This window comes from Dyella sp. ASV21, from assembly GCF_016428975.1.
Lineage (GTDB): Bacteria > Pseudomonadota > Gammaproteobacteria > Xanthomonadales > Rhodanobacteraceae > Dyella.
This window is the reverse complement of sequence record NZ_JAELTT010000035.1, coordinates 1-42,468: the sequence shown is the minus strand read 5'-3', so window position 1 is coordinate 42,468 and position 42,468 is coordinate 1. Positions and strand designations below refer to the sequence as shown.

General features: G+C 65.4%; 40 protein-coding genes and 1 pseudogene. 25 read left to right on the top strand and 16 right to left on the bottom strand.

Features of this window, described 5'->3' with window-relative positions; genetic code table 11:
* Nucleotides 1-219: pseudogene (locus tag JHD67_RS13070) on the bottom strand (GTPase RsgA); the annotation flags it as partial.
* A 244-nt stretch (nucleotides 220-463) separates the two neighbouring features.
* Here JHD67_RS13070 and JHD67_RS13065 point away from each other — a divergent pair.
* From JHD67_RS13065 to JHD67_RS13025, 9 genes are all read left to right on the top strand, one after another.
* Nucleotides 464-1,705 (top strand): aminotransferase class I/II-fold pyridoxal phosphate-dependent enzyme, encoded by a 1,242-nt coding sequence (locus tag JHD67_RS13065; RefSeq protein ID WP_199099640.1) that lies wholly within the window; start codon nucleotides 464-466, stop codon nucleotides 1,703-1,705.
* Nucleotides 1,706-1,711: 6 nt separating this feature from the next.
* Nucleotides 1,712-2,308, top strand: coding sequence for an SGNH/GDSL hydrolase family protein (locus tag JHD67_RS13060; protein WP_199099635.1), 597 nt, complete (start codon nucleotides 1,712-1,714; stop codon nucleotides 2,306-2,308).
* A gap of 109 nt (nucleotides 2,309-2,417) precedes the next feature.
* Nucleotides 2,418-3,275, top strand: coding sequence for a UDP-2,3-diacylglucosamine diphosphatase (locus tag JHD67_RS13055; RefSeq protein WP_199099633.1), 858 nt, complete (start codon nucleotides 2,418-2,420; stop codon nucleotides 3,273-3,275).
* 94 nt (nucleotides 3,276-3,369) lie between these two features.
* Entirely contained in the window at nucleotides 3,370-4,293 is a 924-nt protein-coding gene (gene grxD, locus JHD67_RS13050; RefSeq protein WP_199099632.1) for a Grx4 family monothiol glutaredoxin, read from the top strand.
* Nucleotides 4,294-5,078: 785 nt separating this feature from the next.
* On the top strand, nucleotides 5,079-8,162 hold the full coding sequence (locus JHD67_RS13045; protein WP_199099627.1) for a TonB-dependent receptor: 3,084 nt from the start codon (nucleotides 5,079-5,081) through the stop codon (nucleotides 8,160-8,162).
* A gap of 260 nt (nucleotides 8,163-8,422) precedes the next feature.
* Nucleotides 8,423-9,088, top strand: coding sequence for a response regulator (locus JHD67_RS13040; RefSeq protein ID WP_199099625.1), 666 nt, complete (start codon nucleotides 8,423-8,425; stop codon nucleotides 9,086-9,088).
* On the top strand, nucleotides 9,081-10,460 hold the full coding sequence (locus JHD67_RS13035) for a sensor histidine kinase (protein ID WP_199099623.1): 1,380 nt from the start codon (nucleotides 9,081-9,083) through the stop codon (nucleotides 10,458-10,460). The genes JHD67_RS13040 and JHD67_RS13035 overlap by 8 nt, the downstream gene beginning before the upstream one ends.
* An 83-nt stretch (nucleotides 10,461-10,543) precedes the next feature.
* Nucleotides 10,544-11,911, top strand: a complete 1,368-nt coding sequence (locus JHD67_RS13030) for a glutamate--cysteine ligase (protein ID WP_199099621.1) — start codon at nucleotides 10,544-10,546, stop codon at nucleotides 11,909-11,911.
* 100 nt (nucleotides 11,912-12,011) lie between these two features.
* A complete protein-coding gene (locus tag JHD67_RS13025) occupies nucleotides 12,012-12,392 on the top strand; it encodes a nuclear transport factor 2 family protein (RefSeq protein ID WP_199099619.1) in 381 nt (126 codons plus the stop codon).
* A gap of 25 nt (nucleotides 12,393-12,417) precedes the next feature.
* On the opposite strand, the gene JHD67_RS13020 is transcribed toward JHD67_RS13025, so the two are convergent.
* The 4 genes from JHD67_RS13020 to JHD67_RS13005 form a co-directional block, all read right to left on the bottom strand.
* Nucleotides 12,418-12,927: a molybdopterin-dependent oxidoreductase gene (locus JHD67_RS13020; protein ID WP_199099618.1), complete on the bottom strand. Its 510-nt coding sequence runs from the start codon at nucleotides 12,925-12,927 to the stop codon at nucleotides 12,418-12,420.
* A gap of 68 nt (nucleotides 12,928-12,995) precedes the next feature.
* Nucleotides 12,996-13,724 carry a cytochrome c biogenesis CcdA family protein gene (locus JHD67_RS13015; protein ID WP_199099616.1) on the bottom strand — a complete coding sequence of 243 codons (729 nt, stop codon included), beginning with the start codon at nucleotides 13,722-13,724 and terminating at the stop codon, nucleotides 12,996-12,998.
* On the bottom strand, nucleotides 13,724-14,107 hold the full coding sequence (locus JHD67_RS13010; protein WP_199099615.1) for a thioredoxin family protein: 384 nt from the start codon (nucleotides 14,105-14,107) through the stop codon (nucleotides 13,724-13,726). The genes JHD67_RS13015 and JHD67_RS13010 overlap by 1 nt, the downstream gene beginning before the upstream one ends.
* Nucleotides 14,108-14,131: 24 nt before the next feature.
* On the bottom strand, nucleotides 14,132-14,641 hold the full coding sequence (locus JHD67_RS13005) for a DoxX family protein (protein ID WP_199099614.1): 510 nt from the start codon (nucleotides 14,639-14,641) through the stop codon (nucleotides 14,132-14,134).
* A 293-nt stretch (nucleotides 14,642-14,934) separates the two neighbouring features.
* Here JHD67_RS13005 and JHD67_RS13000 point away from each other — a divergent pair, with 293 nt between their 5' ends.
* Genes JHD67_RS13000 through JHD67_RS12985 form a run of 4 tightly spaced genes read left to right on the top strand, consistent with a single transcriptional unit; the run spans nucleotide 14,935 to nucleotide 17,865 of the window.
* Entirely contained in the window at nucleotides 14,935-15,210 is a 276-nt protein-coding gene (locus JHD67_RS13000) for a hypothetical protein (protein WP_199099613.1), read from the top strand.
* Between the two features lie 56 nt (nucleotides 15,211-15,266).
* Nucleotides 15,267-16,109, top strand: coding sequence for a DUF692 domain-containing protein (locus JHD67_RS12995; RefSeq protein ID WP_199099612.1), 843 nt, complete (start codon nucleotides 15,267-15,269; stop codon nucleotides 16,107-16,109).
* Nucleotides 16,106-16,900: a DNA-binding domain-containing protein gene (locus JHD67_RS12990; protein ID WP_199099611.1), complete on the top strand. Its 795-nt coding sequence runs from the start codon at nucleotides 16,106-16,108 to the stop codon at nucleotides 16,898-16,900. Before JHD67_RS12995 ends, JHD67_RS12990 begins: the two co-directional genes overlap by 4 nt.
* A 56-nt stretch (nucleotides 16,901-16,956) precedes the next feature.
* Complete coding sequence (locus JHD67_RS12985; RefSeq protein ID WP_199099610.1) at nucleotides 16,957-17,865, top strand: AraC family transcriptional regulator; 909 nt, start codon at nucleotides 16,957-16,959, stop codon at nucleotides 17,863-17,865.
* 75 nt (nucleotides 17,866-17,940) lie between these two features.
* On the opposite strand, the gene JHD67_RS12980 is transcribed toward JHD67_RS12985, so the two are convergent.
* From JHD67_RS12980 to bioD, 4 genes are all read right to left on the bottom strand, one after another.
* A complete protein-coding gene (locus tag JHD67_RS12980) occupies nucleotides 17,941-18,636 on the bottom strand; it encodes a CBS domain-containing protein (protein ID WP_199099609.1) in 696 nt (231 codons plus the stop codon).
* A gap of 140 nt (nucleotides 18,637-18,776) precedes the next feature.
* Nucleotides 18,777-20,981: a peptidyl-dipeptidase Dcp gene (gene dcp, locus JHD67_RS12975; RefSeq protein ID WP_199099608.1), complete on the bottom strand. Its 2,205-nt coding sequence runs from the start codon at nucleotides 20,979-20,981 to the stop codon at nucleotides 18,777-18,779.
* Between the two features lie 92 nt (nucleotides 20,982-21,073).
* Entirely contained in the window at nucleotides 21,074-21,424 is a 351-nt protein-coding gene (locus tag JHD67_RS12970; protein WP_199099607.1) for a hypothetical protein, read from the bottom strand.
* Between the two features lie 49 nt (nucleotides 21,425-21,473).
* Nucleotides 21,474-22,145: a dethiobiotin synthase gene (gene bioD, locus JHD67_RS12965; RefSeq protein WP_199099606.1), complete on the bottom strand. Its 672-nt coding sequence runs from the start codon at nucleotides 22,143-22,145 to the stop codon at nucleotides 21,474-21,476.
* Between the two features lie 108 nt (nucleotides 22,146-22,253).
* Here bioD and JHD67_RS12960 point away from each other — a divergent pair, with 108 nt between their 5' ends.
* A complete protein-coding gene (locus JHD67_RS12960; protein ID WP_199099605.1) occupies nucleotides 22,254-22,748 on the top strand; it encodes a GAF domain-containing protein in 495 nt (164 codons plus the stop codon).
* Between the two features lie 31 nt (nucleotides 22,749-22,779).
* On the opposite strand, the gene yihA is transcribed toward JHD67_RS12960, so the two are convergent.
* Nucleotides 22,780-23,415 carry a ribosome biogenesis GTP-binding protein YihA/YsxC gene (yihA, locus tag JHD67_RS12955; protein WP_199099604.1) on the bottom strand — a complete coding sequence of 212 codons (636 nt, stop codon included), beginning with the start codon at nucleotides 23,413-23,415 and terminating at the stop codon, nucleotides 22,780-22,782.
* A 110-nt stretch (nucleotides 23,416-23,525) separates the two neighbouring features.
* On the opposite strand from yihA, the gene JHD67_RS12950 reads away from it, so the two are divergent.
* From JHD67_RS12950 to JHD67_RS12930, 5 genes are all read left to right on the top strand, one after another.
* On the top strand, nucleotides 23,526-24,299 hold the full coding sequence (locus JHD67_RS12950) for a c-type cytochrome (protein ID WP_199099603.1): 774 nt from the start codon (nucleotides 23,526-23,528) through the stop codon (nucleotides 24,297-24,299).
* Nucleotides 24,300-24,364: 65 nt separating this feature from the next.
* Nucleotides 24,365-25,243 carry a thiol:disulfide interchange protein DsbA/DsbL gene (locus JHD67_RS12945; RefSeq protein WP_199099602.1) on the top strand — a complete coding sequence of 293 codons (879 nt, stop codon included), beginning with the start codon at nucleotides 24,365-24,367 and terminating at the stop codon, nucleotides 25,241-25,243.
* A gap of 48 nt (nucleotides 25,244-25,291) precedes the next feature.
* A complete protein-coding gene (locus JHD67_RS12940) occupies nucleotides 25,292-25,951 on the top strand; it encodes a thiol:disulfide interchange protein DsbA/DsbL (protein ID WP_199099601.1) in 660 nt (219 codons plus the stop codon).
* A 118-nt stretch (nucleotides 25,952-26,069) separates the two neighbouring features.
* Nucleotides 26,070-26,879 carry an endonuclease/exonuclease/phosphatase family protein gene (locus JHD67_RS12935; protein WP_199099600.1) on the top strand — a complete coding sequence of 270 codons (810 nt, stop codon included), beginning with the start codon at nucleotides 26,070-26,072 and terminating at the stop codon, nucleotides 26,877-26,879.
* Entirely contained in the window at nucleotides 26,876-27,310 is a 435-nt protein-coding gene (locus JHD67_RS12930) for a hypothetical protein (protein ID WP_199099599.1), read from the top strand. The genes JHD67_RS12935 and JHD67_RS12930 overlap by 4 nt, the downstream gene beginning before the upstream one ends.
* Here the strand turns inward: JHD67_RS12930 and JHD67_RS12925 are convergent.
* Nucleotides 27,209-28,828 (bottom strand): glycoside hydrolase family 17, encoded by a 1,620-nt coding sequence (locus JHD67_RS12925; RefSeq protein ID WP_199099598.1) that lies wholly within the window; start codon nucleotides 28,826-28,828, stop codon nucleotides 27,209-27,211. The genes JHD67_RS12930 and JHD67_RS12925 overlap by 102 nt on opposite strands.
* Before the next feature lie 184 nt (nucleotides 28,829-29,012).
* On the opposite strand from JHD67_RS12925, the gene JHD67_RS12920 reads away from it, so the two are divergent.
* The 4 genes from JHD67_RS12920 to JHD67_RS12905 all read left to right on the top strand — a co-directional run bounded on the left by JHD67_RS12920 (nucleotide 29,013) and on the right by JHD67_RS12905 (nucleotide 35,424).
* Entirely contained in the window at nucleotides 29,013-31,082 is a 2,070-nt protein-coding gene (locus JHD67_RS12920) for a transglycosylase SLT domain-containing protein (protein WP_199099597.1), read from the top strand.
* A 13-nt stretch (nucleotides 31,083-31,095) separates the two neighbouring features.
* Nucleotides 31,096-32,043: a complex I NDUFA9 subunit family protein gene (locus JHD67_RS12915; RefSeq protein WP_199099596.1), complete on the top strand. Its 948-nt coding sequence runs from the start codon at nucleotides 31,096-31,098 to the stop codon at nucleotides 32,041-32,043.
* A 35-nt stretch (nucleotides 32,044-32,078) separates the two neighbouring features.
* Nucleotides 32,079-33,308, top strand: a complete 1,230-nt coding sequence (locus JHD67_RS12910; RefSeq protein WP_199099595.1) for a multifunctional CCA addition/repair protein — start codon at nucleotides 32,079-32,081, stop codon at nucleotides 33,306-33,308.
* Between the two features lie 160 nt (nucleotides 33,309-33,468).
* The gene (locus JHD67_RS12905; RefSeq protein WP_199099594.1) at nucleotides 33,469-35,424 is read left to right on the top strand and encodes an LTA synthase family protein; all 1,956 of its coding nucleotides are present in this window, start codon (nucleotides 33,469-33,471) and stop codon (nucleotides 35,422-35,424) included.
* A gap of 92 nt (nucleotides 35,425-35,516) precedes the next feature.
* Here the strand turns inward: JHD67_RS12905 and JHD67_RS12900 are convergent, their stop codons facing one another.
* Complete coding sequence (locus tag JHD67_RS12900; RefSeq protein WP_199099593.1) at nucleotides 35,517-36,710, bottom strand: SAM-dependent methyltransferase; 1,194 nt, start codon at nucleotides 36,708-36,710, stop codon at nucleotides 35,517-35,519.
* A 100-nt stretch (nucleotides 36,711-36,810) separates the two neighbouring features.
* Complete coding sequence (locus JHD67_RS12895; protein ID WP_199099592.1) at nucleotides 36,811-38,997, bottom strand: TonB-dependent receptor; 2,187 nt, start codon at nucleotides 38,995-38,997, stop codon at nucleotides 36,811-36,813.
* A gap of 196 nt (nucleotides 38,998-39,193) precedes the next feature.
* Here JHD67_RS12895 and JHD67_RS12890 point away from each other — a divergent pair, with 196 nt between their 5' ends.
* A complete protein-coding gene (locus JHD67_RS12890) occupies nucleotides 39,194-39,841 on the top strand; it encodes a hypothetical protein (RefSeq protein WP_199099591.1) in 648 nt (215 codons plus the stop codon).
* A 58-nt stretch (nucleotides 39,842-39,899) separates the two neighbouring features.
* Nucleotides 39,900-40,646 carry a pteridine reductase gene (locus tag JHD67_RS12885; RefSeq protein ID WP_199099590.1) on the top strand — a complete coding sequence of 249 codons (747 nt, stop codon included), beginning with the start codon at nucleotides 39,900-39,902 and terminating at the stop codon, nucleotides 40,644-40,646.
* Nucleotides 40,647-40,670: 24 nt separating this feature from the next.
* Here JHD67_RS12885 and JHD67_RS12880 read toward each other — a convergent pair whose 3' ends face one another.
* The 3 genes from JHD67_RS12880 to folB all read right to left on the bottom strand — a co-directional run bounded on the left by JHD67_RS12880 (nucleotide 40,671) and on the right by folB (nucleotide 42,458).
* Entirely contained in the window at nucleotides 40,671-41,528 is an 858-nt protein-coding gene (locus JHD67_RS12880; protein ID WP_199099589.1) for a DUF6159 family protein, read from the bottom strand.
* A gap of 83 nt (nucleotides 41,529-41,611) precedes the next feature.
* The gene (gene folK / locus JHD67_RS12875) at nucleotides 41,612-42,094 is read right to left on the bottom strand and encodes a 2-amino-4-hydroxy-6-hydroxymethyldihydropteridine diphosphokinase (protein ID WP_199099588.1); all 483 of its coding nucleotides are present in this window, start codon (nucleotides 42,092-42,094) and stop codon (nucleotides 41,612-41,614) included.
* A 4-nt stretch (nucleotides 42,095-42,098) separates the two neighbouring features.
* Nucleotides 42,099-42,458, bottom strand: a complete 360-nt coding sequence (folB, locus tag JHD67_RS12870; RefSeq protein ID WP_199099587.1) for a dihydroneopterin aldolase — start codon at nucleotides 42,456-42,458, stop codon at nucleotides 42,099-42,101.
* Nucleotides 42,459-42,468 lie beyond the last annotated feature (10 nt).

Sequence of the window (42,468 nt, the reverse complement as noted above, 5' to 3'; positions counted from 1 at the left end):
TTCCACGAAGTCGCCCACCGCCGGCCGCTCGGCCGGGTCCAGGTTGCGCTTGAGGAACTGCCCGGCAGGCTGCGCGCCGAACAGCTGCTCGCCGTCGTGCAGTTCATAGCCGGCGCGGTGCTGTGCCACCACACGGGCCAACTGCCGACCTTCGCCGGGCAAAGTGTCGCCGCGCCAACCGATCCGGCGCAGTCGCTCAATAATCTGGGCATCCGTCATGGGACGGAATTATGCCCTGTACGCCCACTCGAAATACGACCGCCATCCGCACGCCGCTTGCCGAGGCGGCGACGCGGCAAGCGGCGTGTCGGGGATGGCCGGGGCAGCGCAAGTGGCGAACTGACAGAAAAAAGCCCGAAACGCGGCCTTTTCAGGCTCCCACGACGCGCCGGGACGCTGCTAGCATGCGGGAAATGCCGGCGTTTGCTGCGCCGCGACAACAACAAGTCAAAGGACGTTCGCGTTGGCCTCGATCAAACCCAGTGCGCACCTGGCGGACGTGCGCTACGAAATCCGTGGCGCACTCACCCGGCGATCGCGTGAGCTGGAGGCTGCTGGCCTCCCGATCATCAAGCTCAACATCGGCAATCCGGGCCGTTACGGCTTCGAAACACCCGCTCACCTGCGCGAGGCGATCGCCCGCCACCTGCAGGAAAGCGAGGCCTACGGCCACGAGCAGGGCCTGGAGGAAGCCCGCGACGCCATCGCCGCCCAGCAGCGCCATCGCGGTGCCCGCGGCGTGGACATGGAACGGGTGTTCATCGGCAACGGCGTGAGCGAGCTGATCGACCTGAGCCTGCGCGCCCTGCTGCAGCCAGGCGACGAAGTACTGCTGCCCAGCCCCGACTACCCGCTGTGGAGCGCAGCCACCATCCTCAACGACGGCAAGCCGCGCTACTACCGCTGCCTCGCCGAGCACGGCCACCTGCCCGACCCGGCCGAGATCGAAGCCCTGGTGACGCCGCGCACGCGCGCCCTGGTGCTGATCAATCCGAACAATCCCACCGGCGCGGTCTATCCGCGCGAGTTGCTGGAGCGCATCGTCGCCATCGCCGCCAAGCATCATCTGCTGCTGCTGAGCGATGAGATCTACGACGAGATCCTGTACGACGGCACGCCGTTCCAGCCGTTGGCCGAAGTAGCCGGTGACCTCCCTTGCGTCAGCTTTGGCGGCCTCAGCAAGGTGCATCGCGCCTGCGGTTACCGCGTGGGCTGGATGAGCCTGTCGGGCGACCCCGCACGTAGCACCGATTATCGCGACGCCCTGCAGTTGCTGGCCGCGCTGCGTCTTTGCGCCAACGTCACCGCCCAGTGGGCCGTGCGTCCGGCCCTGCAAAGCGCACCGACCATCAACGCGCTCACCGCGCCGGGCGGTCGCCTGCATGAGGCACGCCGTGCCGTGCTGGAAGGCGTGGCCGCCAGCCACTTCCTGGACATCGTGGCGCCTTCGGGTGCGTTGTATGCGTTCCCGCGCGTGCGCGCCGATCGCCTGGGCGACTTCGACGACAACGCCTTTGCGCTGCGGCTGCTGGAAGAAGAATCGGTGCTGGTGGTGCCCGGCAGTAGCTTCAACGTGCCGCACAGTCGCCATCTGCGCCTGACCCTGCTGCCACCGCCGGATCAGATCCGCGAGGTATTCGTGCGCATCGAGCGCGTACTCGCCGGCATGGCGGCGGCGCAGAAGCCGCGCGCCGCGGTGGCCTGATCCCCCATGCGTTATCTCGCGCTGGGTGATTCCTATTCGATCGGCGAGGGCGTGCCCGAAGCCGGCCGCTGGCCGATGCAACTGGCCGTGCGGCTACGCAGGGAGGGGGTGGCGCTGGACGATCCACGCATCGTCGCCACCACCGGCTGGACCACCGACGAGTTGGCGGCCGCCATGGACGCCGCCACGTTCGAGCCGCCGTACGACCTGGTCAGCCTGCTGATCGGGGTAAACAACCAGTACCGCGGCCGCAGCGCGGAGGATTACCGGCGCGAGTTCGGGCACATGCTGAAGCGCGCTGTCGGCTTGGCCGGCGACCGTGCCGAGCGCACCCTGGTGCTGTCGATTCCCGACTGGGGCGTTACTCCGTTCGCACACGGCAGCGGCCGCGACGTGCGGCGCATCGCGCAGGAACTGGATACCTACAACGCCATCGCGCACGAGGAGGCCAGCCAACACGGCGTGGCCTTCGTGGATATCACCGGCCTGTCCCGCCAGCACCCGGCACTGCTCGCCGAGGATGGACTGCATCCGTCTGCCGCACAGTACGCGCTGTGGACGGAAGCCGCCCTGCCCGTCGCCAAGGCGCTGCTCGCCGGCTGAGCCAACGCCCGTCTCGGGCGCGCCGCAACCGCTCTGCAACCATTCCGCCATCGTGCGGTGACCTGCCGCGCGCATGCTGAGCTCCCGGTAACCACCGGGAGAGACTGCCATGGCGACCTTTCACTGCCGCAGCGCCTTCATCTCCGACGTGCACCTGGGCACGCCCGATTGCAAGGCCAGCTACCTGCTCGACTTCCTGCGCAAACTGCGCTGCGAAAAACTCTATCTGGTTGGCGACATCGTCGACATGGAAGCGCTGGCGCGCCGCACCTGGTGGCACGCCGATCACGGCGCAGTGATCGCCGAGGTACTGGACCTGGCCCGGCGCGGGGTGGAAGTAACCTATATCCCCGGCAATCACGACGCCCCGGTGCGTGGCTTGGCCGGACAGAGCTTTGGCGGCGTAAAGATAGCGCTGGACGCCGTGCACGAAGGTGCGGACGGACGGCGCTACCGCGTCAGCCACGGCGACGAATTCGATCCGGAGCAGGTCGGGCGCACATGGATGGTGCACCTGGGGGAGGTGATGCATCGCTTCATCTGCTGGACCAACCGTCGCGTGCACGCGATGCGCCGCCGGCTGGACCTGCCCTACCTGCCGCTCTCGATCATTGTGAAGTCGCACATCGGCAAGGCGCTGGCCTATATCCGCGCTTATGAGCAGCGGGTGGCCGACGACGCGCGCGAACGTGGCTTCGATGGACATATCTGTGGACACATCCACTTTGGGCATGTGCGCGACATGGACGGCGTGCTGTATCTCAACGACGGTGATTGGGTGGAGCACTGCACGGCGCTGATCGAAGACCACACCGGCGCCATGGAGCTGATCCACTGGAGCGAACAGCATGCCCCGCTGGGTCGCGCCAGCCGGGAGCTGGTGCTGCCCTCCCCGGCCGCGGCCCTGGCCCTGGCCCCGCTCACCCGCAGCCAGCTGGATCTGAGCCAGTTGCGACCGGCGGCCTGAAGCGGTCGCCCCAGCGGGCCGCCGCACCTTGAAGCCGCGGCAGGCGTCGGCATATCAAGGGGGCTACAATTGGCCCTCTTTGCCGGAGTTTTCCATGTCCCTCGACAGCGCCACCCGCGAACGTATCGAATCCCTGCTGCAGAACCACCGCGTGGTGCTGTTTATGAAGGGCACCCGCCAACAGCCGATGTGCGGCTTCTCGGCCGCCGCCACCAATACGCTGAACGAGCTGCTGCCGGACTACCACACGGTCAATGTGCTGGAAGACCCGGAAATCCGCGAGGGCATCAAGGCGTACGGCGACTGGCCGACCATCCCCCAGCTATACGTACAGGGCGAGCTCGTGGGCGGTGCGGACATCATTCGCCAGATGTACGCCAGCGGCGAACTGCATCAGCTGTTCGGCGCGGCCGCTCCGGACCGCACGCCGCCGCAAATCACCATCACCGACAAAGCCGCGGAGGCCATCCGCCAGGGCACGGCCAGCGCCCAAGGCATGGCTCTGCACCTGGAGATCGGCCCGGACCATAGCGCCGGCTTCCAACTGGCCCCGGGCAGCGACCATGACATCGTGGTGGTGGCCAACGGCATCGAAGTGCATTTCGACCCGGGTAGCGCCCAGCGCGCCAAGGGCATCGTGATCGACTGGGTCTCCACCGTGCAGGGCGAAGGCCTGAGCCTGAAGTTCCCGGGCGCGCAGGAGATCGGCTCGCTCACCGTGCAGCAGCTCAAGGAGCGCCTGGCCGCCGGCAACCTCACCCTGGTGGACGTGCGCCCGGCCCATGGCCGCGCCCAGGCCGCAGCGCTGGCGCAGGCCCGCATCCTGGAAGAGGAAGGCTACGAAGCCCTGGCTGCCCTGCCCAAGGACACCGAGATCGCCTTCATCTGCCACCACGGCGTTTCCAGCCGCGGTGTGGCCGAGCGTTTTGCCGCGCATGGCTTCAGCAAGGTCTACAACGTCGAAGGCGGCATGGACGCCTGGGCGCGCGAGATCGACGCCTCGGTGCCGCGCTACTGAGCCATCGGCCTTAAAGCAGTCTAGACGTCCAAAGCGCCCACTTCGGTGGGCGCTTTTCTTTTATGTTCATGGCAAGTGAAATTCAGCATTCGTTCAGTAAAATCCGACTTGGGGCGAGAGATGCTGCGATTGACTGCCTGTGGCATCGCGTATTCCTGCGGAAAGGTTTCGGAAGAAACGAAAGGTCTTGCTCGTAAGTCCGCATTAATTCACGCCCCGGCTGCTCTCGTCGCGAGAAATACCGAACTGAAAGCCTCGCTTCAGTCAAGGATTGCAAGCAAGTTCTTTCGGAACTGAACAGCCCATTCATAACCGTTGTGTAACGTTTGGACTACACGTAACGTCGATGTTGCGACGCGATGACTGCAACAGCAGCAGCGCGTGACGCTGGGGAGCTACAAGCCAAGCCGATATCCGACTTTCCACCGGTGTAAACCGCGTGGCGCGGGTTTCTGCGGCCTAAAAACTTACGTTGGCCTCTCGAGGCCTTTTTCAGGGACGCCACCGTCGCCGGTGGTCGGCCCCAGGGGAGAGCTTGTCATGCTGTTGCTGCACTGCTTGCCTGCACCAGGCCACCACGGGATTGCGGACGCATCCCCTCACGCACCGAACGCTGCCGGCTAAGCCGCGCCGCCATCCGGAGGCTCCGCGACGCGCAGCCTCTTCCACGGAGATAGAGCCAGTCCTACCAACCCGTGCCTGTCACGGGAGGCGGCGGCGTGCGCCTGTGCGACCGCAGGCTGGCTCGATGTTTTGAGTCGTACCACCTGGCTTAAGAGGAAAGCATGTCCAATCATCGTTTCGTATCCACCTCACCGCGACGGGCGCTGCGCCGCACCGCGCTGGCCCTGGCGGTTGCCGCCGGCGTCACGCTGGTTAGCCCGGTCGCCGCACAAAGCTCCACCGGCTCGATCTTCGGCACGGCGCCGACGGGAGACACCGTGCTCATCCAAAGCGACAGCGGCGTGACCCGCGAAGTCGCGGTGGACGCCAACGGCCGCTACTCCGCCGGCAGCCTGCCGCTGGGTTCGTACAAGGTGAGCCTGAAGAAGGACGGCACTATCCTGGACACCCGCTCGAACGTCGCACTGACGGTGGGCGCGGGCACGCAGGTTTCCTTTGCCGCCGCGGCCGCCGCCGATGCCAAGAGCCTTGGCGCGGTGACGGTGATGGCCAACGCCCTGCCCGCCATCGACGTGAGCCAGATGGACTCGCGCACGGTGATCACCGCCGACCAGCTGACCAAGCTGCCGGTGGCTCGCAGCGCCGAGGCGATCGCCGTGCTCGCGCCGGGTGTAAACCTGGGCAGCACGTACTTCACCGGTCCGACCGGCCAGACGCTGGTGTCCTTCGGCGGTTCGTCCATCGCTGAGAACGCGTATTACATCAACGGCTTCAACACCACCGACGTGCTGCACAACTTCGGCGGCATCACCCTGCCCTATGGCGCCATCGACCAGCAGCAGATGCTCTCTGGCGGCTACGGCGCGCAATACGGCCGCTCCGACGGCGGCGTGATCAACCAGGTGGGCAAGCGCGGCACCAACGAATGGCATTTTGGCGCCCAGGTGCTGTGGCAGCCGAAGTTTGCCGAAGCCGACCCGGACAACGCCTTCTACCCCACCGGCTCGCAGTTCCTCACCGGTCCGGGCAGCCGCCAGGGTCAGATCTACCAGTTCCGCAACGACAACAAGTCGTGGGAACACGCCGAGGACGCCTATTTCGGCGGCCCGCTGATCAAGGACACGCTGTACATCTTCGGTGCGGTGGAAGCCGACCATATCGACGATGGCGTCAGCGTGGCCTCGCGCTCCACCCAGACGCAGACCGATTACGCGTACTCGCGCCCCAAGTGGTACGGCAAGATCGACTGGAACATCAACGAGAGCAACATCCTCGAATTCACCGGTGCCTCCAACAAGTCGATGTATTCGGGCAACACCTACGCGTACACCTATACGCCGCCCGCCACCAAGGGCACGCTCGGCGCCTACCTCGGCCCGGCCACCTATACCAAGAGCGGCGCGGACCTATGGTCGGCCAAGTACACCGGCTACATCACCGACGACCTGACCGTCGAAGCGCTGTACGGCAAGATGAACCAGGTGAACTACAGCCGCGCGGCCGGTGGCGATGACGCCTACGTGCTGCACGCGTACAACCAGGATCCGAGCATGATCCCGGCCGGCTCCAGCGGCATCAGCGGCCCGCAGATCAACGAGACCGTGGACGATCCCAACGCGCACGACAAAACCTCCAACCTGCGCCTGGACCTGAACTACAAGATCGACGGCCACTCGATCACCGTCGGCATCGACAACCTCGATTTGAACTCGCTGGACATCGGCACCACGCCGTCCGGTCCGGGCTACTACTGGGTGTACTCGGCAGGCGATCCGAATGCGCCGATTCAGACCCTGCCGGGCGAAAGCGTCGGCGCACCGGGTGGCAACGGCTACTACGTCGCCAAGACCATCTATGCCAATGCCGCCAGCGCCCGCGTGAAGCAGCGCGCGCAGTTCATCGAAGACGCCTGGCAGGTCACCGACCGCCTGCTGTTGAACATCGGCATCCGCAACGACCAGTTCACCAACTACAACCCCGATGGCATCGCCTACCTGCGCCTGACCAAGCCGCAGTGGGCACCGCGCCTGGGCGCCAGCTGGGACGTGTATGGGGATTCCTCGCTCAAGCTCTACGCCAACGCGGGCCGCTACTACCTGGCCGAGCCGCCCAATGTGGCCATTCGTGGTGCCGCGGGCAGCACATACACCTCGCAGTACTTCACCTATACCGGCATCGACCCGACCACCGGCGCGCCGCTTGGCTTGAACCAGATCACGCAGGACCGTTATCCCGGCGTGTCGGCCAACAACGAGTTCGGCACCCCGCCGGACCCCAAGACGGTGACCAGCGCCAACGCCAAGGCCGAGTACCAGGACGAGTTCATCGCCGGCTTCGACAAGACGCTCGACTTGTTCGACCAGCACTGGGTGTGGGGCGCCAAGGGCACCTACCGCGTACTGCGCAACGACCTGGATGACACCTGCGACGACACCACCATCCAGAACTATGCCGTGGCGCAGGGTCTGGACCCGGTCGCCGCGCTCGGTTCCACCGGTTGCTACATCCTGAACCCGGGTCGCACCGCCAAGATCGACGTGTCCAACGGCGCCGGTGGCTACAGCACGCTGACCATTCCCTGGTCGGCCTGGGGCATGCCCAACCTGCTGCGCAAGTACGTGGCGGCCAACTTCTACCTGGAGCATCCGTTCGACGGTAAGTGGTACGGCCGCATCGACTATGTGTGGTCGCACAACTTCGGCAATACCGAAGGTTCGGTGCGTTCGGACATCGGCCAGCAGGACGTGTCGCAGACCGAAGACTGGGACAACGCCGGTGTGATGACCAACGCCAACGGTGACCTGGCCAATGATCGTCGTCACCAGCTGAAGATGGTGGGCTACTACCAGATCACCCCCGAATGGCTGGTGGGCGGCAACGCCCAGATCCTCTCCGGCACGCCCAAGATGTGCCTGGGCTACTTCGGTGCGACCCAGGACGACCCGTTCGGTTACGGCGCCTCGTATCACTTCTGCGGCCCCAATGGCACGCCGGCGCCGTCGGGCTCCACCGGTCGCACGCCATGGCAGGAGATCTTCAGCCTTAATGCCGAATACCGCCCGAACTGGGCTGGCAAGAAGCTGTCGTTCGACGTGATGGTCTACAACATCTTCGACAAGCAGGTAATCACCCAGTACTACCCGACCTCCGAGTCTGGCGCGGGCGTACTGAACAAGAGTTGGCAGGTGCCGCTGTCCTACACCACGCCGCGTTACGTCCGGTTCTCGGTGAGCTACGACTTCTGATCTCCCCCCGGTCAGCGGTAACGGGCTTTGCCCTGCGGAACCACGCTCCCCCGGGTTACGGGGGAGCCTTCAGCGCCATACCCTCCGGGGCTCGGCTCGGGTGACACTCCCGTTACCGAGCCAAGCTCCGGGGCTTGCGGCGCGGCAGGCGGCGAACCCTTCGCCGCCTTATTTTTGGCCTGGCAAAGGTAAGCGCTTTCCGTTAGCTAGTTCTCAGCCTCGCCTGTTAGCATGTAGGTGACGCCTTACTCGTGTGCCTTATGCGTATCCTGCTGGTCGAAGATGATTCCCTGGTTTCCGATGCGATTACCCGTGGTTTGGTGAGCACCGGTTATGTGGTCGACGCCGTGCCTGACGCCGAATCGGTGACTGCGCGCCTTGCTGACACCCACTACGATCTGGCCATCGTGGACCTGGGTCTTCCGGGCGAGGACGGCCTGTCCCTGGTGCGCAAGCTCCGTCGCGGTGGCAGCTCGCTGCCGCTGTTGATCGTGACGGCTCGCGACGGTCTGGACGATCGCATCAACGCGCTGGACTTGGGCGCCGACGACTACCTGGTCAAGCCGTTCGCACTACCGGAACTGGCGGCCCGTTGCCGCGCCCTGATCCGCCGCGCCACCGCCGCCGCCGCCAACGAGATCGTGATCGGCGGCCTGCGCATCGACCTGGCCGGACGCCGCGCGCTCAACGCCGCGGGCGACGTGCTGGAACTGACCCGCCGCGAGTGGTCGATCCTGGAATGCCTGGCGCATCACAGCGGCCGCGTGGTGAGCAAGGAGCGGCTGACCCAGGCCATTACCGGCTGGAGCGAAGACATCTCCGGCAACGCCATCGAGGTGCATGTATCGCGCCTGCGCAGCAAGCTCGGCGGTTCGGCCACCGTGCGCGGCATCCGCGGGCTGGGCTATCGCCTCGAAGATGGCTGAGCGCAAGCGGCCCAGCAGCGTCCACGGCCGCCTGCTGAGCTATTTGCTGGCGCCGCTGCTGCTGTTGCTGGTCGCGGGCGTGGCGGTGGATCACCACGTGATCGTCAGCCCTATCCATAGTGCCTTCGATCATTCGCTGTCGCGCTCGGCCCTGGCCATCGTCGCGCGCATCCACGCCATGCCCGACGGCGAACTGGCGGTAAGCCTGCCCAAGCACCCGCCGCCGCCGTTGCGCGCATGGGAGGGCGAGCACTTTTTCTACCGCGTAAGCCGCTCCGATGGCGGCACACTTGCCGGTGTCGACGACCTGCCACTGGCGCCCGACGATCATTCGGAAGATGGCTTCAGCTACGCCGACATCCAGTTTCGCGGCGAATACGTCCGCGTGGCCAGCTACCGCACCGCGGAAATCGGCACGCCACTGATCGTGACCGTGGCGGAAACGCCGATCCGGCGTGATCGGGCCGTGCATCGGCTGGACGTGGCCTTCCTCATCAACGACACCATCCAGATGGCCGCGGTGCTGGTGATCGCGCTGATCGGCATCCGCATCGCGCTGCGCCCTTTGCAGCGCCTGAGTCGCCAGATCGCCGGACGTCCTCCGCAGGTGATGTCCAGGCTCTCCACCGAGCACGTGCCCTCCGAAGTGCTGCCCGTGGTCGAATCGCTCAACACCTTGCTCGGCAGCGTGCGCGACTCGGTGCTGTCGCAGCAGCACTTCATGGCCAATGCCGCGCATCAATTGCGCACGCCGCTCACCGGCCTCAAGGCGCAGTTGGAAGTGTTGGGCCGGGAAACCGCCGGCACCGCCCTGGAGGACCGCATCGCCCTGTTGCAAGGCGGGGTGGATCGTCTCGCCCATACCGCCAACCAGCTGCTCACGCTGGCCCGCGCTGAGCCGTCCGCCCATCGCGCCAGCCATTTCGCGCCGGTGGACCTGACGCATCTGGTCAGCGAAGTCATCGATAGCGTGCTCGACCGCGCGCTCGCCCACGGCATCGACCTGGGTGCAGATGCCCAGCCGGCCCAGGTCAGCGGCGTGTACTGGCTGTTGCACGAGTTGCTGATCAACCTGATCGACAACGCTATTCGCCATACCCCGGAAGGCGGCAACATCACGGTGCGCTGCGGCGTGGAGAACCAACACGCCTTTCTGGAAGTGGACGACAGCGGCAGCGGCATTCCACTGGACGAACGCGACAAAGTGCGTGAACGCTTCTACCGCGGCGCCGGCAGCCCGCCCGACGGCTGCGGCCTGGGGCTGTCCATTGTCGACGAGGTGGCTCGCGTGCATGGTGGCCAGCTCACCATCCTCGATGGCAGCAGCGGCGGGGGCACACGCATGCGCATCGATTTCCCGCCGCCGGCCTGAATTGGGCCCGGCCGGGCGCCCGGCACTTTGAAATTGGCCCAGTCACCCCCAAAGTGGGGGCTAACTTTGCCAGGGAGTCCCCCGTGTCCATACCCAGTGCCGTCAAGAGCACGCCCATCGGCAGCCGCCAGCAACTCACCGACTACCTGGCCGCCGGCGAGAAACCGCGCGAGGCCTGGCGCATCGGCACCGAGCACGAGAAGTTCGGCTTCCTTACCGACAACCTGCGTCCGCCCACCTTCGAAGGTGAGCGCGGCATCCGCGTATTGCTGGAGTCGCTCGCCTCCCGCTACGGCTGGGACGTGGCCCGCGAGGGCGACAACCCGGTGGCGCTGTCGCGCGACATGGCTTCCATCACCCTGGAGCCGGCCGGCCAGCTCGAGCTTTCCGGCGCGCCGCTGGAAACCATTCACCAGACATGTTGCGAGGTGAACAGCCACCTCGCCGAGGTGCGCTCCATCGCCGACGACCTCGGCATCGGCTTTCTCGGCATGGGCTTTCAGCCCAAATGGCGCCGCGACGAGATGCCGTGGATGCCCAAGGGCCGCTACAAGATCATGCGCGAATACATGCCCAAGGTCGGCGGCCTGGGCCTGGACATGATGACCCGCACCTGCACCGTGCAGGTGAACCTGGATTTCTCCAGCGAAGCCGACATGGTGCGCAAGTTCCGCACCAGCCTCGCCTTGCAGCCCATCGCCACCGCGCTGTTCGCCGACTCGCCGTTCACCGATGGCCAGCCCAACGGCTACCTCTCCTACCGCTCGCACGTGTGGGAGGACACCGACCCGAACCGCACCGGCATGCTCGATTTCGTGTTCGAGGAAGGCTTCGGCTACGAACGCTATGTCGACTACATGCTCAATGTGCCGATGTACTTCAGCTACCAGAATGGCCAGTACATCGACCTCTCGGGACAGGACTTCAAGCGCTTCATGGCGGGCGACCTGCCGGCGCTGCCCGGCGTGCGCGCCACCATGAAAGACTGGGCCGACCACCTCACCACCGCCTTCCCCGAGGTGCGCCTCAAGCAATACCTGGAGATGCGCGGCGCGGACGGCGGCCCGTGGAATCGCCTGTGCGCCCTGCCCGCATTCTGGGTGGGCCTGCTCTATGACGACGACGCACTGACCGCCGCGTGGGACCTGGTGAAGGACTTTACCCGCGAAGAACGCCACGCCCTGCGCGACGGCGTGCCCAGGCATGCACTCAAACTGCCGTTCCGTTCGCACAGCGTGCGTGAGCTGTCGGCCGAAGCGCTGAAGATTGCCGCACACGGCCTCAAGCGCCGCGCCCGCCTCAACCGCAACGGTGCGGACGAGAGCATCTTCCTCGAGCCGATGATCGAGATCGTGGAAGCCAACCAAACGCCCGCCGAGCGCAAGCTGGAACTGTTCCATGGCGCGTGGGGTGGCAAGGTGGACCCGGTGTTCCGCGAATTCGCCTACTGAGCGCAACACGCCCGCCGCTTAAAGCCCCGCCGCAACGGCGGGGCTTTTTTTCGGGTTGCAACGCGGCGCGTTCCCTTCACTTCCTAAAACGTCACGCACCATGCCAACCCTCGACGCACGACTCGCCTGCCATCGATTGCTCGACTGGAACCGCCAGCACCTCACTGCCGCCAGCGTACTCGGCGAAGCGGACATCGCCACCCGCTTCGCGCCCCAGTTCACCGTGAAGGCCAATGGCCGCACCTATGCCGCCAATTACCGGAACTACCTGGAGTTCCTCGACGGCTTTCGTCGCACCATCCAGTCGATCGATTACGACCTGCATGCCCTGGTCGCCGAAGGAGACCAGGCAAGCGTCGCCATGACCGCGCGCGTGCATCGCCTGGATGGCACGCTCGATCGCTTTGAAGCCATGCTCCTGCTCGCTTTCGATGCGCAAGGCCTGGTCACGTTGTGGCACGAGGTCTACCTGCCGCTGTAAAGCCGGCGCGTAGGCGCATGGCGACTCACGGCGTGGAAGCGTCGACCACTTCCACGGTGGTGACCTGGGCCATCGAGCGGTCGCCACGTCGGTCATGCGGAACGATCAGGCGGAAAGGGCCGTCGTTGGTCAACGGCTGACCGTCCACGCGATCCGCGAGGATCACCGCGGTGCCACCGAAATCGTCATCCAGCTCGGCGGCACTGAACACCACCTGCGAACCGTCGGCACCGCTCACGCGCACGAACCGCGCGAGCGCACGTCCCGCCAGCGCATCGTCGGAGGCTACGCAGGTGCGTCGCACGATGTCCTCCAGCGCCACCCCCTGCCAGGACCGTACCGGCCCACCCGGAAGCGCCGCGCGCACGGTCACGCGCCGCATCGTCACCAGGGCCGCTTCATCAATGAGATAGGCGGGCTTGCCATCCAGCCGCAGCTGGATAGCCGGGGGAGATGGCGCACCTTGCGCCTGCGTGGCGTCGCCCAACGCACAGACAAGACCAAGCCATAGAACCGTTGCAAGGCGAAGCGACATGGTGCTTTCCTCCTTACGGCGGCAACGCCGATGACTCCACGCGTGCGCCAACGACGCTGAGCCCGTGGTTAGAACGACGTGGTGAGGCGCGTCAGCCAATCGGGACTGATGGACAACACGAATGCCTCGATGACGCGATCGAGTCCCGTGAACACCAGCGCGCCTATCAGCACGAAACACAGGCCCAAGACTACTCGCACGCCCGTGCCCAGCTTGAGCAAGCCGCCGCGCAGGCGAAGCATGGCGGCCCCCGGCAGGGCACTGAGCGCCAAGAGAGGAATCCCCGCCCCCAAGCCGAACACCATCATCAACAAGGCGACCTGGCCCAGGTTCTTCCCCTGCGCGGCAAGCGTGGTGGCCGCGCCCAGCGTGGGACCTACGCACGGGCTCCATACGACGCCAAGCAGCAGTCCAATGGCCAACTGGCTCAAGCCGCCCTCGCCACGCACTCGCCCCAGCGCGCGCTGCCCGGTGTTGCCCAGGTGCGCGCCCGCGCGAGCAAATAGCTCGCGTCCAAACGGCAACAGCATCACCAGCCCAAACAGCACCATCAGCAGGGCACCCGCGCGTCGCACCACGCGCATATCCAAGCCCAGGTGCGCGCCCAGCGTAGCGAGCAGCGTGCCGGTCAATGCAAAAGAAAGAGCCAGGCCGAGCGCGAGCATGGCCGCACCCCAACGATGCCGCGACAGCGCCGAGGCGAACAGCAAGGGCAGTATCGGCAACACGCAGGGCGACAACAGCGTTGCCATACCCGCAAGGAATCCCAGCCCGTAGGTAGCGACGCCGAAATCCATCAAAGCGCCTGCTGCAAGACGGCCCGAATCGCACTCTCCGCCGTTTGCCCGGTGGAACGTCCTACTTCATGCCCTTGCTTGAACACCACGAAGGTGGATTGATGATCCACCTTGAGCGACTTCTCCAGCGCGGTCTCCTTGTCGAAGTCCGCCACGAAGATCGTCACCGGCGCGAAGCCCTGCTCGCGGGCCAGTCGATCCACGATGGGCTGTTGCGCGCGGCAGGTCGGGCACCAGTCCGCGTGAAAATAGACCACGACGGGTTTACCCGCCGCGACGGCCTGCTGATACGGCCCTTGGTTGAACGGCACCTCGGCAGCATGGGTAACACCCGCCGCCATCAACAACGCTGCGATAAGCACAGCAAACGCATACTTGCTCATGAGTGATTGCTCCAGTGGGAAAGCTCAATGCGCCATGGCGCGCGTACGGGTGCTTGTTTCGTCGCGCGCAGCGCCGCTGTATGTGCGAATACCGAGCGCACGCGCCAGCCAGGTATCCAGGCTGGCCTTGCCGGGACCCGACACCAGTAGCCAGAAGAAGATCAGGCTGTAGACGATCTCGTCCGCCTCCACGTAGTCGTCCAGGCCCATCAGGTTGGTGGATACCACCAGCGTCACGGCCACGGCCATATTGATGAGCATGGGGATGCACACCAAGCGCGTGCACAGGCCAAGCATCAGCAGCAGGCCGCCCACTAATTCGGTCCACGCGGACAACGCCGCACTGAACGCGGGATGGGGAATGCCCCAGCCGATGAAACGTTGAACGAAGCCATCCAGGTTATGCACCTTGGCAATGCCGGTTTCCAACCAGAAGTAGCCAAACACCAGCCGCACGACCAGCGGCCCCAGCCATTCGATACGGTGAAGGTACCCAAGCACGCGCGATGATGTGGTGGCGATGAGTTGGCGCATGACGATGCAATCCGTGACGAGAAGTGGTTTGCATCATGCGGAGCACGACCACGGCCCCGCCATATTCCGCCGTCCAGGCTTTCTTGCCCAACGTCCACATCTTGGCGAGCAGGCACTCTTTCCGTGCATCGCCGGACGATCGGGCACAAACGCAGGACGCGCGGGAACAGCCTGCCGCCATCCATCCATCGAGAATGCTCCCCGTCGGCACCTGCCAGCCCCCCGCCCATCAGGACCCGACATAGTCACTGTGCGCCGCCCTGCGCGGCATCTCGATTCGACAGGAGTTAGTCATGAAGAACAGCAAGCTCAATGGCGCGGCGTTGGCAATGATGGTGGCGGGCTTGTTCGCCGCTACGTCGATGTCCGCCGCGGCCGCCGACAAGACCGCCAGCGGCGACACCGCCAGCGTGAAGTGTATGAATTCCTCCAGCTGCAAGGGCCACGGCGCCTGCAAGCAGGCCACCAATGCATGCAAGGGCCAGAACTCGTGCAAGGGCCAGGGCTTCACCATGCAGAAGACTCAGCAAGACTGCGATGCGGCGCAGGCTGCAGCAAAACAGTCCTGATTGGATCACCGGGGTCTCCGGCCTGTGCCGGAGCCCCGCTTGCCGCCGTGACGCTTATGCACTCATCGCCTTCGCTCCCCTACCTCGGCTTCGGCCTGGGCTTGCGTGTCGATCACTACGAGGCACTGCTCGACCAGCCGGGCAACGTGCAGTGGCTGGAAATCGTCTCGGAAAACTATCTCGTGCCCGGCGGCCGACCGCTGCGTTGGCTGGAGCGCTTCCGCGAACGCTTTCCGCTGGTGATGCACGGCGTGTCGCTATCGATCGGCGGCACCGACCCGCTGGACGAGCATTACCTGACGCAATTGGATGCCCTCGCCAGGCGCGTCGAACCGGCATGGATTTCCGACCACCTGTGCTGGACCGGCGTACAAGGCGTGAACCTGCACGACCTCATGCCCCTTCCCTATACCGAGGAAGCGCTGGCCCACGTGGTGCAGCGCGTGCGCCGCGTGCAAGACCGCCTGGGCCGACGCATCCTGCTGGAAAACGTATCGAGCTACATCCGTTTCGCCGACTCGCAATTGACCGAGTGGGAGTTCCTCGCCGCGGTGGCGGAGCAAGCGGACTGCCTCATTTTGCTGGACATCAATAACGTGCACGTGAGCGCGCACAATCACGGGTTCTCCGCCGAGGCCTATCTGGCAGGCATTCCGGTTGAGCGCGTGCAGCAGTTTCACTTGGCTGGGCACGAGCAGGGCGGTGCGTTGCTGGTCGATACCCACGATGCTCCCATCGTCGACTCGGTGTGGGCGCTCTATGTGGCCGCCGTGCGTCGCTTTGGACGCGTCTCGACCATGATCGAGCGCGACGACCACATACCTCCGCTGGCCGAACTCCGCGCCGAGCTGGATCAGGCCCGCGCACTGGCCATGCCCTGGCTCAAGGAAGCCGCGTGAACGCCCTGCATGCCCTGCAATGCCAGCTCGCCGAGGCCATGCGCGACGGCGTAGCCCCCTCGCCCGCATCACTCTGCGGCGATGCCCTGGCCGATCGCGACCAGCGCTTTGCCATCTATCAACGCGGCTATTGCCTGCGCCTGCGCGATGCACTGGCCACGGAGTTTCCCGGCCTGCGCCTGCTCGCCGGGCGGCGCTTCGAAACGCTGCTGGACGCGTATGTCGCCGCACACCCATCCACCCACTACAACATCCGCTGGCACGGTCAGGGCATGACGCACTTCCTCGGCCAGTCCGCGCCCTGGAGCGCGCGACCGGCATGGGCCGAGGTGGCCGCGCTGGACTGGGCCATTTCGACCGCTTTCGATGCCGCCGACGAGTCGCCGATCGATGCCTCCGCGCTCGCCGATATCGATCCGGCCGCCTGGGCCACGCTCAGGCTTCGCCCATTGCGGCATGCCGCCGTACTGGCGTGCGCGCTCAACGCCGATGCCTTCCGCCGCGCCGCCGACCAAGACCTGCCGCGCCCCCGGCCGCGCTACGCATCACGCGCTCGTCATCTCCTGGTATGGCGCCCCTCGACCGAGGTGCGCTACCGCCGAGTCGATGCCGATGAGCTGCCCGTACTGAAGGCTGCCCTGCAAGGGGCGCCCCTGGCGCAGCTGTGTGAACGCCTTGCCGAGCGTCGCGGCCCTCATCACGCCTTGCCCACGCTGGTCTCGCTGCTCCAGCGCTGGCTCGCGGATGGCCTGATCGGCGGGGTAACCATGCTGCCAACCCCATCGAGGTAACCCTGGGCGGACTTCCAGCGAACTAGCTTTCAGAGCCACTCGCAGGAAGCTTGTCCATGTACATCGAACCGAACCCCTCCTGTCCGGCCGGTGTCCGCCCTCGCCTGGTCGAACCCGCGCTGGAATCGCTGCTCAATCAATCGATGCTGCAGGTGCAGGTAGTGGCTGAGCTGCACCGCTGCGGCGAGTGGTTCCTCGATGAGCCTCGATACGAATGCGGCCTGTTTCACCTGGTAGGTCATGGCGACTGCCAAGTGGAAAGCGCCGTGCTCGCACAGGGCATCACGCTGGAAACTGGCGACCTGGTGATTTTTCCGCACGGCGCGCCGCATCGCTTGCGCGGCGTCAACGGCAGCGACCGCACCAGCCTCATCTGCGGCGAGTTTCGTTTCATCGGCACAACGTCGCATCCGCTGGGGCTCGCGCTGCCCGCGTGCATGGTGATACGCGCCGAACGCTCCAGCACGCCATTCCGGCAGCTTTCGGCGATGATGGTGGAGGCGGTTCATCAGGACTGTGCAGGTCGGCAGGTGCTGTTGAACAAGCTGGCCGACGCGTTGTTCACGCTGGCCATTTGCGATTACGCACGCGACACCGACGAGCGCCAGGGTCTATTCGCCTCACTCGCCGATCCGCGCATCGCACGCGTGCTTCACGCCGTGCACGACCAACCGGGCAAAGCGTGGACCATGCAGTCGATGGCCGCCCTCGCCTGCATGTCACGCTCCGCCTTTGCAGAGCGCTTTACCCAACTGATGAAAGTGCCGCCGATCCAATACCTCACCCAATGGCGGGTAAGCCTTGCCGAGCAGTGGCTGCGTGACCGGCAGCAATCGGTGGCGGGCATCGCCCAGCAACTGGGTTACAGCAGCGAAGCGGCGTTCCGGCGGCTGTTCAAGCGCGTCAGCGGCATCTGTCCTGGCCGCATCCGCGGTGAGAGTGCGCGTCAGGCCATGCTCAACTGAGTGCCTGCGGCGCGGCGCCCAGGGATGCTCGGATCGACCGCCTCAACAGACCTCATCGGTCAGGCCCCCGTCGGTCTACATATAAGCCGTGGTGGCATCCACCGTGGTCAGCTTATCGGTGACACACACCACGCCGGGCACGTTCTCCACCAGTACGCGCAGCGCCTGGCGCATAGCTTCATTGGTAACCACGCCATCGAGATCGACCGCACCCCGCGCCACGTTGACCTGGACGGCCGAACGCGTGATCCAGGGATGACGCAGCATTTCCTGATGAATGTGCTGCTGGATATCCGCATCGGACGCCACGCCATCGGCGGCTTCCTTCGGCAAAGCGGCAAGGAATACGCGCATCAGATCGGCCCGGCTGAGGATGCCGACCAGCCGCCCATCGCGCGTCACCGGCACGCGCTTGATGTGATGACGCTCCAACAAGGCAACCGCATCGCCCAGGGGCGCCGATTCTTCCACCGTGAGCACCTCGCGGGACATCAGGTCGCCGACGCGACGACTGTGCGTGCCCACGTACTCCTGCGCGAGACGGCGCGGACCGAGCACCCACTCCAGCCAACGGGGGCGACGGCGCTCCGTGCCCACTTCCGAGCGACGAATGAGGTCGCCTTCGGTAAGGATGCCGATGAGGCCGCCCTGATCGTCCACCACCGGCAAGCCGCTCACGCGTGCGCCCAGCATGATCTGCATGGCAAGCGACACCGGATCGCTGACAAGCGCGGTGCGCACCTCGCCATTCATTGCGTCGCCAACCTTCATGTCTTCGCCTCCGCCGATGGAGGCAGTATGCGCAAGCAGTCGCCCTGGGCATTGATCGTCGTCAATGTCGCACGGGCCGCAAGGCGCGGCAAAAAAAGAGGCCGGCATGGCCGGCCTCTTCTCACACGCGACGAAACGCCTTACTTCTTCTGCGGCGCTTCCTTCAGGCCGCGGTTCAGCAGCATCGGCTCGATGCTCGGGTCCTTGCCGCGCCAATCCTTGTACAGCTTGCTCAGCTCTTCGGTATTACCGCGCGAGAGAATCATGGCGCGGAAACGATCGCCGTTTTCGCGGGTCAAGCCACCCTTGTCCACGAAGCCCTGGAACGCATCGTCCGCCAGCATCTCCGTCCACAGGTAGGCGTAGTAACCGGCGGCGTAGCCGTTGCCCCAGATGTGCTGGAAATAGCTGGAACGGTAACGCGGCGGCACGTAGCTCAGATTGATCTTGGCCTTGGCGAGCGCGTCGGCTTCGAACTTGTCCGGGTCCTGCTTGGGCGCATCGGCACTCAGGCTGTGCCAACTCATGTCGAGCAAGGCGGCCGAGACCAGCTCGGTCATGTCGTAGCCCTTGTTGAAGGTCTTGGCCTTCTTGATCTTCTCCACCAGCTCGGCCGGCATCGGCTCGCCGGTCTTATAGTTCTTGGCGTAGTTGGCGAAGACCTTCGGATCGGTCGCCCAATGCTCGTTGAACTGCGACGGGAACTCCACGAAGTCACGCGCGGTGGCCGCGCCCGACAGGCTCGGGTACTGCGAGTCGGCGAAGATGCCGTGCAGGCCGTGGCCAAACTCGTGGAACATGGTAATCACGTCGTCGAACGACAGCAGGGCCGGCTGGCCCGGCGCGGGCTTGGTGAAGTTGGCAACGTTGAAGATCACCGGCTTGGTGCCCATGAGCTTGGACTGGTCGACCAGGTTGCTCATCCAGGCGCCGCCGTTCTTGTTGTCGCGCTTGAAGTAGTCGCAATAGAACAGCGCCAGCGAGGTGCCGTCCTTGTCGAACACTTCGAACACGCGCACGTCCGGCTGCCAGACGGGGATATCCTTGCGCTCCTTGAAGGTCAGGCCGTAGAGCTGGTTGGCGGCGTAGAACACGCCGTTCTGCAGCACGTTATCCAGCTCGAAGTACGGCTTGATCTGCGATTCGTCCAGATCGTACTTGGCCTTGCGCACCTGCTCGGAGTAGTGATTCCAGTCCCATGCCTCGACCTTGAAGCCACCCTTCTGCTGGTCGATCACATCCTGGATGTCCTTGGCCTCGCGCTCGGCACGCGCCGTGGCGGCCGGAGCCAGCTTGTCCATGAAGGTGAGCGCCGTTTCCGGCGTCTTGGCCATCTGGTCTTCCAGCTTCCAGGCAGCGTAGCTGGAGAAGCCCAGCAGCTTGGCCTGCTCGGCGCGGATCTGCGCAATGCGCGAGATCAAATCGCGGGTGTCGTTGGCGTCGCCCTTTTCGGAGCGGTTCCACGAGGCCTTGAACAACGCTTCGCGGGTGGGGCGATCGTTGAGGCTCTGCAGCGCCGGCTGCTGCGTGGTGTTCTGCAGCGGCAGCACCCACTTGCCATCAAGCTTGCGGCTCTTGGCGGCCTCGGCGGCGGCGGCGACGTCGCCATCGGACAGACCGTCGAGCTTGGCCTTGTCGTCGATCACCAGCGCGCCGTCCTTGGTGGCGGCCAACAGCTTGTTGGTGAACTGGGTGCTCAACGAGGATTCTTCCTTGTTGAGGTCCTTCAGCTTGGCCTTATCGGCGTCGGAGAGCTTGGCGCCGCCGCGCACGAAGTTGCTGTAGGTCACTTCGACCAGGCGCTTGGATTCCGGATCGAGCTTGAGCGAGTCGCGCTGGTCGTAGATCGTCGAGATGCGCTTGAACAGCTTATCGTTCATCACGATAGCGTCCTGGTGCTCGGCGAACTTGGGCGCCTCATCCTCCTGCACCTTTTGCAGCGCGTCATTGGTGTTGGCGCCGCTGACCGCGTCGAACGCATGCATGGCGCGGCTCAACAGCTGGCCGGACTTCTCCATCGGCACGAAGGTGTTCTCGAAGGTCGGTGCCTCCGGGTTGTCGGCGATCTTCTGGATCTCCTCCAACTGCTGCTTCATGCCTTCCTCGAAGGCCGGCTGGTAGTCGCCATCCTTGATCTTGTCGAACGGCGGCGCCTGGAACGGCAGCGTGCTGGGCGAGAAGAACGGATTCACGGCGCTGACCTCGGCGGAAGGCGCGGCGGCGGTGCTGGCCTTGGCCGGCGCGGTGCTGGCGGGCGCCGGCTGGGCGGCCTGCTCGTTGGACTGCTGCGAGCAGGCGGCGAGCGCGATGGATGTAGCAATGACGAGCGTGCGGAGACGGAGCATCGGGGTTCCCCAAGTGGGTGGTACAGAATCCCGAGCCTAACCACACCGTGGCCTGGGTGCCAAGGGCAGGAAGTCGTGCTTGACCGTGCGACTCAGGCTTTGCGCATGTCGCGCAGCTGCCAGCTGGACCCGATCAGCAGGTTCAGGCGATGGCGCACGATGCTCATTGGAAGGTCGGTGATCAGGTCCATTTCGATGTGCAGGTCGCGCACCCGGGCGCTGGCCGTGGCGGATGGATCGGTCACCGCCAGCGCGGCGTCCACTTCATCGGGCTCGTCCTGCATGGCGCGCCAGCGCTCGAACAGCTCGCGCGTGCGCATGGCCTCCTGCACGGCGGCCGCAAGATCCTCCGGGCCGGCGCCGTCGAAGCTGAGCTCGGCTAGCGGGCCGCGCGCCTTGGCGAGGTCGTCGATGGAAAGGTAATAGTGACTGCGTATCGACATGGGGTATCTCCGCAAGAACCCGTGCATGCAAGCACGGCCCGCGTGAAGATCACTCCAAGATGGCGGATACGTCCAGGCGCGGTGCCGCCGCCCGCGGCGTTTCGCCGTAAGGCAGCACGCCGAGACAGGGCGCGGGCAGCAATTGGCGCAAGGTGTCGAGGTTCTCCTCCACCGCGGCCATCTGGGGATCGATCAGGTTGCCGATCCAGCCGACCAGGCGACAGCCATCGGTGGCAATGGCGCGCGCGCTGAGCAAAGCATGGTTGATGCAGCCCAGGCGCAGGCCCACCACCAGGATCACCGGCAATTGCCACTGGCGGGCGATGTCCGAGGCGAGCAGGCCACGCGACAGCGGTACCAGCCAGCCACCCACACCCTCCACCAGCACCATGTCGTGCATGTCGCGCAACCGCTCGAAACTCTCGAACAAGGGTGCCAGGCGCACTTCCACGCCATCGTGAGCCGCCGCCAGGTGCGGCGACAGCGGCTCGCGCAGTGCCATCGGGTTGATCCACTCGTAGGGCATCAGCTCGCTGCTGGCCGCCTGCAGGGCCAGCCCATCCTCGTTGCGCAGCCCTTCGGCGGTTTCCACGCAACCGCTGGCGACGGGTTTCATACCACACGCACTGAGCTCGCGCGCCTGCAGGGCATGCAACAACGTGCAGGTCGCGTGGGTCTTGCCCACGCCGGTATCGGTCCCGGCAATAAAGAACGTGGACATATGCGCTTCCCCTGGTGGCGGCCCATGGCGGTGTGGAACCGGGCGGCTGCCCGCCTTCCGGTGCGGGCGCATAATAGCGGTCTTTCTTTCCAGTCGAGGCGAATGCCCATGTTTGAAGTGACCACGCAAGCCTATGCCAGCAAGCGCGAGCACTACGAGGACCTGTGCCAGCAAGCGCGCGGACTGATGGAAGGCGAGCGCGACCTGATCGCCAACGCCGCCAATTTCTCCGCGCTGATCTACCACGGCCTGCCCGACCTCAACTGGTGCGGCTTCTATCTCTACGATGGCAACGAGCTGGTGGTGGGTCCGTTCCAGGGCAAGCCTGCCTGCATTCGCATCGCGCTGGGCCGTGGCGTGTGCGGCACGGCGGCGCAGTCACGCCAGACCCAACGGGTGCGCGACGTGCATGAATTCGACGGCCATATTGCCTGCGACGCGGCCTCACAATCGGAGATCGTGGTGCCGCTGGTGCACGCCGATGGGCGCCTGTTTGGCGTGTGGGATGTCGACAGCCCGTCCGTCGCGCGTTTCGATGCGGACGACCAGGCCGGCATGGAAGCGCTGTGCAAGGTATTCATGGACGCCATCGAGCACCGCTGAGCGACGCCATGAACGCTCGCCGCCGTGCGACTTACTCGCGCGGCGTGTTGAGCAGGGTCATCACCGTGGCGCGCGCCTCGTCCACACCGGTGGGCGTATGCGAGGAAAACATCTGCGCGGTGGCCTGCGTGCCGCTGGCCGCCATCTCCTTGCGCAAGGCCGCCAGCGCCTGCGATGCCTGACTGCGCGACAGCTTGTCGGCCTTGGTCAACAACACGTGGCACGGCAGGTGCGTGGCGAAACAGAACTCCAGCATCATCCGGTCGAAGTCCTTGAGCGGATGGCGGATGTCGGCAATCAGCACGATACCGCGCAGGCTCTGTCGATGCTTGAGGTAGGCGTCGATCTCCTGCTTCCAGTGCTCGCGCAGCTCCTCGGGCACCTTGGCGTAGCCGTACCCGGGCAGGTCGATCAGGCGCGCGGTGAGCGGCGCCTCTCCCTCGCCCTGGATCAGCGGCGGCAGGGAAAACGCGACCATCTGCTGCGTGCGCCCGGGTGTCTTGGACGTGCGCGCCAGGCCGCGATGGCCGGTGAGCGTATTGAGCGCACTGGATTTGCCCGCGTTGGATCGGCCCGCAAAGGCCACCTCGGCGCCACTATCGGAAGGAAGTTGGGAAATTCGGTGGGCAGCCAGTATGAACTGGGCGCCCTGCAAAGGATTGGACATGGTTTGACCGGCTAAGGTGGCACGGAGATAATCGGGGAGTTTCTGCCATTGGCGGACGCGCAAGCCAGCGCGAGCCGTGCAGCCATCGCAGTACTTCGGGAGACAAGTGTATGAGTTTTCGGCCCGCCGGTTTCCGGCCCGCTGTAGTTCGTTATGCCGTAGTCCTCGTTTTTGCGCTGTCTTCCAGCGTGCTGCTCGCCCAGGAGGCCAAGACTCCCGCCTCCGCGTCCACTACCGCCCAGCCGGCGGCCGCTCCCGCTGAACATGCGCCCGCTCCTGCGGCGCAAGCCGCCATCAAGCCGGGCGACGCCACGGCCGGCGCCGGCAAGGCCGCTGCCTGCGGTGCCTGCCACGGCATGGATGGCAACTCCAGCGACCCGCAATACCCCAAGCTTGCCGGCCAGCACGAGTCGTACATCGTCCGCCAGCTCGCCGATTTCAAGTCCGGCAAGCGCCAGAACCCGATCATGCTGGGCATGGCCACCGCATTGTCCGAGCAGGACATGCACGATATAGGCGCCTACTTCGCGTCCAAGGCCTCACTGCCGGGCGTGGCTGACCAGGCACTGGTCGAGCGCGGCGAGCAGCTCTATCGCCAGGGCGATACCACCAAGGGCGTACCGGCCTGCATGGCATGCCACAGCATCGATGGCCGCGGCAATCCGGGCGCCATGTATCCGCAGCTGACCAGTCAGCACGCGCAATACATCGAAGCCACCCTCAAGGCTTGGCATGATGGCACGACCTGGGGCGACGATGCCCACGCGCAGATCATGCCGGGCATTGCCAAGAAGCTGGACGAGAAGGATATCGCCGCCATCGCCAGCTACGTTGAAGGCCTGCACGCCACCGGTGGCGCCTCGGGCGCTTCCGCCGCCAAATAATCGCTTCACGACACGCCGGCCCCGGCCGACGTGTCGGCTTCATGCCGCTCCCGTCGAGGTTTTCCATGCTTAAACGTCTGTCGTTCCTATGTGCGTCCCTGCTGGTGCTAGCGGCCTGCAGCAATAACAACGATAGCGCCAACACGGCGCCGCAACCCACCCCGGCGTCCACCGCCGCCCCGGCCGCGCAACCCTCGGCAGCCTCCACGGCCAGCGCCCCGGCCGCAGCCGCCAGCACGGCTCCCGCCACGCCTGCCCCCGCCAGCAGCAGCCAACAGGCCGCCGCCCCGACCCCGGCACCCGCCGCACCGGCCACGCCTTTCGTGGACAATGGCAAGTGGGTGGAAGGCAAGCACTACGTGCGCCTGGAGCCTGCGCAGTCCAAGGTCAGCAATACCGACAAGATCGAAGTGGTCGAGGTGTTCTCCTATGGCTGCCCGGCCTGCAACCAGTTTCACCCGACCATGAACAAGCTGGCGCAGGAGCTGCCCGCCAATGCCGTGGTGGCCTACCTGCCGGCATCGTTCATGCCCCAGGAAAACTGGCCGATGTTGCAGCGCGCCTTTCTCACCGCGCAAGCGCTGGGCGTGGCTGACCAGGCCAATGACGCGATGTACGACGCCGTTTGGAAGACCCAGGAACTGACCGCCATGAAGGGCGCCGGCCTCAAGCCCGTCTCGGCGCTTCCCACGCTGGAAGACGCGTCCAAGGTCTATGCCAAGTTCGGCGCCAATCCGCAGGAGTTCCTGGCCGTCGCCAACTCCTTCGCCATCAATACCAAGGTCAAGCGCTCGGACGACCTGCTCAAGGCCTACGGCGTGGAAGAAACCCCGACCATCGTGGTAGATGGCAAGTACCGTCTCACCCCGCGCTCGGCCGGCGGCAATGAGCAGGCGGTGGAACTTACGAAGTGGCTGGTGTCCAAGGAAGCGGCCGGCAACTGAGCCCGCTTCCTCCATACCCACCTCATCGCCCTCCAAGAGTAGCTGTCCATGTTCAAGCGTTTTGCCACCGTGCGCGTGATCGCGCTTCTCGCCAGCCTGGTGCTGGCCAGCGCGTGCACCGCCGCCGGCTCGGGTGACCAGCCGGCGCCTTACACCGAAGGCACCGAGTACGTCACCATCCCCGGCCCCGCCCAGCGCCTCGGCAAGGAAGGCAAAGTGGAGGTGGTCGAGGTGTTTTCCTACGGCTGCATCCATTGCGCGCACTTCGCCCCCCTCGCCGACCAGTTGCGCAAGCAGCTGCCGCCCGGCGTAACGCTCAAGCTGTTGCCGGCGGCTTTCAGTGACGATTGGGTGCCTTACGCCCGTGCGTTTTACGCGGCCCAGAAGCTGGGCGTGCTGGAACAGACCCACCTGGCGCTGTTCAAGGCCAAGTTCGACGACCACTACCCCATCTCCACCCTGGATGAACTGGCCGACTTCTACGCCAGCCGCGGCGTGAAGCGCGATGACTTTATGCGCATCGCCAGCTCCGAGGAGGTCACCGCGCAGATCCGCCACGACATGGCGCTGGTCAAGCAGTGGCAGGTGGACGGCACGCCGACCATCATCGTCGACGGCAAGTACCGCAGCGCCAACGTGAAGACGCTGGAGCAGCTGTCCGCCCTGACCCAGTGGCTGGCCAAGCGCGAGCTGGCTGGCGGCAAGTAATCCGCCCTGGGGAACGCGCAGGAACTTCCCCCGCGTTCACACCCGCCTGGGCATGCTTACGGGCCGGCCGCCGCCGTGATGGCGGCGGCCACCCTATTGCGACTAACCTGCCCGCCCGATGAATCGCGCCCCCGCCCCGCCTCCCGCCGCCCCTGAGCGCCGCCTGCGCCTGCTCAGCTGCAACATCCTGGCCGGCGCCAGCGTGCAGCGTTACAGCGAATACCTCACGCGCAGCCTCAATGCCATGCTGCCGGGCCGCAGCAAGCTGGATAACCTGGATCGGCTGGCCGAAGTGCTGCCACAGTTCGACGTGATCGGCCTGCAGGAGGCCGATGCCGGCAGCCTGCGCTCGGGCTTCCTCAATCAGACCCGCTATCTGGCCGAAGCGGCGGGCATGCCGTTCTGGAGCCACCAGCCCAACCGGGCCATGGCGCGACTGGCCCATTCGGCCAATGGGCTGATCAGCCGCCTGGAGCCCAAGAGCGTGCTGGATTACCCGCTACCCAGCCGCATTCCCGGCCGCGGTGCCCTGCTGGCCCGCTTTGGCGAAGGTAACGACGCGCTGGCGGTGATGATCGCCCACCTCTCCCTGAGCGCTCCCGCGCGTGCCAAGCAGCTGGGCTTTATCGCCGAAGTGCTGCAGGACTACCCCCACGCGGTATTGATGGGCGACCTCAACACCGAGGTGCGCAGCAACGAAATGCGCCACCTGTTCGCCCGATGCAGCCTGGTGCCGCCGCCGCACACCACGCCCACCTTTCCCAGCTGGAAACCACGCCGGGCGCTGGATCACATCCTTACGTCCGAATCGATCCAGCTCGACAAAGTGTGGGCGCTGCCTCAAGCCTTCTCCGATCACCTGCCACTGGCCGCCGAAATCCGGCTGCCTGGGCATCTTGCCCCCCGCCCCCACCGACTCCGCCGATGAAGCGCACGCTCACTCTCGTCCTGCCCTGGTTGTTGATGCTCGCTCTTGGCGCCTTAGCCTGCCTGCTGCGCTATCGCCTGGTGGAATCGGCCGAGGTGGCGCGGCTATGCGAGACCGCGCATGCGCTGCCTTGCGAGCTGCGGCACCTGACCGTGCTCGGTTTTATCACCGGCAACATCTTCGGCTGGGCCATCGGCGTGTTCGGCTGGGTCGCGCTGGCCGCCACCGCCGCGGCCATTGCCTGGAAGAAACTGCCGCTGGCCTGGCTGGCCGCCAGCACCGGGCTGATCGCCGTGGTGCTGTATTGCTTTGTGCCGGGCGCGCTGGCGTTATTGGTGGGCTGCCTGCGCCTGGTGCGACTGCAATCGGCCGGCGCGACGCCAGGGGATGAATACCGCGGTGCTCAAGGTCAGGTTCACCGCCAGCCATAGCCAGGCGGGCGGGCTCTCGCCTACGTCCTGCGCCACCACGATGGCGCCCAGCAGCGGCATGACACAGGCCATGAAGCGTTCTTCCACGGCCGGCATCTCGGCGTGACGGCTGTCCAGCAGAGCGGCCAATAGATAGCCCAGCGCAGGCAACCAGAACAGGCCCAGCGGGAAATCGCGGTAACGGCCATCGAACACCAACAGCAAGCCGTAGAAGGTCAGGCCGAACAACCACGCGAAGCGCAGCTGGCGATCCGGTCCACGGGTGATGGGCGCGCCTGCCAGACGAGCCGCGACCCAGCGAGCCAGCGCCAACGCGGTGCCCAGGGCCACCAGGCACAGGGCGCCGGAGATCAGCCATTCCCCTTGGTCGCGGCAGGCGTACCACATCTGACGGAACTGCCAGGCCAAGGCGGTGCCGCTGGCCAGGCCCGCCAGGGCCAGCGCCATGCGGCCACGAACACCGCGCCACTCGGCACGCCAGAGCGAGGCCAGCACGAACAGCAGTGCGCCCGCGGCACCCGCCCACCAGCCATCGAGCCAGCGCGACTCCTCCACCACCGGTCCCTGCATGGAGAACTTGGGTCGCGCGTTCACGTCGAAGATGCCCCAGTAGCCACCCACCGTGCCTTCCTGCTCGCGCTTCCACGGCTGATCGAAGGCTTCGATCACGTTGTAGGGCATGTCCACGTTGCCGGCGTAACGGAGGAAATCGCGCAGGTAGCGCGCCTCGTTGACCAGGCTGGCCGCCGCACCACGGCGCTGCTTACCGTGGCTGGGCCAGCCGGTTTCGCCAATCATCACGGCCCGGCCGGGGTAAGCCGCCTTCACCCGCGCATACACCTGGGCCACGTGCTGCAACGCGTCCTTGGGCTCCACCGGCGCGTCCTCCCAATACGGCAGGATATGGATGGTGATGTAGTCCACCGCATCCAGCATCTGCGGATAGCGCAGCCAGAACTCCCACACATCGGCATAGGTCACCGGCACATGCGTGTCGCGAATGGCCTCGCGCATTTCGTTGACGTAAGCGGCCAGGGCCTTGGGCGACTGCTCGCCACGCAACAGCACCTCGTTGCCCACGATCACGCCGCGCAGTACTTCCGGATGCGCCCTGGCGGTAGCGATACCCATCTGCAGCTCGTGCTCGTTGGCCACCGGGTCGCGGCCGATCCACACACCCATCAGCACCTTCATGCCGTAGCGCTGGGCGATCTCCGGCACCGCGCTCAGGCCAAAGCCCTGCGAATAGGTACGCACGCAATCGAAGCGCTCGGACAGCGCGCGCAGGTCGGCGTCGATGCGCTCGGGGCTGACGTAGGCACGCGGGTTGAGCGGTGTCTCGCCAGGCTTGCGGAACGGTGCGTAAGAAACGCAGGCGATATGCGCCGTGGGCGTATCGGGCAAGGACACCGGCCGGCCGATTTGCCACCACCAGTAAGCGCCGGACAGCGCGGCAACCACAAGAATGAACCACGCGAGCGGGGCAACGCGGGACGATGGCGAGAACGATGGCGACATGCGCTTCCTGGGATGCGCCACACCCGGCGCGTCGGGAGCGTGGATTCTATCAGGCCGCCCCGCTCATGCCGTTTCACGCCACGCTCAGCGGTCGTTGGCCATGCTGGTCGGCCCCATGCAGCGCGCCGCCGTCCCCGCGGAGTCCGCGAAGTACACTGCGGCGGGAACGAGATAAGGAGTAGTCATGTCCCTGCACGCACCGCGGCGCTTCGCCCGACGCTTGCTCATCGTAATGGCCGGCCTCTGCCTGGCCGGAGCCGCCAGCGCTGCCGAACCCAGCCAGGCGCAGCGCAGCGCCTTCAAACAGGCCTATGCCGCCGCCCAGCAAGGTGGCGATGGCTGGCGCAGCCTTGCCAGCGGGCTGCAGGACTATCCGTTGTATCCCTACCTGGAAGCCGCCGCGCTCACCCAGGACATCCGCCAGATCGACCGCGCCCGTGTGGAGGATTACCTCAAGCGCAATGCCGGGCTGATCCCCGCCAACGACCTGCGCCGCGACTTTCTCACCGAACTGGCCCGCCGCCAGGATTGGGACAATTTCCTGGGGATGTACCAGCCCGGGCTGGGCGACGCGCTGAGTTGCAATGCGTTGCAGGCGCAAATGGCACGCGGCGCCACGCTGGACTTCAACCGCGATCTTGCCGCGCTATGGGCCAAGCCCAAACTGCCCAATGCCTGCGATCCCGTGCTGAGCGCCGCGCACGACCAGGGCCTGCTCACGCCACAACGCCTGTGGGACCGCATCGACACCGCCGCGGATGCCAACCAGCCCGGCACCGTGGCCGCGCTGGCCGCGTGGCTGCCGGCTGACCAGGCTAGCTCGGCCCAGCATATCGCCACGGCGCTGCGCGACCCAGGCACCGCCACCACTACCGCTGCGCAGTGGCCCGATACGCCACGCGACCGCCAGGCGGCGATGCTGGCGCTGGAACGCCTGGCGCGCCGCCAGTCGGTCACCGCCGATATTGCCTGGCAGAAACTGCAGGGCCGCTTCAGCTTCACCCCGGAGCAGCGCAATCGCGTGCTGTACGCGCTGGCCCTGTTCCACGCCACCGACTACGACGACAGCGCGATCGCGCGACTGGTCGCCCTGCCCGCCTCGGCACAAACCGACGTGAGCCGCGAATGGCGCGTGCGCGCCGCACTGGCACTGCAGGATTGGAAAGCCGTGCTCGCCGCCATCGACGCCATGCCGCCCACCCAACAGCAGGACGGTGAGTGGCGCTGGTTCCGTGCGCGCGCGCTCACCGCCCTGGGCCGCGACAGCGACGCCCAGCACGTGCTCGCGCCGTTGGCGCAGGAGTCGACCTTCTTCGGCTTCCTGGCTGCCGACAAGCTCAACGCGCCCTACGGCATCTGTCCGCTGCAACTCACCACCGATGCGCAGCGCCAACAGGCGCTGCTGGCCAATCGCGGCCTGCAGCGCGCGTTTGAGCTGTTCGCGGTGGATCTGCCCAAGCTGGCACGACGCGAGTGGAGCGCGGCCCTGGACGGCGCCGATATGGATACGCTGCGCCAAGCGGTGGACCTGGCCTATCGCCGCGGCTGGTACGACCGCGCCGTGTTCACCTTGAACAGTGGCGATGGGTTGCGCTACTACGAGCACCGCTTCCCGCTGGTCACCCAGGATGGCCTGGTGACGCAGGCCGAGCAGGCCGGCATTGATCCTTCCTGGGCTTACGCCATCCTGCGCGCCGAAAGCGCGTGGATGAGCGATGCACGCTCCGGTGCCGACGCGCGCGGCCTGATGCAGCTCCTGCCCTCCACTGCCGTGCTGGTCGCCAAGCGCAATGGCATCGCCTGGGGCGGCGGCGACACGCTGTACGACCCGGTCACCAATATCGTGCTGGGCACGCGCTATCTCGCGCAGATGGCCGGTCGCTTCAACGGTGCGCCCTGGCTGGCGAGCGCGGCCTACAATGCTGGGCCGGGCAAAGTGGACCAGTGGCTGGAGGCACGCGGCACGCTGCCGCCGGATCTGTTCGTCGCCACCATCCCGTACAAGGAAACGCGCGAGTACGTGGCGCGCGTGATGTCCTTTGCCGTGATCTACGACTGGCGCCAGCACGGCAATGCGGTGACCATGTCCGAACGGTTCACGCCGATCGGGCAGACTTATCGCCTGCCCGACGGCAACAGTCAGCGTAAGCTGGTCACTTGCACCGCCACCGCTCCGGCGCCAACGGAAGCACCCACCGCCGCCCCAGCCAGCAGCATGGCTCCGCCGGCATCGACCTCGAACGGTCCACGTTGAAACGGAGCTCCCGGTGATTCGCAAGGCACAACAATTGGTGGTATTGGGCGGCAGCGGCTTCGTGGGCGCGCACCTGATTCCGCGACTCGCCGCCGACGGCCATCGCATCCTGCTGCTGTCACGCAACCGCGAGTTGCAGCGCGCGCTGAGCGTGCTGCCTACCGTGCGCACCCGCAGCGTGGACGTGTATGACGGCAATGCACTGCGCCGCCAGTTCGAAGGCGCCGATGCGGTCATCAACCTCGTGGGCATCCTCAATCCGCAGGGGCGGCACAGCTTTCAACGCGCCCATGTGGAACTCGCGCAGCGCGTCATCGGCGCGTGCCAGGCGGCACAGGTAACGCGCCTGCACCACATGAGCGCACTCAAGGCCGGCCAGGGCTTGTCGCAGTACCTCAAGAGCAAAGGCGAAGCCGAAGCCCATGTGCGCAACTCCTCGCTGGACTGGACCATCTACCAGCCCAGCGTGATGTTCGGCGTGGGCGATGGCCTGGTGAGCCGCTTCGCTCAACTGCTGCGCCAACTGCCCGTGTTGCCGCTGGCGCGCGCCTCCTCGCGCCTGGCCCCTACGTGGGCCGGCGACGTCGCCGAGGCCATCGCTCGCTGCGTGGGCGATGACAAACTGGGCATGGATCGCAGCCTCGAACTCTACGGGCCGGAGGTGCTGACGCTCGGCCAGATCGTGCACGCGATCCGCGATACGCTGGGCCTGCGCACACCCATCCTGCCGCTACCCGATGGCCTTGGACGCCTGCAGGCCCAGGTAGCCCAATGGCTACCCGGCAAACCGTTCTCGCTGGACAACTTCCGTACGCTACGCACCGACTCCGTGGGCAAGCAGGACGGCTATGCCGCGCTGGGCATCACGCCGCAGCCGCTCACCGCATGGCTGCCGCTGCTGCTGGGCACGCCGTCGCGGCAACGACGACTGGCTGCGGCGCGCGCCATGGTCTATCGATAAACGGGACGCGCCGCCCTTCGTGGCAGAATCGCCACATGCGTATCTATCTCGTCGGCGGTGCCGTCCGCGACAAACTGCTCGGCCGCGCGGTCACCGACCACGATCACGTCGTGGTCGGTGCGCGCCCCGAAGACCTGCTCGCCCAAGGCTATCGCCCGGTAGGCAAGGATTTCCCGGTATTTCTGCATCCGGATACCGCGGAGGAATACGCGCTGGCGCGTACAGAGCGCAAAACCGGACATGGCTATCACGGCTTCGCCTTTCACGCCGATCCTTCCGTGACCCTGGAGCAGGATCTGGCGCGACGCGACCTCACCATCAATGCGATGGCGGAAGCGGACGACGGCAGCCTGGTCGATCCATTCGATGGCGCACGCGATCTCGACCAACGCTTGCTCCGCCATGTATCGCCCGCCTTTGTGGAAGATCCCGTGCGACTTCTGCGCGTGGCCCGCTTCGCCGCGCGCTTCGCCCCACTGGGTTTTCGTGTGGCGCCGGAAACCATGACGTTGATGCAGCAGATGGTGCGCGCTGGCGAAGTGGATCACCTGGTGCCCGAGCGCGTATGGCAAGAAACCCGCAAGGCGCTGGGCGAGGCGCAGCCATCCGCATTTTTGCGCGTGCTGCGTGAATCGGCCGCGCTGGCGGTGCTGTTCCCCGAGATCGACGCGCTGTACGGCGTGCCGCAGCGCGCGGAGTTCCATCCCGAAGTCGACACCGGCGTGCATGTGGAAATGGTGCTGGACATGGCCGCGCGCCTGGCCCCAGGCAATGACCTGGTGGGTTTCTGCGCGCTCACCCATGACCTCGGCAAGGCGTTGACCCCGTCCGATGTGCTGCCTCGCCATGTCGGCCACGAGCACGCCGGCGTGGCGCCACTGCGCACCCTGGCCGCACGCCTGAAAGTACCCACGGAATTTGCGGCGCTGGCCGAGCAGGTGTGCCGCGAGCACCTCAACGCACACCGCGCCTTCGAACTCAAACCCGCCACCGTGCTGCGCTTGCTGTCGTCACTGGATGCCCTGCGTCGCCCCGAGCGTTTGCAGGTGTTCCTTGCCGCCTGCGAAGCAGACAAACGCGGTCGCCTGGGCCACGCAGATGACGACTATCCCCAGGCCGCCTATCTGCTGCAAGCGCAGCAAGCGGCGGCGGCCGTCCATGCCGAGCCTTACGTGGCCCAAGGCCTGCAAGGCCCCGCCATCGGCGAGGCACTGGCCGCCGCACGGGTAGCAGCCATCGCTGCAGTGCGACAGTCCTTCACCTGAAACCTGGGGCGCGCCGATCCTCCGTGTCGGCGAATGGCCGGCTAGAATGCCCTGTCACGCCGGCGCGGTTTGCGCCCGGTCCATCCCAGCCGTGTATAAAGACGGGTCAGCCATCACGCGTTTGAGGTGATGGCGCGTCATCCGCTTTCCGGAGTCTTTTGTGTCGATCGAGCCTAGCCCGAGTTCTCCGCTGCGCCAGCGCTTCCGTCCGCTTTGGTGGCTGGCCATCAGCTATCTGCTGATTGGCGGCGTTACCCGCATCGCCCTGCTGTTCATGTCCGGCAGCGGCGTTCCTATGAATCCGCTGTATTGGGCATATGCCTTCGGCGTGGGCATGGCGTACGACCTGCTTGCCTTCGTCTACCTCGCGTGGCCGCTGGTGCTGTACCTGTGGCTGGTGCCGCGCACGATCTATCTGTCGCGCCTGGGCCAATGGCTGCTGTATGCCGGCGGCGCGGTGCTGCTGTTCGGCCTGATGTTCGTCGCCGCTTCGGAATTGGTGTTCTGGGGCGAGTTCGGCACGCGCTTCAACTTCATCGCGGTGGACTATCTGGTCTACACCACCGAGGTGATCGGCAATATCCGCGAGTCGTATCCCCTGGGCACCTGGATCAGCCTGCTCGCGCTGGCGACACTGGTCATTGTGTGGCTGAGCCGCCGCGGCCTGCGCGCCAGCGACAACGGCACGCGCTTCTGGCAGCGCGGCAAGGTAGCCCTGGTGTGGCTGCTCATCACCGTGGTCACGGCCGTCGGCATCAAGGGCACCTATAAGGACCACAGCGACAACGCCTATGTGAACGAGCTGGCCGGTAATGGCGTGTACGAATTCTTCGCCGCATTCCGCAGCAGCCATCTCGATTACTCGCGCTTCTATCGCAGCCTTCCCGACGATGAAGCGTTCAAGCGTGTGCGCGAGCGCATCAAGACACCGGACGCGACCTTCATCAGCGACGATCCGCGCGACCTGACCCGCGAGATCCGCCACGCCGGCCCGGAGAAGCACCTCAACGTGGTGCTTATCAGCATCGAGAGTTTCTCGGCCGACTTCCTCAAGGAGTTTGGCGACAAGCGCGACATCACGCCCAACATGGACGCGCTGATCGGCCAGAGCATGTTCTTTGACAACCTCTATGCCAACGGCACCCGCACGGTGCGCGGCCTGGAGGCGCTGTCGCTGTCGGTACCGCCGACGCCGGGCGACTCCATCGTCAAGGCGCACAACAACGAGAACCTGTTCTCGGTAGCCGATGTATTCAACGACCGCGGTTACCAGTCGGACTTCGTCTACGGCGGTTACGGCTACTTCGACAACATGAACTACTTCTTCTCGCACAACGGCTATCGCGCGGTGGATCGCAACGATATCGCCAAGGGCGAGACCATCCATCACGAGAACGTGTGGGGCGTGGCGGACGAAGATCTCTACACGCTGGCGCTCAAGCAGATGGACGAGGCCAATGCGCAGGGCAAGCCGTTCTTCCTGCACATCATGACGACCTCCAACCACCGCCCGTTCACGGTGCCGGCCAACCGCGTGCCGCAGAAAAATGGAACCCGCGAGGCCGCGGTCGCCTATACCGATTGGTCCATTGCCGACTTCATCAAGCGCGCGCGCGCCAAGGCGTACTTCGACGACACCATCTTCGTAATCACGGCCGATCACTGCGCCTCCAGCGCGGGCCGCACCAGCGTGCCGATCAACCGTTATCACATTCCGCTGTGGATTTACGCACCCAAGCACATCGCCCCGCAACGCGTGACGCGGCAGGTGTCGCAGATCGACATCATGCCGACGGTGCTGGGCTTGCTGAACTTCAGCTACCGCAGCCGCTTCTTCGGCGCGGACATCTTTCAGCTGGAGGCAGGTCGCGAGCGCGCCTTCCCCGCCACCTACGAAAAACTGGGCTACCTGCACGGGCCGGTGCTGACGGTGCTGGAACCGCAGCGCAAGCTGGAGCAAGTGCGCCCGGATTTCGAAACCGGCGACGCCGTGCCCAATACACCGGTGGACGAAAGCCAGGTCGACGACGCCACCGCCTACTACCAGGTCGCCGCGTACCTGTTCAAGCACGGCCTGCTGGGGCGTCGCAAGGAAGACAGCACGCCGGTGCAATGACGGCGAGCGGAGTGCGTGTCCATTCGACACGCACGATGCCACGGGGCGGCAAGCGCAAACCGCCGCCCCATCACTGCCAAGCAAGAACAGCGTTACAGCCGATCGCCCTGATCGGCTTCCAGCAGCTCCGCCGGTAGCGGTACAACGTCCATGTTGCGTGCAAACAGCATGGCCTGGAAGCGCTCGCCCATCTGATCGGGCATGGTGAGCTTCTTCACTTCCTGCGCCAAGCGGTAGCGTGCGGCTTCGTCTGGCGCCGCGGTGTATGCGGCTTCGAATACTTGCTGCAGGCCGCTGCCGATCAGGAACTGTGCCTGCGGCAGATACCCGGCCACGCTGAAGCCGGCGCTATTGCCGGCCTCCGCCAGCGCGGTGAAATCCACCGAGGCAGTAAGGTCATTGAGACCCGGCAGGTAAAGCGGGTCGGCGTGAGCGCGATGACGGTAGTACGCGCGCAGCGTGCCATCGTTACGTTCGGGCAAGTAGAGTTCGCGGCGTACATAGCCGTAGTCGATGAACAGCATCAGGCCCGCGCTCAGCGTGCCGGCGATGGCCTGGATCCAGTACGGCAGCTGCGGCAGGATCTCCGAGCGATAGCCGTCGACGAATTCCAGCTCCATGTCGCGCTCGACATGCCGCACCGCGCCGGAAACCAGGGCATCGGCGGGGCGGTCCACGCGCATCAGGCGGCCCTCGCCGTCGAGGGCCACGTATTCCTCATAGACTTCGCCGGTTTTCATGGCAAAGCGCGTGGTGGGCAACGCGTCGATCACCTCGTTGGCGAACAGCACGCCGCGCCATTCCTGCTCCGGCGGACGGTTGAGCCACAACACACGAGTGAACACATCGGCGGGCAACGCCGCCTCCAACCGTTCGCGCTGGCGTTCGCGCAGATCCGCACTGGGTTCGAGGATGAAGTAGTGCCGCGGCAAACTGCCGGCGGCGGCAAACGCCTTGAGCGCGGCCTCGGCAAAAGCGCCGCTGCCTCCGCCGAGTTCGAGGAAGTCAGCATCCTCGCCGAGCATGTCGAGCACCGGATGCACGGCACTGACAACGCAGCCGGCGAACAACTCCCCCAACTCAGGCGCGGTGATGAAATCGCCTGCCTCACCGAACTTGGTCTTGCCCGCGCTGTAATAGCCCAGACCCGGCATATACAGGCAACGCTCCATGAACTGCGAAAAGGGCATGGGCCCGTGCGCGGCAATTTCTTCGCGCAGGCGCGTCGACAGTCGATCGGAATGCTCGCGCTCGTCGGCGCTGGGCTCGGGAAGTTGGGAGGACATGCGCGTCACCTGAAAATAAAACGCGCCAAGGATAACGCATGCCCCGCCATAGCCTCGTGAGGGAGGAGGTGGCTATGGCGGGGCACCGGCCCAGCTAACCTTAGAAGTCGAAGTCCTTCTGCACGCTCAGGAATACGCCGCGACGCGGCCCGTACTGCGGGGCGCCCACGCCCACGCCGGTGCCGTCGCGCAGTTCGTAGGTACGGTCCAGCGCATTGATCAGCGCCAGTTGCGTCTTCAGCGTGCCGAAGCTGCCGATGTTGAAGTCGTGCGCCACGTTGAGGTTGAGCTGGAAGTAGTAGGGCAACGAAGCGCCGTTGGGTACGCCCGGAGCCTCCTTGCGCAGACCGCTGCCGAAGATGAAGTCGGCGCCTGCACGGGTGGTCCCTGTGAACGCATAGGTCACACCACCCGAGGAGGTCAGCTTCTGGTCGTGATCGAGGTGAATCCAGTTGCTGTAGATGTAGGCCAGCTCGTCCGGGGCAAAGTTGTACTGGCCGGTGGCGACCTGCTTGCCCATGGCGCGGTTGAAGGAGGCATTGAAGTACGCCGACACCGGGCCATTGCTGTAGTTGGCGGTGAACTCCAGGCCACGGATGCGACCGTACTCGTAGTTGAAGTTGGAGTAGATCAGCGCCGCGCCGAACTGGCCTTCATCCTGCAGACGACGCACCTCGCGGTAATACGCATCCAGGCCAAGGGTGAGGTTGGAACCCACCTTCTGCTGGATGCCCATGTCGTAATAGTCCGAGCGCTCGGACAACGGCAGGTTATTGCCGCCGCTCGGCAGCTGGTTGGTGGTGCCATTGAAGCGCGCGATGTTGCTGTCATCGATCACTTCGGTGGCCGGCGGCGTGAAGTAGCGCGAATAGCCTGCGTGCACCGTGGTGGTGTCAGTTGCCTGGTAGACCACGCCCAGGCGCGGACTCAACTGGCTCTCGGTGCGGAACAGCTCGTAGCGGTCGCCGCGCAGGCCGTAGTTCACCGTCCACTTGTCGCCGATGCTCCACTCGTCCTGCACATAAACCGACCACGTGCGCGCCAGCAGGCGCGTGGCGTCATAGATGTTGATCGGCGTGGTGCTGGCCTGCGACCCGTCCGGGTTGGCCGGGAACACCAGCGAATTGTTGCTGATGTTGCCGCGCTCGAACTCGCCATACAGACCGTAGCGCAGCGTGTGGTTGTCACCCAGCGGGGTGGAGAAATCCGCCTGCAGCGTGTTGGCGCGATTGGTGCGGCCAATGGTGGAAGCCACGCCATTGAACATGAGGTCGCCGATGTCGTCCGGCGTAAAGCCTACGTGGCTGTAACGCTGACCCAACGACACCTGGTAGTCGGTCTTGCCCCATTTACCCTGCAGCGAGAGCACGCCGAAACGGGTCTGTTCGCTCTGGCGTTCATTGAGGTCGGCGGAATTGAAGTTCACCGTGTCCAGGTAGCCGAATTGCGGCGTCTGGTCGGGGTTGTTCGGAATCTGGAAGCGGTTGTTGGTCATGCCGAACATGAAGCTGATGCGCGTGTTCTCGTCGATCAAGTACGAGATATCGCCAAAGCCCTTCACCTGATTGGTGTGGTCATGGATCGGCTTACGGCTGGAGGTGGGGTTTTCGATGCCCACGTCGTTTTCCAGATAGTTCGCCGTAACGAACCAGCTCCAGCGATCGCTACTGCCCCACAATGATGCATTGGGGTTGAGCGTGCCGAGCGAACCACCCGTTATGCCCACGCTGCCGCCATTGCCCAGCGAGTGACCGCTCTTGGTGTCGATATCCACCACGGCCGCCGTGCGCAGGCCATATTGCGCCGGCAGCGCGCCGTCGAGCAGCTTCACGCTCTGAATGGTGCGCGCATCCAGCGTCTGGCCGAAGCCGGAAATCGACTCGGGGATGATCACGCCATTGATGCGGTACTGCAGGTTGGCATGGTCGCCGCGTACATGCAGGCCGCCGTAGGAATCCTGCACCACGCCCGGTGCCTGCAACAGCACCTGGTTGAGCGGCGTGGAGTCACCCAGCGGCAGCTGCTGGATCGCCTTCTGGTCGATCACGTACTGGCTGCTGCCGGTATCGGGCGACAATGCGTTGCGCGACTGGTCGAGCGCAGCGGACACGTCGACCGCACTCAGCTGCTGGACCTTGGCCGGCTTGTTGCTGCCGGCGCCGCTGGCATCGCCGCCGGGCGGCGTGGCGGTTACGGCGTTACCGGCATCGGGCGTGTTCTGCGCATAGGCCGCCGACGTGACGCCCAGGGCAACAGCAAGACTCAAAGCAAGCAAAGAAGGTTTCATCGGGGTTCCGGAAGGGGCAGCGAGCTAGTTATTTTCGATACGTTATAACATATCCATTCCGGCCAGGACTTCACCTGCCCCAAAAGTCATGTATCCCTACCGTCACCCCACCGCGAAGACGGGGTCAGCCCGCTTTCATGGCGGGGTCCTACACTGGGCCACCCCTCGGCCCCAGTGGCCACGCGAGCAACGTCGTATGCGCAAATCTTCCTCGCAGCTTCCGGCGGTGATCACCGACCATAGCCGGGTCACCCAGGCGATCCTGGACTTCGTCAGCCAGATTCCCGACAGCAACGTCGAAGGCAGCCGCCATCCGGAACGGGAGGCCCAGCGCCTGGCGACGCGCGCCGCCCAGCGCGCCGGGCTCACGGCCGGCTCACTGGCGTTGCCGCCCGGCCCGCTGGGATGGCTTACGGTACTGCCCGAGCTGATCGCCATCTGGAAGATCCAGGCGCAAATGGTGAGCGACATCGCCGCCGCCTACGGTCAGCACTCGGAACTGGGGCGTGAGCAGATGCTGTGGTGCCTGTTCCGGCACACCGCGGCTCAGGCGTTCCGCGACCTGGTGGTACGCGTGGGCGATCGTCTGCTGTTTCGCCGAGTCAGCTACGCCGTGGCCGAGCGCGTCGCCAAAACGGTGGGGATCAAGGTAACCCAGCGCGCGGTCGGTAATGGCCTCTCGCGCTGGCTGCCGGTGGTGGGCGCCATGGGTGTGGGGGCTTATGCCTACTACGACACGGGACAGGTCGCACGCACCGCCATCGCCATGTTCAGTGCGCCCTTTGCGACCGACCACGGCGATACCTCGGCCAGCACCGAAGTGGAAACCAGCCGCGCCGGATGACGGCAGGGCTGCTTTGCGGCAAGCTCGCAGCCCCGACGCGTCACGCAGGAGCCCACGCATGAGTCCACGCCACGAGCGTCCGGTCGCCCTCATCACCGGTGCCGGCAAACGCGTCGGCGCCGTCATCGCCCGCACGCTCCACGCCGCGGGTTACGACCTGGCCCTGCATTACCGCCATTCGGCAACGGAAACCGAACTGCTGGCCGCCTCGCTGGAACGCATGCGCGCCAACAGCACCTACACGGTGCAAGCCGAACTGGCGGACATCGACGGCTTGCACGGCATGATGGAACGCGTGCTGGCCCGTTTCGGCCGGCTCGATGCGCTGGTCAACAACGCCTCGGCGTTCTATCCCACGCCGGTCGGCACTGCGACCGTGGCGCAATGGAACGAGTTGTTCGCATCCAATGCGCAAGCCCCGTTCTTTCTCAGTCAGGCGGCCACGCCCGCGCTGCGCGAGGCAGGGGGCGCCATCGTCAATCTGGTTGATATCTACGCCGAGCGTCCGCTCGCCCAGCACCCGCTGTATTGCATGGCCAAGGCCGCACTGGCCGCCATGACGCGCTCGCTCGCGCTGGATCTGGGCCCGCAGGTACGCGTGAACGGCATTGCTCCCGGCGCGGTGATGTGGCCCAGCGATGGCAAGCCCTACGACGACCAGCAAGCCATGCTGGCGCGCACGCCGTTGCAGCGTGCGGGCAGTCCCGAGGATGTGGCTGGCGCGGTGCTGTGGCTGCTGCGCGACGCCCCGTTCGTCACGGGGCAGATCATCCGCATCGATGGCGGGCGCACGCTGTCGGTATAAGCGACAGCGCGCACCGCCGAGGTCTTACTTCTTGGGCTTGAACGCCTGTTCCAGCAGCGCCTGATCGAAGCCATAACCCACCCGGCCTTCTTCGGCGTACTGGTACAGCGCCGCCGCGTAGATTCCCTGCAGCGAGGCCTGGATCAATCCGAGCATGGTGAGGCCGATCGCCACCACCGCGAAGGCGATGATGATGGCGGCGATGGACTGCAAGGCGAAAGCACCCACGATCAGGCCCGCCGATACCAGCATCGCCAGCACCATCAACAGGCCAAACACCACGCCGATACCGGCGTTGCCGATGATGTTTTCGCCCCAGGTGCGCTTGAGCAGCTCCACGCTACGCTTGATCGCATCGGTGGGCCCCACGTCCTGACTGGCCAGCACCGGCACAACCAGAAAGGTCGCCACCGTCCACGCCACGCCGAACAGGCCAATCACCAGGCGGCCGATGAAACCCAGGCGTTCCTGCAAGGCACGCAGCAGCATGCCCACGGTGGCCGAGATCAGCGCATAACCGAAGATGCTCACCACGCGTTCGCGCGCAATCGCAAAACCCTCGGCAAAACTGGTGGGCTGACCACGCAGACGCATCAAGGCCGCACCGGCCAACGCGGTGTTGAAGAAAATGATGACGAAGTACTGCACCAGGTAGAACAGGAACATCGCCACATAACCGCCGGCCGAGAAGCCGCGCTGGTGCTCCACGCCCGCCTCGGCGGTAACCGCGAGGGTGTAGCCGACGGGAATGAGAAAACTCGCCGCCACCAACAGGCAGCAGATGCCCGATGCCAGCGGAAACATCAGCAATGACTTATCCGAACGCAAGACGGCAGCGCTGGCCTTCATCAGGCTCCAGCTGCGCGAAAATCGACCTGCCATAAATGACCTCCTTGTAGATGACCGGGAACTTCTAACACTCGCCACCGCGCCCCGACAGTGCCGGCTGGTGGCGGTCTTTCACATCACAGCGGCTCCACCACCAACGGCTCGCTTTCAGCGGGAAACGCTGCCCACAACGTCGCCATGGTCTGACCGCTCACCGGATGCGCCAGTTGCGGCGCGATATCGGCCATCGGCTTGAGCACAAAGGCATGACGCAGCTCTTTGCGCGGAATGTCCAGGTGACCCGCGCCCTGGCGAACCAGGTCGTCGTACAGCACGATGTCGATATCCAGCGTGCGATCGGAAAAGCGCGGTACGTCGCGTCGGCGCCCGTGTTGATCCTCCAGCGCATGCAGCCAGGCGTTGAGATCTTCGGGCGACAGCTCGGTATCCAGCCCCACCGCCAGGTTCACAAAATCGGCGCCATCGAACCCGACCGATTTGCTGCGATAGGCCGGCGATACGCTGAGCGTGCCAAAGCGCTCGCGCAACGCATCCAGGGCAGCGCGCAGATGCCGCACCGGCTCTAGGTTGGAACCCAAGCTCAAATAGACGCGCGCCATGGCCTTACTCAGGACGCGCGCCGCGTTCGATGCGCACGCCCACGGCCTTGGCGCCACGCACCGCGCCAGGCTTGGACAACTTCAGGCGCACCCACGACACGCCAAACTCCTCGCGAATGATCGCCGCGCAGCGCTCGGCCAGCGTCTCCACCAGACCGAAGCTGGAGTTGCCCACGTATTCCATCAGGCGCTTGGAGACATCCTTGTAGTTGAGCGTAAGCGCGATGTCGTCGGTGGCGGCTGGCACGGTGTTGTCGAACGCCATCTCGATGTCGAGCGACAGCGTCTGGCGCACACGGCGCTCCCAGTCGTAGATGCCGATGACGGCGTCGATGCGCAGGTCTTCGATGAAGACGATATCCATGGGAATCAAG

What these genes read in the sequence shown, in the direction of transcription:
- JHD67_RS12960 (WP_199099605.1), top strand. Translation starts at nt 22,254, where the DNA reads ATGTTTGAAGTGACCACGCAAGCCTATGCCAGCAAGCGCGAGCACTAC.
- JHD67_RS12995 (WP_199099612.1), top strand. Translation starts at nt 15,267, where the DNA reads ATGCACTCATCGCCTTCGCTCCCCTACCTCGGCTTCGGCCTGGGCTTG.
- JHD67_RS13035 (WP_199099623.1), top strand. Translation starts at nt 9,081, where the DNA reads ATGGCTGAGCGCAAGCGGCCCAGCAGCGTCCACGGCCGCCTGCTGAGC.
- JHD67_RS12980 (WP_199099609.1), bottom strand. Translation starts at nt 18,636, where the DNA reads ATGAAGGTTGGCGACGCAATGAATGGCGAGGTGCGCACCGCGCTTGTC.
- dcp (WP_199099608.1), bottom strand. Translation starts at nt 20,981, where the DNA reads ATGCTCCGTCTCCGCACGCTCGTCATTGCTACATCCATCGCGCTCGCC.
- JHD67_RS12900 (WP_199099593.1), bottom strand. Translation starts at nt 36,710, where the DNA reads ATGTCCTCCCAACTTCCCGAGCCCAGCGCCGACGAGCGCGAGCATTCC.
- JHD67_RS12985 (WP_199099610.1), top strand. Translation starts at nt 16,957, where the DNA reads ATGTACATCGAACCGAACCCCTCCTGTCCGGCCGGTGTCCGCCCTCGC.
- JHD67_RS12885 (WP_199099590.1), top strand. Translation starts at nt 39,900, where the DNA reads ATGAGTCCACGCCACGAGCGTCCGGTCGCCCTCATCACCGGTGCCGGC.
- JHD67_RS13020 (WP_199099618.1), bottom strand. Translation starts at nt 12,927, where the DNA reads ATGTCGCTTCGCCTTGCAACGGTTCTATGGCTTGGTCTTGTCTGTGCG.
- JHD67_RS13005 (WP_199099614.1), bottom strand. Translation starts at nt 14,641, where the DNA reads ATGCGCCAACTCATCGCCACCACATCATCGCGCGTGCTTGGGTACCTT.
- JHD67_RS12950 (WP_199099603.1), top strand. Translation starts at nt 23,526, where the DNA reads ATGAGTTTTCGGCCCGCCGGTTTCCGGCCCGCTGTAGTTCGTTATGCC.
- JHD67_RS12925 (WP_199099598.1), bottom strand. Translation starts at nt 28,828, where the DNA reads ATGTCGCCATCGTTCTCGCCATCGTCCCGCGTTGCCCCGCTCGCGTGG.
- JHD67_RS12880 (WP_199099589.1), bottom strand. Translation starts at nt 41,528, where the DNA reads ATGGCAGGTCGATTTTCGCGCAGCTGGAGCCTGATGAAGGCCAGCGCT.
- JHD67_RS12920 (WP_199099597.1), top strand. Translation starts at nt 29,013, where the DNA reads ATGTCCCTGCACGCACCGCGGCGCTTCGCCCGACGCTTGCTCATCGTA.
- JHD67_RS13045 (WP_199099627.1), top strand. Translation starts at nt 5,079, where the DNA reads ATGTCCAATCATCGTTTCGTATCCACCTCACCGCGACGGGCGCTGCGC.
- JHD67_RS13060 (WP_199099635.1), top strand. Translation starts at nt 1,712, where the DNA reads ATGCGTTATCTCGCGCTGGGTGATTCCTATTCGATCGGCGAGGGCGTG.
- bioD (WP_199099606.1), bottom strand. Translation starts at nt 22,145, where the DNA reads ATGTCCACGTTCTTTATTGCCGGGACCGATACCGGCGTGGGCAAGACC.
- JHD67_RS12895 (WP_199099592.1), bottom strand. Translation starts at nt 38,997, where the DNA reads ATGAAACCTTCTTTGCTTGCTTTGAGTCTTGCTGTTGCCCTGGGCGTC.
- yihA (WP_199099604.1), bottom strand. Translation starts at nt 23,415, where the DNA reads ATGTCCAATCCTTTGCAGGGCGCCCAGTTCATACTGGCTGCCCACCGA.
- JHD67_RS12945 (WP_199099602.1), top strand. Translation starts at nt 24,365, where the DNA reads ATGCTTAAACGTCTGTCGTTCCTATGTGCGTCCCTGCTGGTGCTAGCG.
- JHD67_RS13055 (WP_199099633.1), top strand. Translation starts at nt 2,418, where the DNA reads ATGGCGACCTTTCACTGCCGCAGCGCCTTCATCTCCGACGTGCACCTG.
- folB (WP_199099587.1), bottom strand. Translation starts at nt 42,458, where the DNA reads ATGGATATCGTCTTCATCGAAGACCTGCGCATCGACGCCGTCATCGGC.
- JHD67_RS13010 (WP_199099615.1), bottom strand. Translation starts at nt 14,107, where the DNA reads ATGAGCAAGTATGCGTTTGCTGTGCTTATCGCAGCGTTGTTGATGGCG.
- JHD67_RS13000 (WP_199099613.1), top strand. Translation starts at nt 14,935, where the DNA reads ATGAAGAACAGCAAGCTCAATGGCGCGGCGTTGGCAATGATGGTGGCG.
- JHD67_RS12890 (WP_199099591.1), top strand. Translation starts at nt 39,194, where the DNA reads ATGCGCAAATCTTCCTCGCAGCTTCCGGCGGTGATCACCGACCATAGC.
- grxD (WP_199099632.1), top strand. Translation starts at nt 3,370, where the DNA reads ATGTCCCTCGACAGCGCCACCCGCGAACGTATCGAATCCCTGCTGCAG.
- JHD67_RS12930 (WP_199099599.1), top strand. Translation starts at nt 26,876, where the DNA reads ATGAAGCGCACGCTCACTCTCGTCCTGCCCTGGTTGTTGATGCTCGCT.
- JHD67_RS13025 (WP_199099619.1), top strand. Translation starts at nt 12,012, where the DNA reads ATGCCAACCCTCGACGCACGACTCGCCTGCCATCGATTGCTCGACTGG.
- folK (WP_199099588.1), bottom strand. Translation starts at nt 42,094, where the DNA reads ATGGCGCGCGTCTATTTGAGCTTGGGTTCCAACCTAGAGCCGGTGCGG.
- JHD67_RS12940 (WP_199099601.1), top strand. Translation starts at nt 25,292, where the DNA reads ATGTTCAAGCGTTTTGCCACCGTGCGCGTGATCGCGCTTCTCGCCAGC.
- JHD67_RS12935 (WP_199099600.1), top strand. Translation starts at nt 26,070, where the DNA reads ATGAATCGCGCCCCCGCCCCGCCTCCCGCCGCCCCTGAGCGCCGCCTG.
- JHD67_RS12970 (WP_199099607.1), bottom strand. Translation starts at nt 21,424, where the DNA reads ATGTCGATACGCAGTCACTATTACCTTTCCATCGACGACCTCGCCAAG.
- JHD67_RS13040 (WP_199099625.1), top strand. Translation starts at nt 8,423, where the DNA reads ATGCGTATCCTGCTGGTCGAAGATGATTCCCTGGTTTCCGATGCGATT.
- JHD67_RS13015 (WP_199099616.1), bottom strand. Translation starts at nt 13,724, where the DNA reads ATGGATTTCGGCGTCGCTACCTACGGGCTGGGATTCCTTGCGGGTATG.
- JHD67_RS12910 (WP_199099595.1), top strand. Translation starts at nt 32,079, where the DNA reads ATGCGTATCTATCTCGTCGGCGGTGCCGTCCGCGACAAACTGCTCGGC.